This is a genomic window from Nocardia sp. NPDC005978, from assembly GCF_040614455.1.
Taxonomy (GTDB): domain Bacteria; phylum Actinomycetota; class Actinomycetes; order Mycobacteriales; family Mycobacteriaceae; genus Nocardia.
Genome location: NZ_JBEXUS010000058.1, coordinates 1 through 49,692, shown reverse-complemented (window position 1 = coordinate 49,692; position 49,692 = coordinate 1). Strand labels below are relative to the sequence as shown.

Annotated in this window: 40 protein-coding genes and 1 riboswitch; of the genes, 17 read left to right on the top strand and 23 right to left on the bottom strand. The window is 70.3% G+C overall.

What is annotated here, in order from left to right:
• The 3 genes from ABZ319_RS24490 to ABZ319_RS24480 all read right to left on the bottom strand — a co-directional run.
• A partial coding sequence (locus ABZ319_RS24490; RefSeq protein ID WP_354988802.1) for an AfsR/SARP family transcriptional regulator occupies positions 1–831 on the bottom strand: 831 nt, incomplete at its 3' end.
• A 101-nt stretch (positions 832–932) separates the two neighbouring features.
• Positions 933–1,592, bottom strand: coding sequence for a hypothetical protein (locus ABZ319_RS24485; protein WP_354988801.1), 660 nt, complete (start codon positions 1,590–1,592; stop codon positions 933–935).
• Positions 1,593–1,939: 347 nt separating this feature from the next.
• Complete coding sequence (locus ABZ319_RS24480) at positions 1,940–3,436, bottom strand: MFS transporter (RefSeq protein ID WP_354988800.1); 1,497 nt, start codon at positions 3,434–3,436, stop codon at positions 1,940–1,942.
• A 135-nt stretch (positions 3,437–3,571) separates the two neighbouring features.
• On the opposite strand from ABZ319_RS24480, the gene ABZ319_RS24475 reads away from it, so the two are divergent.
• The 3 genes from ABZ319_RS24475 (at position 3,572) to ABZ319_RS24465 (ending at position 6,971) form a co-directional block, all read left to right on the top strand.
• Complete coding sequence (locus ABZ319_RS24475) at positions 3,572–4,267, top strand: TetR family transcriptional regulator (protein WP_354988799.1); 696 nt, start codon at positions 3,572–3,574, stop codon at positions 4,265–4,267.
• A gap of 12 nt (positions 4,268–4,279) precedes the next feature.
• Positions 4,280–4,390: riboswitch (SAM riboswitch) on the top strand.
• A 95-nt stretch (positions 4,391–4,485) separates the two neighbouring features.
• Positions 4,486–5,820 carry a bifunctional o-acetylhomoserine/o-acetylserine sulfhydrylase gene (locus tag ABZ319_RS24470; protein ID WP_354988798.1) on the top strand — a complete coding sequence of 445 codons (1,335 nt, stop codon included), beginning with the start codon at positions 4,486–4,488 and terminating at the stop codon, positions 5,818–5,820.
• 41 nt (positions 5,821–5,861) lie between these two features.
• Positions 5,862–6,971: a homoserine O-acetyltransferase gene (locus tag ABZ319_RS24465; protein WP_354988806.1), complete on the top strand. Its 1,110-nt coding sequence runs from the start codon at positions 5,862–5,864 to the stop codon at positions 6,969–6,971.
• Between the two features lie 71 nt (positions 6,972–7,042).
• Here ABZ319_RS24465 and ABZ319_RS24460 read toward each other — a convergent pair whose 3' ends face one another.
• Positions 7,043–7,204, bottom strand: a complete 162-nt coding sequence (locus tag ABZ319_RS24460; RefSeq protein WP_354988797.1) for a hypothetical protein — start codon at positions 7,202–7,204, stop codon at positions 7,043–7,045.
• A 135-nt stretch (positions 7,205–7,339) separates the two neighbouring features.
• Complete coding sequence (locus ABZ319_RS24455; protein WP_354988805.1) at positions 7,340–7,585, bottom strand: DUF3017 domain-containing protein; 246 nt, start codon at positions 7,583–7,585, stop codon at positions 7,340–7,342.
• A 175-nt stretch (positions 7,586–7,760) separates the two neighbouring features.
• Between ABZ319_RS24455 and ABZ319_RS24450 the strand changes: the two genes are divergently transcribed.
• Positions 7,761–8,225 carry a tRNA (cytidine(34)-2'-O)-methyltransferase gene (locus tag ABZ319_RS24450; RefSeq protein ID WP_354988796.1) on the top strand — a complete coding sequence of 155 codons (465 nt, stop codon included), beginning with the start codon at positions 7,761–7,763 and terminating at the stop codon, positions 8,223–8,225.
• Positions 8,226–8,360: 135 nt separating this feature from the next.
• Complete coding sequence (locus tag ABZ319_RS24445; RefSeq protein ID WP_354988795.1) at positions 8,361–9,317, top strand: NAD(P)H-binding protein; 957 nt, start codon at positions 8,361–8,363, stop codon at positions 9,315–9,317.
• Positions 9,318–9,362: 45 nt separating this feature from the next.
• Here the strand turns inward: ABZ319_RS24445 and ABZ319_RS24440 are convergent, their stop codons facing one another.
• The 3 genes from ABZ319_RS24440 to ABZ319_RS24430 all read right to left on the bottom strand — a co-directional run bounded on the left by ABZ319_RS24440 (position 9,363) and on the right by ABZ319_RS24430 (position 13,497).
• Positions 9,363–9,593, bottom strand: coding sequence for a DUF167 domain-containing protein (locus ABZ319_RS24440; protein WP_354988794.1), 231 nt, complete (start codon positions 9,591–9,593; stop codon positions 9,363–9,365).
• A 71-nt stretch (positions 9,594–9,664) separates the two neighbouring features.
• Positions 9,665–10,060, bottom strand: a complete 396-nt coding sequence (locus tag ABZ319_RS24435; protein WP_354988793.1) for a Rid family hydrolase — start codon at positions 10,058–10,060, stop codon at positions 9,665–9,667.
• Positions 10,061–10,140: 80 nt separating this feature from the next.
• Complete coding sequence (locus ABZ319_RS24430) at positions 10,141–13,497, bottom strand: error-prone DNA polymerase (protein WP_354988792.1); 3,357 nt, start codon at positions 13,495–13,497, stop codon at positions 10,141–10,143.
• Between the two features lie 202 nt (positions 13,498–13,699).
• On the opposite strand from ABZ319_RS24430, the gene ABZ319_RS24425 reads away from it, so the two are divergent.
• Positions 13,700–14,686, top strand: a complete 987-nt coding sequence (locus ABZ319_RS24425; protein WP_354988791.1) for an SDR family NAD(P)-dependent oxidoreductase — start codon at positions 13,700–13,702, stop codon at positions 14,684–14,686.
• Between the two features lie 172 nt (positions 14,687–14,858).
• Here the strand turns inward: ABZ319_RS24425 and ABZ319_RS24420 are convergent, their stop codons facing one another.
• Positions 14,859–17,543, bottom strand: a complete 2,685-nt coding sequence (locus ABZ319_RS24420; protein WP_354988790.1) for a LuxR family transcriptional regulator — start codon at positions 17,541–17,543, stop codon at positions 14,859–14,861.
• Between the two features lie 202 nt (positions 17,544–17,745).
• Between ABZ319_RS24420 and ABZ319_RS24415 the strand changes: the two genes are divergently transcribed.
• Complete coding sequence (locus tag ABZ319_RS24415; RefSeq protein WP_354988789.1) at positions 17,746–18,102, top strand: nuclear transport factor 2 family protein; 357 nt, start codon at positions 17,746–17,748, stop codon at positions 18,100–18,102.
• 48 nt (positions 18,103–18,150) lie between these two features.
• Positions 18,151–18,573 (top strand): hypothetical protein, encoded by a 423-nt coding sequence (locus tag ABZ319_RS24410; RefSeq protein ID WP_354988788.1) that lies wholly within the window; start codon positions 18,151–18,153, stop codon positions 18,571–18,573.
• Between the two features lie 141 nt (positions 18,574–18,714).
• On the opposite strand, the gene ABZ319_RS24405 is transcribed toward ABZ319_RS24410, so the two are convergent.
• The 6 genes from ABZ319_RS24405 to ABZ319_RS24380 form a co-directional block, all read right to left on the bottom strand.
• The gene (locus tag ABZ319_RS24405) at positions 18,715–20,553 is read right to left on the bottom strand and encodes a hypothetical protein (protein WP_354988787.1); all 1,839 of its coding nucleotides are present in this window, start codon (positions 20,551–20,553) and stop codon (positions 18,715–18,717) included.
• Between the two features lie 41 nt (positions 20,554–20,594).
• The gene (locus tag ABZ319_RS24400; protein WP_354988786.1) at positions 20,595–22,394 is read right to left on the bottom strand and encodes a hypothetical protein; all 1,800 of its coding nucleotides are present in this window, start codon (positions 22,392–22,394) and stop codon (positions 20,595–20,597) included.
• Positions 22,395–22,641: 247 nt separating this feature from the next.
• On the bottom strand, positions 22,642–23,703 hold the full coding sequence (locus ABZ319_RS24395) for a sucrase ferredoxin (RefSeq protein WP_354988785.1): 1,062 nt from the start codon (positions 23,701–23,703) through the stop codon (positions 22,642–22,644).
• Positions 23,700–24,269: a YdeI/OmpD-associated family protein gene (locus tag ABZ319_RS24390; RefSeq protein WP_354988784.1), complete on the bottom strand. Its 570-nt coding sequence runs from the start codon at positions 24,267–24,269 to the stop codon at positions 23,700–23,702. Before ABZ319_RS24390 ends, ABZ319_RS24395 begins: the two co-directional genes overlap by 4 nt.
• A 74-nt stretch (positions 24,270–24,343) precedes the next feature.
• Positions 24,344–25,078 (bottom strand): alpha/beta hydrolase, encoded by a 735-nt coding sequence (locus tag ABZ319_RS24385; protein ID WP_354988804.1) that lies wholly within the window; start codon positions 25,076–25,078, stop codon positions 24,344–24,346.
• Positions 25,079–25,247: 169 nt separating this feature from the next.
• Positions 25,248–26,192, bottom strand: a complete 945-nt coding sequence (locus ABZ319_RS24380) for a zinc-binding dehydrogenase (protein ID WP_354988783.1) — start codon at positions 26,190–26,192, stop codon at positions 25,248–25,250.
• Positions 26,193–26,269: 77 nt separating this feature from the next.
• Between ABZ319_RS24380 and ABZ319_RS24375 the strand changes: the two genes are divergently transcribed.
• A complete protein-coding gene (locus ABZ319_RS24375) occupies positions 26,270–26,671 on the top strand; it encodes a helix-turn-helix domain-containing protein (RefSeq protein ID WP_354988782.1) in 402 nt (133 codons plus the stop codon).
• A 344-nt stretch (positions 26,672–27,015) separates the two neighbouring features.
• Here ABZ319_RS24375 and ABZ319_RS24370 read toward each other — a convergent pair whose 3' ends face one another.
• Together ABZ319_RS24370 and ABZ319_RS24365 are read right to left on the bottom strand one after the other, a co-directional pair.
• On the bottom strand, positions 27,016–28,788 hold the full coding sequence (locus tag ABZ319_RS24370; RefSeq protein ID WP_354988781.1) for a DNA polymerase Y family protein: 1,773 nt from the start codon (positions 28,786–28,788) through the stop codon (positions 27,016–27,018).
• 127 nt (positions 28,789–28,915) lie between these two features.
• Positions 28,916–29,803, bottom strand: coding sequence for a hypothetical protein (locus ABZ319_RS24365; RefSeq protein ID WP_354988780.1), 888 nt, complete (start codon positions 29,801–29,803; stop codon positions 28,916–28,918).
• Between the two features lie 246 nt (positions 29,804–30,049).
• Between ABZ319_RS24365 and ABZ319_RS24360 the strand changes: the two genes are divergently transcribed.
• Positions 30,050–31,204 carry a serine/threonine-protein kinase gene (locus ABZ319_RS24360; protein WP_354988779.1) on the top strand — a complete coding sequence of 385 codons (1,155 nt, stop codon included), beginning with the start codon at positions 30,050–30,052 and terminating at the stop codon, positions 31,202–31,204.
• 19 nt (positions 31,205–31,223) lie between these two features.
• Here the strand turns inward: ABZ319_RS24360 and ABZ319_RS24355 are convergent, their stop codons facing one another.
• The 3 genes from ABZ319_RS24355 to ABZ319_RS24345 all read right to left on the bottom strand — a co-directional run bounded on the left by ABZ319_RS24355 (position 31,224) and on the right by ABZ319_RS24345 (position 34,522).
• Positions 31,224–31,871: a response regulator transcription factor gene (locus ABZ319_RS24355; protein ID WP_354988803.1), complete on the bottom strand. Its 648-nt coding sequence runs from the start codon at positions 31,869–31,871 to the stop codon at positions 31,224–31,226.
• 189 nt (positions 31,872–32,060) lie between these two features.
• Complete coding sequence (locus ABZ319_RS24350) at positions 32,061–33,395, bottom strand: PspC domain-containing protein (protein ID WP_354988778.1); 1,335 nt, start codon at positions 33,393–33,395, stop codon at positions 32,061–32,063.
• 374 nt (positions 33,396–33,769) lie between these two features.
• Positions 33,770–34,522 carry a DJ-1/PfpI family protein gene (locus ABZ319_RS24345; RefSeq protein ID WP_354988777.1) on the bottom strand — a complete coding sequence of 251 codons (753 nt, stop codon included), beginning with the start codon at positions 34,520–34,522 and terminating at the stop codon, positions 33,770–33,772.
• Between the two features lie 164 nt (positions 34,523–34,686).
• Here ABZ319_RS24345 and ABZ319_RS24340 point away from each other — a divergent pair, with 164 nt between their 5' ends.
• The 5 genes from ABZ319_RS24340 to ABZ319_RS24320 all read left to right on the top strand — a co-directional run bounded on the left by ABZ319_RS24340 (position 34,687) and on the right by ABZ319_RS24320 (position 42,963).
• Complete coding sequence (locus tag ABZ319_RS24340; protein WP_354988776.1) at positions 34,687–35,685, top strand: GlxA family transcriptional regulator; 999 nt, start codon at positions 34,687–34,689, stop codon at positions 35,683–35,685.
• 350 nt (positions 35,686–36,035) lie between these two features.
• Positions 36,036–36,683 (top strand): MspA family porin, encoded by a 648-nt coding sequence (locus ABZ319_RS24335; RefSeq protein ID WP_354988775.1) that lies wholly within the window; start codon positions 36,036–36,038, stop codon positions 36,681–36,683.
• Between the two features lie 56 nt (positions 36,684–36,739).
• The gene (locus ABZ319_RS24330) at positions 36,740–40,705 is read left to right on the top strand and encodes a hypothetical protein (protein ID WP_354988774.1); all 3,966 of its coding nucleotides are present in this window, start codon (positions 36,740–36,742) and stop codon (positions 40,703–40,705) included.
• A 211-nt stretch (positions 40,706–40,916) separates the two neighbouring features.
• Positions 40,917–42,749: a PspC domain-containing protein gene (locus tag ABZ319_RS24325; RefSeq protein WP_354988773.1), complete on the top strand. Its 1,833-nt coding sequence runs from the start codon at positions 40,917–40,919 to the stop codon at positions 42,747–42,749.
• Positions 42,742–42,963 (top strand): hypothetical protein, encoded by a 222-nt coding sequence (locus tag ABZ319_RS24320; protein ID WP_354988772.1) that lies wholly within the window; start codon positions 42,742–42,744, stop codon positions 42,961–42,963. Before ABZ319_RS24325 ends, ABZ319_RS24320 begins: the two co-directional genes overlap by 8 nt.
• A 98-nt stretch (positions 42,964–43,061) precedes the next feature.
• On the opposite strand, the gene guaA is transcribed toward ABZ319_RS24320, so the two are convergent.
• On the bottom strand, positions 43,062–44,621 hold the full coding sequence (gene guaA / locus ABZ319_RS24315; RefSeq protein ID WP_354988771.1) for a glutamine-hydrolyzing GMP synthase: 1,560 nt from the start codon (positions 44,619–44,621) through the stop codon (positions 43,062–43,064).
• Positions 44,622–44,960: 339 nt separating this feature from the next.
• On the opposite strand from guaA, the gene ABZ319_RS24310 reads away from it, so the two are divergent.
• The gene (locus ABZ319_RS24310) at positions 44,961–45,800 is read left to right on the top strand and encodes an alpha/beta fold hydrolase (protein WP_354988770.1); all 840 of its coding nucleotides are present in this window, start codon (positions 44,961–44,963) and stop codon (positions 45,798–45,800) included.
• A 179-nt stretch (positions 45,801–45,979) separates the two neighbouring features.
• Here the strand turns inward: ABZ319_RS24310 and ABZ319_RS24305 are convergent, their stop codons facing one another.
• Both ABZ319_RS24305 and guaB read right to left on the bottom strand, forming a co-directional pair.
• Positions 45,980–47,113: a GuaB3 family IMP dehydrogenase-related protein gene (locus tag ABZ319_RS24305; RefSeq protein WP_354988769.1), complete on the bottom strand. Its 1,134-nt coding sequence runs from the start codon at positions 47,111–47,113 to the stop codon at positions 45,980–45,982.
• Between the two features lie 238 nt (positions 47,114–47,351).
• The gene (guaB, locus tag ABZ319_RS24300; RefSeq protein ID WP_354988768.1) at positions 47,352–48,896 is read right to left on the bottom strand and encodes an IMP dehydrogenase; all 1,545 of its coding nucleotides are present in this window, start codon (positions 48,894–48,896) and stop codon (positions 47,352–47,354) included.
• A 276-nt stretch (positions 48,897–49,172) separates the two neighbouring features.
• Here guaB and ABZ319_RS24295 point away from each other — a divergent pair, with 276 nt between their 5' ends.
• Positions 49,173–49,586 (top strand): DUF5319 domain-containing protein, encoded by a 414-nt coding sequence (locus ABZ319_RS24295; RefSeq protein WP_029923780.1) that lies wholly within the window; start codon positions 49,173–49,175, stop codon positions 49,584–49,586.
• The last annotated feature ends 106 nt before the right edge of the window (positions 49,587–49,692 follow it).

The window sequence follows — 49,692 nt, the reverse complement described above, 5'->3', positions numbered from 1 at the left end:
AACTCCGCCACGATGGGCGCGACCACGCGCAGCACCGGCTCCATGTCCAGCTGATGCCCGGGGCGCCGGCTGCGGCAGCAGGGCCGGATCGTGGGCCAGGATCGCCGACTCGAGGGCACGCAGGGGTGGGCCGGGGTCTATGCCGAAATCGGTGTGGAGGGTGGTGCGGGCGCGGCGCAGGACGGCCAGGGCCTCCAGTTGGCGGCCCAGGCGGTAGTGGGCCAGGGCCAGCAGGCGGACGGCTTCCTCGCGGCCGGGTTGTTCGTGGAGCAGGCGGGGCAGGGTGGCGGCGACGTCGCCGGGGCGGTCCAGGTCCAGAGCCGCCTGCGCGCGCTGTTCCATTGCGGTCCAGCGCATATCGGTGACGCGGGTGATCTCGGCGGCGGCCCAGGCGGCATCGGCGCAGGCGGCGTAGGCCGGGCCGCGCCACAGGGCGAGCGCGGTGTCCAGGAGACGGTGGCGGGTGTCGGGGTCCGTGTGGCCCGCCGCGTCGGCGAACAGCCGCTCGAAGTGCCAGACGTCGACAGCGGCGGCGGGCAGCTGGAGCGCGTAGCCGGGGGTCCGCGACACCACGACGCGGGCGGGCGCCCGGGCGGGACGTTCGGGTTCGAGCGCGCGCCGCAGGTGCGAGATGTGCGCCTGCAAGGACCCGGCCGCCTTGGGCGGCGGCGCGCCCGCCCACAGATCGTCGATCAGCCGGTCGGCCGACACGACCTCCCCGCCCGCCGCCACCAGCCGCGCCAGCACCGCGCCCTGCATCGGCCCGCGCAACACCGCGGGCCGCCCGTCCACCCGGACACACAGCGCCCCGAGCAGTTCCACGATCACCACGGCTGAAGCATCGCGCGCCCAGCCGATTTCGCAACCCCAACGGCCTCGCGCTCAACGGACGGGTGCGGGCTCGATCACCGAGCGCCGGCCGCCACCCTCACTCAGGAACTCACCGCCACCCGCGGCGTGCTCGCACGCGTGCCCCGCAGCGCCCGCACCCCGGCGAACGCCACGACGAGACCCACCGCGATCGTGCCGGGAATAATCCACAGGCCCTCCGCGCCCGGCAGCCCTTCGGCCGCGCCCATCACCAGCACCGACACCACGAGCACCGCCGCCGCGGGCCGGGCCAGCAGGGTGTTCGGGGCCGCGAACGCGCAGCCCGCCAGCAGCAGGAAGCCGACGAGGAAGCAGGCCGCGAGCGGCCCGTTCACCGGCATGGCCGCGGTCTCGATGGCGTGCTGTTCGTGATGGGACAGCCGGGGAGCCACGAACGCCTCGTGATAGCCCCCGATCGGAATGGCCACGGCCAGACCGGCATACAGCAGTGCGCGGGTGACGGCGGCCAGTCGCGCGATGCCCGGCCGGCCGAGCGAGTGCCAGGCCGCGGTCACCAGCGGCAGGCTGGCGGCCATGAGGACCGCGCCCGCGCTGAAGCTCACGTGCGCCGCGACCCAGGTCGCCGCCTGCTCGGACTCCTCGGAGTGCCGCAGCGGGTGCAGCGCGTTGCCGATCGCGAACAGCACACCGCCCCCGATCAATGCGTATGCCCGCCAGCGGAAGTCGCTGTCGGTCGCCGGTAGTTCTGTGGTGATGCTCATGCGACCCACCATGAGCCGCCCCTGTTGACCACGACTTGCGATCGACTTGCGCCCCGCCGCGGCTCGCGACCGGTCTCCCGTGGACCGATCGGCCACGTGGCCGCCTCCCCGTGTTCGATCAACTCCTGATCGGCAAGTTTGTCGATGCCCGCGGCGGTCGGGAGATCGCAGGGAAGTGCGTGGATCCTGCCGCCCCGTGCCTGATCCGGGCGGCGGCTTCGATGCGCCGCGCCGCGTCACTGCCGTCGCGGCCCGTACCCGAAGCCTCGCCCCGTCACGGCGCGAATCCGTGACGGGGCGAGGGATCGGTGCCCACGGGCCTCCACCATCGACGGCCGGCGCCGACCTCAGACGCCCGCGTGCACCGGGCGTTCCGAGCCCTCGAGCAGGTTCGACGGCTTGTCCCGAATCATGAAGGCGATCACCGGGATAGCGATCACGAAGAACACCGCGCCCAGATAGAAGGCCACGTCGTAACTGTGGATCGCGGCCCGCGCCGCCAGGTTGTCGACCGTCGGATTGTCGGTGGCGTACCGCTCGGCGGCCTGCACCGCGATCGTGGTGAGCAGCGCGACGCCGATGGACCCGCCGACCTGCTGCGCGGCGTTGAGCAGCGCACTGGCCACACCGGAGTCCTCGTCGTCGACCTGGTGCAGCGCGGTGGTCTGCATGCAGACGAACAGCGGGCCCATGCCGAGCGCGATCAGCGTCATCGCGGGCAGCACGACCGCGGCGTAGCTGGAACCGAAGTCGAGTTGCGCCATGTACACGAGGCCGGACGCCCCGAGCACCGCACCGGCCAGCATGAGCGGGCGCGGCCCGAGCTTGGGCAGCAGCACGCTGGTGATGCCCGCGGAGATCGTGATGCCCAGCGGGAACGGCATGAACGCGAAACCGGTCTTCAGCGCGGAGTACCCCAGGGTCATCTGCATGTAGAAGCTCAGGTTCAGGAACATGGCGAACATGGCGATCGGCACCAGCAGCGCCACGAGGAACGACCCGCCGCGATTGATCTCACCCGGAATACGCAGCGGCAGCAGCGGATTCGAGCTGCGATATTCGATGAAAACGAACAGCGCCAGCAGCACCGCGCCGCCGGCGAGCAGCCCGAGGGTCGAGGCGGCCAGCCAGCCGTCCTCGGCGGCGCGGCTGAAGCCGTACACCACCGCGACCAGGCCGAGGGTGCCGGTGATCGCGCCCGGCAGGTCGTATCCGCCGGTCCGCGGGGCCGGTACGTCCCGGACCACGAAGGCGAGCGCGCCCAGCACGGCGAGCAGCGCGATCGGGGTGTTCACCAGCAGGCACCAGCGCCAGCTGGCGTATTCGGTCAGCGCGCCGCCCGCGATGAGGCCGATGGCCGCGCCGCCCGCCGAGACCCCGGCGAAGACGCCGAACGCTTTGGCCCGCTCCTTGGCCTCGGTGAAGGTCACCGACACCAGGGACAGCGCCGCCGGGGCGAGCAGCGCCGCGAACGCGCCCTGCAGACCACGCCCGGCGAACAGCTGTGCGCCGTTCTGCGCGAGCCCGGCCAGTGCGGAGGCCAGCGCGAAACCGACCAGGCCGGCGATGAAGACGCGCCGGCGGCCGAGATAGTCCGCCAGGCGGCCGCCGAGCAGCAGCAGTCCGCCGAAGATCAGCGTGTACGCCGTCAGGACCCATTGCTTGTTGCCGTCGCTGATGCCCAGGTCCTGCTGGGCGAAGGGCAGCGAAATGGTGACGATGGTGGCGTCGAGCACCACGATCAGCTGCGCGACGGCGATGACGCCGAGGGCCCACCATCGCGCGGAATTTTTTGTCTCACTTGATATTTCGTCAGGTTCGAGCGTTGCCGTCCCGCCGGTCATACCTACTCCTCGATTGCTCCGAACAGCCGAGCCCATCGTGGCATCATGCGACAATTGGCGTCAAGAGAAAAATGTCTGACTGCGACAGTTGGCGTACATGGACAGCATTGCTCGGGTCCGCGCTACCATCGGGACATGTTCGAGCCGTCATCGCCGACCGCCCGCACGGGACTGCGCGAGCGAAAGAAGCAGCAGACCCGCACCCGGGTCATCGACGTGGCGCTGCGCCTATGCGACGAGCACGGCTTCGACGCCACCACGGTCGAACAGATCGCCGATGCCGCCGATGTCTCCCCGCGCACCGTGAACAGGTATTTCGACAGCAAGGAAGACATCGTCATCGCGCCGATCGAGGATTTCGGCGGCACGCTGGCGGACAATCTGCGCCGACAGCCCGTCACGGGCAATGAACTCCAGGCGCTACTGAACAGCTACCTGGAGATGATCGAGGGCATCATCGACCGCGACGAACCGCTGCCGTTCCGCTGGTTCCAGCAGATGCAGAACATCATTCGGCACTCCCCCGCCGTGCGCGCCCGCAGTCTCGACGCCGCGGACTACAAGATGCGCGAGACCTCGACCGTGCTCGGCGAACGGCTCGGCACCGGGCCGGATTCACTGCCCGTGCGGCTCATCACCGGCACCTGGCACGCCATCATGCGGGCCGGGGTGGAGTGCGAGGCCGAGCTCGAGAGCTGCGACGGGGTGCTGGCCGACTCCGCGCGCGCCATGGCCGACGCGGTGGTCACCGCCTATCACGAGTTCGTCCGTATTTGCGCCGTTCCGAGTGTGGGTAACCCCATTGCCGACATCGCGGCCGAGCACCGTTAGAATCCCGAAACAGGTCAAGAGCATCAGCGCCAAGCCCCGGCTCGCTGATCGGCAACCCTCCAGCTGCGGTGGGGTGCTCCGGGTGAAGACCGGGCGCTCGAAGGCCGAGCGCAAGCGCACTGTAGGAGGCACCGAGATGTGTTGTTGTCGAAGCCAATTCGCCTTCCGATAACCCAAGCCTTCCGCCGTATACGGCGATTCTTCCTGGAGCAGTAATCATGAGTGACTCGACCGCGCCCGCTGCCAACCTCGATCCCGCGAACTGGTCCTTCGAGACCAAGCAGATCCACGCCGGGCAGGCCCCCGATCCGGCCACGGGCGCGCGCGCCCTGCCGATCTACCAGACGACCTCGTACGCCTTCCGCGACACCGATCACGCGGCGGCGCTGTTCGGCCTGGCCGAGCCGGGCAACATCTACACCCGCATCATGAACCCCACCCAGGACGCGGTGGAGCAGCGCGTGGCCGCCCTCGAGGGCGGCGTCGCGGCGCTGCTGGTGTCGTCGGGCCAGGCCGCGGAGACCTACGCGATCCTGAACATCGCCGAGGCCGGCGACCACATCGTGTCCAGCCCGCACCTGTACGGCGGCACGTACAACCTGTTCCACTACTCGCTGCCCAAGCTCGGCATCGAGGTCAGCTTCGTCGAGGATCCGGACGATCTGGCGCAGTGGGAAGCCGCGGTCCGGCCCAACACCAAGGCTTTCTACGGTGAGACGGTCGCCAACCCGAGCAGCTCGATCTTCGACATCGAGGGCATCGCGGGCGTCGCGCACGCGGCCGGCGTTCCGCTGATCGTGGACAACACCGTCGCCACCCCGTACCTGATCCAGCCGCTGAAGCACGGCGCGGACATCGTCGTGCACTCGGCGACCAAGTACCTGGGCGGCCACGGTTCGGCCGTCGCGGGCGTCATCGTGGACGGCGGCACCTTCGACTGGACCGTGACCGACGCCGACGGCAAGCCCCGCTTCCCCGGCTTCACCACCGCGGACCCGAGCTACCACGGTGTGGTGTTCGCCGACCTGGGCGCTCCGGCGTACGCGCTCAAGGCGCGCGTGCAGTTGCTGCGCGATCTCGGCGCGGCGGTCTCGCCGTTCAACGCCTTCCTGATCAGCCAGGGCATCGAGACGCTCAGCCTGCGGGTCGAGCGGCACGTGGCCAACGCCCAGGCCGTCGCGGAGTTCCTGAGCGGGCACGACGCGGTGGAGTCCGTGTACTACGCGGGCCTGCCCGACTCCCCCTGGTTCGAGCGTGGCAAACAGCTGGCACCGAAGGGCGTGAGCGCCATCGTGTCGTTCGAGCTGGCCGGTGGTGTCGATGCGGGCAAGAAGTTCGTGGACGCGCTGGTCCTGCACAGCCATGTCGCTAACATCGGGGATGTGCGCTCGCTCGTGATTCATCCGGCTTCGACCACCCACTCCCAGCTGACTCCCGAAGAGCAGCTCGCGTCCGGCGTCACCCCTGGTCTGGTGCGTTTGGCCGTGGGTATCGAAGGTATCGACGACATCCTGGCGGATTTGCGCGCGGGACTGATTGCGGCAGCGAGCTGATAGTGAGCATTGAATCGAGCACCTCTCGTCCAGCGGCGGACATCTTGCTGCCGCCGCCCGACGGGACGCTCTGCACCATTGCGATCGGGGAGGTCCGGCTCGAGAACGGCGCCGTCATCCCCGACGCGAGCCTGGCGGTGCAGCGGTGGGGCGAACTCTCGGCGAACGCGGATAACGTCATCCTCGTCGAGCACGCCCTCACCGGCGATTCACATGTGGTCGGCCCCGCCGACGTGCAGCACGCCCAGCCCGGCTGGTGGGACGGCATCGTCGGCGAGGGCGCGGCGGTCGACACCCGCGAATGGTGTGTCATCGCCACGAACGTGCTCGGCGGCTGCAAGGGCAGCACCGGACCGGCGTCGCTCGCCGCGGACGGAAAGCCCTGGGGCGCACGCTTTCCCGAGATCAGCATTCGCGATCAGGTAACCGCGGAGGCGCAGTTGCTCGATCTGCTCGGCATCTACCGGCTGGCTTCGGTCGTCGGCGGGTCGATGGGCGGCATGCGGGTGCTGGAGTGGATGGTCGGCTATCCCGAGCGGGTCGGGTCGGCCCTGGTGCTGGCGGTGGGCGCGCGTGCCACCGCCGATCAGATCGGGACCCAGACCACCCAGATCGCGGCCATCCGGTCCGATCCGGACTGGCAGGGCGGGGCCTATCACGGCACCGGCACCGCGCCGATGACCGGCATGGGCATCGCGCGGCGGATCGCGCATCTGACCTACCGGACCGAGGGCGAGCTCGATCACCGCTTCGAGAACCGCGCCCAGGGCGACGAGAACCCTTGGGACGGTGGGCGTTACGCGGTGCAGAGCTACCTGGAGTACCAGGCCGACAAGCTCATCTCGCGGTTCGACCCGGCCACCTACGTGTTGCTCACCGAGGCCATGAACCGGCACGACGTCGGCCGCGGGCGCGGCGGCATCGAGGCGGCGCTGGGCTCCACCACGGTGCCGTGTGTGGTCGGCGGCGTGGACTCGGATCGGCTGTATCCGCTGCGCACGCAGCAGGAACTGGCTGATCTACTACCCGGGTGCAAGGGGTTGGAGATCGTGCGTTCCCGTGACGGGCACGACGGATTCCTCACCGAGACCGAAGCGGTGGGCAAACTCATGGTGCAGACCATGGAGCTGGCCCGGGCCGCACGCCGTTAGTTGCGGTTGCAAAGCTCTAAACAAATGATCCCCCGGGAGCGCCTGCTGCCGGGGGATTGCTGTATCGAGTCTCAGACCTCGGTGAGGCGGCGGCCGAGCTCGCGGCGCAGTACTTCTTGATCGGGCAAACGGTGCAGGACACGGAGTACGGCGGGGCGAAGTTCGCGCTGTTCCTCGAGAGAGAGCAGGCCGACCAGGTCCCGCAGTTCCATGTCGTCGAAGGTCGCTGTCATGCCTAACAGGGTACGTGGACGATGCGAGTTCGTCCCGTAATTGGTACCGGGGTTACGGAGCCGTCACCCTAACGAAACCGACAGTGCGTCAGGATAATTCGTACGAAACAGGCATGACTCGAGTTACCCGCGAGTCTAGGTGACACCGAGGCTGTTGATGGTCGCGGCGAGCACGATGATGGCGCTGCCCAGCACCGCCAGCCACGTCACGTCGAAGGGTTTGCTGCGGACCGCGAGCAGCCCGACGCGCTCGGTCGGAAGCAGTAGCCGGAAGGCTGCGGCGAGCAACGTCGCGCCCCCGAAGAAGAAGGTGCCGCGCCGCCACCGGTCCCAGGCCAGAAAGACCACGGCCACCACCAGCACCAGGGCGATCACCACCATGGGCAGGTTGTCACGCAGGGCCTGGCCGAGACGACTGCCCCGGCTTTCCGGGGCGGCATGTGCTGCACTCACGCCCGGAAGCTTAACCGTCCCCGCCGGACCCGGCTCCCCCGCCGCCACGCGCACGCACCGGCCGCGAACAGTACGGTTCTCTTGTTCTGCGATGCTGGTGGGCGTGTTCCATCTTGTGTTCTTCTCCCCGCGCATCCCGCCCAACACCGGCAACGCCATCCGGCTCGCCGCCGGGACGGGGTGCCGATTGCACCTGATCGAACCCCTGGGCTTCGACCTATCCGAGCCCAAGCTACGCCGGGCGGGACTGGACTACCACGACCTCGCCTCGGTGACGGTGCACCGAAACCTCACCGCCGCATGGGATTCCATCCAGCCGGCCCGGGTGTTCGCCTTCACCGCCGCCGCCACGACCCGCAACACCGACATCACCTACGCCGACGGCGACGCCCTCCTGTTCGGCCCCGAACCCACCGGCCTCCCCCCGGAGGTCCTGTCCGACCCCCGCGTCACCGACCAGCTCCGGATTCCGATGCTCCCCGGCCGCCGCTCGATGAACCTCTCGAACGCCGCCGCCGTCGCGGTCTACGAGGCCTGGCGCCAACAGGGCTTCCCGGGCGCGGTGTAGTGCCCTTCGGCGAGGTGAGCGGTCTCCCGCCCGGAACCCGCTGCGAGATGCGGTGCAGCGGTAGGGTGGTGGAGTTCGGATCCGCACCCTCGTCGTAGGCGCAAGATCTCCGTTTGATGTATCGGAGGATTTGGCGTGCGCGGAATCAAGCTGGTGACCGTGGGGAGCGCGGGCAAGAGCGCGGGGTGCAGCCCCACCGGAATCGTGGGGCGGTGTCTGGTCCGGGAGCTGGTCGAGAGCGGCGAGCGGGTCCGGGTCGTAGCCGAGGCCGATCAGCTCGGAGACTGGCCGGCCGCGGTCGAGGTGGTCGAGGGGTCGATCGCGCGGTGTGAGGGGATCTCGGGGGCTTTCGACGGGGTGGACGGGATTTTCCTCGCCGGGGCGCAGGCCGCGACCGCCGGGCGGGTGCTCGAGGCCGCGCGGGGCGCGGGAGTCGAGCGGATCGTGCTGCTGTCCTCGCACGGGGCCGAGCACGAGGCGGCGTATCCGCCGGAGACGTGGTTCTGGCTCGCCATCGAGCGGGCCGTGGAGAGCGCGGGGATGGCATGGACGCACATCCGGCCGTCGGCGGTGATGGGGGCGGTGCTCGAAGGGACCTATCCGGCAACGGGTTCGGACTGGGCGGAGTCCATCGCGGCCGAGAACACCGTGCGGGAAGCGTTTCTCGAGATGGGGCACTACCCGTTCATCCACGAGCGGGATCTGGCGGCGGTGGCGGCCACCGCGCTGTGCCGTGACGGCTACGAGGGAATGCTGTTGGAGGCGGTGGGTTTTCCACTGAGCACGCGGTCGCGGCTGCGGGATATCGCCGACGTACTGGGGCGTGACATCACCGCCGTGGAGCTGACCCCTGCCGAGAGCCGCGCCGCCTGGCGCGCACGGGGGTGGCCGGAGGACGGGATCGACGTGACCCTGTTCGCACTGGAGGAATACGGCGTCCACTTCGACGAGCTCACACGCTGGACCGCCGGGCAGCGCCCCACCGTCCCGGACCTGATCGGCCGGCCGATGCACACCTACCGGGACTGGGTCGCCGAGCACGCCGCGCTGTTCGGATCGGTTCCGGACCGAGCGCGCCACCACCGTGCGTAGGCGAGCCGATGGGCAGCACACCCAATCCCTGTTGTGCGCCGCCCGTCAGCGGTCGACCTCGAACCGTTTGAAGCGGGAGGTGGCCCCGGCGGTCAGGCGGACGGCGGTCTTGGGGACTCCGTAGTGGGCGGCCAGGAGTTCCAGGGCAGCCTTGTTGGCCTTGCCTTCCACGGCGGGGGCCCGGACGTAGAGCTGGAGCGTCCCGTCGGGGAGGGACTCCACCAGGGGGCCTTTCCTGCTGTTGGGTTTGATGACGGCCCGGACCACGATGGGCATCGCGCGCTCCTTCCGAACCCGTGGGGACGGGTCGATTGTCGCGAACCGGGCCGGGCCGTCGCACCGCCGGGTCAGGATCGGACGGCGGTGGCGTCCACCTCGAACTTCATTTCCGGCAGGGCCAGGGCGGCCACGCCCGCCAGGGTCTGGGCGGGCGGGCGGTCGCCCCAGATCTCGGCGATCTTCCTGCCGAGCACGGCGAGCTTGTCCAGGTCGTGGTCGACGATGAAGGTGCGCAGCTGCGCCACGTCGGCGTAGTCGAGACCGACCGCGCGCAAGGCCTTTCCGAGGTTCGCGAAGGCGTTGTCCACCTGGGTGGCGAACTCCGGGTTGACGGTGTGCCCGTGCGCGTCGGAGTCGTACTGGCCCGCGATGAAGACCAATTCCCCACTCACGCGGGCGATATGGCTGTACCCGAAGCCGGTCGGATCGTGCAGATCGGCGGGGTTGATGAGGTCGATGCTCACGGTGTTCTCCTGTGTTCGAGTACTGCTCGGCAACACCGGATAGACGACACAGCCATCCCCGCGGTGACATCCGTTCGCTGTCAGCGGAAGTCGCGCGAGCGCGCCTCGATCCGCAGATCCATCCGCTGCACGTGATCGGCCACCACCGTGACCGCGCCCTCGGCGTTCTGCACCCGCCCCCGGATGAGCAGCGCCGGCGCGGTCTGCACGAGCCTGCGGTAGCGCGCCCACAGCCCGACCGAGCAGACCACGTTCACCATGCCGGTCTCGTCCTCCAGATTCAGGAAGGTGACCCCGGCCGCGGTGGCGGGCCGCTGCCGGTGCGTGACCGCACCGCCGACCAGCACCCGGGTGCCGTCGCGCACGCCCAGCAGGTGATCGGCGGGCACCACGCCGAGCGCGTCGAGCCGTTCGCGCAGGAACTCGGTGGGATAGCTGCCGGGCGAGACCCCGGTGGCCCACACATCGGCCGCCGCCAACTCCAGCGCGCTCATCCCGGGCAGCGCGGGCGCGTCCACCGCCGCGCCCATGCCGGGCAGCCGATCGGGCCGCTCCCCCGCCGCCGCGCCCGCCGCCCACAGCGCCGCGCGCCGGGTGCCGCCGAGACTGCCGAGCGCGCCCGCGGTGGCCAGCGCCTCGGCCTGCGGCACGGTCAATTCCACTCGCCCGGTGAGGTTCCGGAACGAGGTGTACGGCCCGAATTCGCGTGCGGCCACGATCTGTTCGGCCAGCTCCGTGCCGATGGTGCGCACCGCGCCCAGCCCGAGCCGCACCTGGGTACCGCCCGCGGCCAGCGTCGCCTCGGCGAGGCTGTGATTGATGTCGGGCCCGTGCACCACCACCCCGTGCCGGCGCGCGTCGGCCACCAGCGACTGCGGCGAATAGAACCCCATGGGCTGCGCGCGCAGCAGCCCCGCGCAGAAAGCCGCCGGATGATGCAGCTTGAACCACGACGAATAGAACACCAGCGAGGCGAAACTCTGCGAATGGCTCTCCGGGAAACCGAAATTCGCGAAGGCGTAGACCTTCTCGTAGATCCGGTCCGCGACCTCGCCGGTGATGCCGTGCAGCTCGCGCATGCCGGTGTAGAACCGCTCGCGCAGCCGCTCCATCTTCTCCGGCGACCGCTTGGACCCCATGGCGCGGCGCAGCTGATCCGCTTCGGCGGCGGTGAAACCGGCGATGTCCACCGCCATCTGCATGAGCTGTTCCTGGAACAGCGGAATACCCAGGGTGCGCTCGAGCGAATTCTCCAGCGCCGCATGGTCGTAGGTGACCTTCTCCCGGCCGTTGCGCCGCCGGATGTAGGGATGCACCGATCCGCCCTGGATCGGCCCCGGCCGGATCAGCGCCACCTCCACCACCAGGTCGTAGAAATTGCGCGGCTTCAGCCGCGGCAGGGTCGCCATCTGCGCCCGCGATTCCACCTGGAACACCCCGACCGAGTCGGCGCGGCACAGCATGTCGTACACGGCGGCCTCGCCGAGGTCGAGCTGATGCAGCTCCACGGTCTCGCCCTTGTGCTCGCGCACCAGGTCGATCATGTAGTGCAGCGCGGACAGCATGCCGAGCCCGAGCAGATCGAATTTCACCAAACCCGCTGCGGCGCAGTCGTCCTTGTCCCATTGCAGAACGCTGCGCCCGGCCATGCGCGCCCATTCGGTGGGGCAGACATCGGCGATGGGGCGATCGCAGATCACCATGCCGCCGGAGTGAATGCCCAAATGCCTGGGCAGTCCTTCCAATTCACCGGCCAGCCCGAGCACGTCCGCCGGAATATCGGTGTGCTCCTCCTTCGCCACCCCGCTCCAGCGGCTCACCTGTTTGCTCCACGCGTCCTGCTGCCCGGGCGAGAATCCCAGCGCGCGTGCGGCATCGCGCACCGCCGACCGCCCGCGATAGGTGATCACGTTGGCCACCTGCGCGGCGTATTCGCGCCCGTACTTGGCGTAGACGTGCTGAATAGCCTCCTCGCGCCGATCGGATTCGATGTCGACGTCGATATCGGGCGGCCCGTCCCGCTCGGGCGCGAGGAACCGTTCGAAGAGCAGTTTGTTGGCGACCGGGTCGACATTGGTGATGCCGATGGCGTAGCAGACGGCCGAGTTCGCCGCCGAACCCCGGCCCTGGCACAGGATGTCGTTGGTGTGGCAGAAGTCCACGATGTCGTGCACCACCAGGAAGTACCCCGGGAACCTCAGCTCGGTGATGACCCGCAGTTCGTGTTCGAGCTGCTCGTACGCCTTCGGATTGCCCGCGCGCGGACCGTACCGCCGGGCCGCGCCGCGCATGGTCAGCTCGCGCAGCCACGAGTTCTCGTCGTGCCCGGGCGGCACGTCGAACGGCGGCAGCTGCGGGGCGATCAGCCGCAGATCGAAGGCGCATTCACGGGCCAGCGCAACGGCATTGGCGACCGCGCGCGGGCACCGGGCGAACAACCGTGTCATCTCGGTGCCCGAGCGCAGGTGCGCGCCGCCGGTGGGCGCGAGCCAGCCCGCCATCTCGTCCAGGCTGGAGCGGGCGCGAATGGCGGCCAGCGCCATGGCCCGGCGCCGGTGCGGCGGGGCGGCGAAATGCGCTCCGGTGGTGGCGAGTACGGGCAGCTCCAGGCGATCGGCGAGGGCGATGAGCCGGGCGTTGCGCTCGTCGTCCTCGGGAATGCCGTGGTGGGTGAGCTCGACGCTGACGTGCTCGCGGCCGAATCTTTCGACCAGTTCCCGCAATTCGGCTTCGGCGGCGGCGTCGCTCTGCTGTAGCGCCTGGCGCACGGTGCCCTTGCGGCAGCCGGTGAGGATGTGCCAGTGCCCGCCCGCGGCTTCGGTGAGCCGGTCCAGGTCGTAGCGCAGGATGCCCTTCGCCCCCGCCGCCATGTGCGCGGTCGCCATTTCCCGGGACAGCCGGCGATAGCCCTCCTGCCCGCGCGCGAGCACCAGCAGGTGCGGTCCGGCCGGATCGGGCGCGCCGGTGCGCGGGGCGGAGTCGCCGCTGTCCTCCTCGGCGCGCCCGCGTCCCCGGCGGGTGCCGCGCGGGGCCAGGTGCGCGCCCGCGCGGGCGGCGGTGCCCAGGGACAGTTCCGCGCCGAAGACCGTCGGCATGCCCCATTCGCGGGCGGCCTCGGCGAAGCGCACCACCCCGTAGAACCCGTCGTGATCGGTGAGCGCGAGCGCCTCGAGGCCCAGGCGCACCGCTTCCTCGACCAGTTCCTCGGGCTGGCTCGCGCCGTCCAGGAAGCTGTAGGCGGAGTGGGTGTGCAGTTCGGCGTAGGGCACGCCCGGTCCGGCGGCACGGGCCAGTGCGCCCGGTTCGTACTTCTCGCGCTTGCGGGACCAGGCCGGGCTGTCGCCGCCGTCGCCCTCGATCTCGCGGGCCGGGGCGGGACGGCCGGAGAGCACGCGTTCGAGTTCCGACCAGGTCGGCGGACCGTTGTGCCAGCCCACGGTCCCTCCTCTGCCTCGATCTTGCTCGAGTGTCGAACATACATTCGATCTTCCGAAGCATTGCAGGAGACCCAACCGAACGGTCTGTAATCACCCGATTCGGCGTGTCCGGACCGGTCCGGAAACTCTCACGACGCCACCCTGGCCACGGAACTTACTTTGGAGTAAGTTCGAGGCAAATCGATTCCCCGAGGGAGCAGCGATGAGCGATACCTCCGCCGCCAACGGCAACGGCTACCTGGCCCGCCGGCGTGCCGGTCGCGATCTGACAGGCAAGCACGTCGTGATCACCGGCGCCTCGTCCGGCATCGGGCGCTCGGCCGCCCTGGCCGTGGCCGAGAAGGGCGCGGTGGTCCTGCTGCTCGCCCGCCGCGAGGACGAACTCGAGGCCGTGGTCGCGGAGATCCGGGCGGCCGGCGGGCAGGCGCACGGGTACCAGTGCGACGTCACCGATCCCGAATCCGCGGACCGCGCGGTCACCCTCCTGCTGGCCGCGCACGGCCACGTGGACATGCTGGTCAACAATGCCGGGCGCTCGATTCGCCGGGCCGTGCACCGCTCCACCGATCGCATGCACGATTTCGAGCGGACCATGGCGGTGAACTACTTCGGCGCGGTGCGCATGACCCTGGCCCTGCTGCCGCAGATGCGCGAGCGCAAGTCCGGTCACATCGTGAACATCTCCAGCGCGGGCGTGCAGGTCGCCTCGCCGCGCTTCGCGGCCTACCTGGCCAGCAAGGCCGCCCTGGACAAGTTCGCCGAGGTGACCGCGATCGAAATGCTCTCGGACAACGTCACTTTCACCACGATCCACATGCCCCTGGTCCGCACCCCCATGATCGCCCCCAGCGGCGATCAGGGCTCCCCCGTCCAGTCCCCGGAATGGGCGGCCGCCCTCATCGTGCGCGCCCTGAGCGAACGCCCCCGCCGGATCGACGTCCCCCTCGGCACCCTGGCCGAGTACGGCCAGATGTTCGCCCCCGGCATCAAGGAACGGGTCCTGCACCGCTACTACCGCTCGATCGGCGACTCCCCCGCCGCCAAGGGCGAGGTGGTGGAGGAACCCGAAACCGAGGACGCGGAAATCGTTGACCCCCAACGCCACCGCCGCACCCCGCCCACCGTGGTCCGGGTGACCGGCACCGCCCTGCGCAAGGCGGCCCGCCTGGTCCCCGGCACCTACTGGTAAACCGCCGCCGAGCAGTCCGGCAGTCGCCGGTCCCGAGCAGCAGCCGTCCCGGCCCGGCGACGGCAATCGCCATCACGGAGACGACGACGGCAAGGTATTCGCGCGCTCACGCGGTGCTCGGTGTACGAAACCTCCGCCGGATCGGCCGCCGTCGGCACTCGGCCGCGACGACTCAGTTCTGGTCCAGGGCCAGGGAGTTCAGCTCGCCGCGGGAGACCACGCCGAGTTTCGGGTACGCCTTGTAGAGGTGGTGACCCACGGTGCGGGGGCTCAGGAACAGTTGGGCGGCTATGTCGCGGTTGCTCAGGCCCTGGGCGGCCAGGCGGACTATCTGGAGCTCCTGGGGAGTGAGGGTGGCGAGCACTCCGGTGGCGGTGCGGGCGGCCGTCCCGACGCCGAGCGCGCCGAGTTCGGTGGTGGCACGGCCGGCCCAGGGAGCGGCGCCGAGCCGCTCGAAAGTCTCCAGGGCAGAGGTCAATTGGGTCCGGGCGTCGACCTTGCGGCGGTTGCGGCGGAGCCATTCCCCGTACAGCAGTTGGGTTCGGGCCTGTTCGAAGGGGCGGCCGCCGAGGTCGAGCGCGGTTCGGTAGTGCTGCGCGGCGGCCGCGTCCGGGCCGGCCAGGGCACGGGCGCGGGCGGCCAGCGCCGCCACCCACGGCTGCCGCGAGACCTCCGCCCACCGGTCCAGGCGGTCGAGAGCGTCGCCCGCGCGGGCCGGATCACCCAGTCGCACGGCGGCTTCGATGAGATCGGGCAGGCAGCGCAGGCCGATCACCATGTGCCGCGCGGGTTCCCGGGTCAGCGATTCGAACCGGGCCAGCGCGCTGTCCACCCGGCCGAGACCGAGCTCGAGCAGGCCGAGGGCCGCGCGCGCCCAGGCCGCACCCGGGGCGTCCGCGCCGCCGAACCGCTCGGCCATCGATTCCTCGGCGGCGGCGCGGCATTCGTCCTCGCGCCCGTCGAGCGCGGCCAAATAGGCGAGCATCGCCGCGTGCTGGCCGACCCAGTGTTCCTGCCCGGTGTCGCGCGCGATGCGGGCGCCTTCGGTGGCGATCACCAGGGCTTCGCGCGGGCGGCCCAGGAACGACTCGGCTTCGGCGCGGAAGAACAGCAGGGTGGGCAGCGGGCCGATCCGCCCCTCCTCGCGGCAGGCCGCGATCAGTTCCCCCGCCAGTTCGGCCACCTGCTCGTCCTGCCCGACCACCAGTCCCACCCCGGACAGCTGCACCAGGTCGCTCACGTCCGCACCGGTGGCGCGGGCCCGTTCGGCCGTGGCGCGCAGGTCGGCGTGAAATCGGCCGTGCACCCCGTCCAGCACGTAGGCGGTGGTGTAGGACAGCGAATCATCCTCGGGTAGTGACAGTTTCGCGAGGCGCTCGGTGACCTCGCGCAGCTCGCCGTCCCCCAGGTACCAGGCGGTGTGCACGGCGACCATGAGCATGCGCGCCGCCGCCAGCGGCTGCGTGTGCGCCGCGTCCGCCGCGGCGACCAGTCGGCGATGGGCGGAAAGCTGTTTGCCCGCACCGAATTCCGCGCGCCCCCGGATGAGGTCCAGCCGGGCCGCCAGCGCCGGATCGGCGGTCTGCGCCGCCGCCCGCCCCGCCAGCCGATCGGCCAGTTCGTAAAGGCCGGTCTCACCGGCTGTTTCGGCGGCCAGCACCAGCCGGTTCACCTTCGCCACCGGATCGGCGCTCAGCGCGGCCGCGCGTTCGTAGGCCGCCACCGCACCGTGATACCCGGTGCGCGCACGCGCGCGATCGGCGGTGGCCGCCAGCTCCCCGGCGATGTCCTCGTCCGGTCCGGTGGCGGCCGAAGCCCGATGCCAGGCCCGCAGATCCGCGTCCTCGGGCCGGTCCAGCGCCGCGGCCAGCGCACCGTGCGCGGCGAGCCGCTGGGCCAGCGGCGCGCCCTGGTAGACGGCCGAACGCAGCAGCGGATGCCGGAAGTCCAGGGTGCGGCCGTCGGTGTAGACCAGGCCGTCCTCCTCGGCGGGCTGCAGGTCGGCGAGCCCCGCACCCAGGCTCGCGGCCGCCCGCAGCAGCGGATCGAGTTCGCTCGACCCGGCCGCGGCGGCCAGCAGCAACAGGGTGCGAGTCGGGGCGGGCAGCCTGCTGACGCGGCCGTGGAAGGCGACCTGCAGACGCTGGCTCAGCGGCAGCGGATTCGGCCCGGCCCCCGCCGATTCGGCGGCCAGCACGGCGGGCAGTTCGCGCAGCGCGAGCGGATTGCCGCCCGCCTCGCTCAGCAGCCGGTAGCGCAGCGCGGGCGGCAGGTCCGGGTCGGCGGCGTCCACCAGGGCGGCCGCCGCGTCCTGCCGCAGCGCTCGCACCTCGAGTTCCGGCAGACCCGGCGCCGGGAAATCCGCGGCGCCCGCACGCGTCGCGAACACCACCGCGATCCCCTCGGCCTCCAGGCGGCGCGCGACGAACAGCAGGGTGTCCGCGGTCGCCCGATCGAGCCAGTGCGCGTCGTCGATCAGGACGAGCAGCGGCCCGTCCGCGGCTTCCTCGGCCAGCAGCGTGAGCACGGCCAGCCCGATGAGCAGCTGGTCACCGGCCTGCTGCTCGCCCAGGCCGAACGCGCCGAGCAGGGCCGCCCGCTGCCGTTCGGGCAGAGTCCGCACCAGTTCCATGCCCGGGCGCAGCAGCAGATGCAGTCCGGCGAACGGCAATTCGGCCTCGGATTCGATGCCCGCGCCGCGCACGCACGTAATACCCTGCGCGGCGGCGTAATCCAGCAGCGCCGTCTTGCCGATGCCGGCCTCGCCGCGCAACACCAGGACCCCGCTGCGACCGGCCCGCGCCGCGTCGAGCAATTCATCGATGCGGAGCTGTTCTGCCTGGCGTCCGTGGAGCATCCGTCCACCGTATCGGGGCAGGTGGCGGCCACCCGAGCAAAGGTCGGACTAATCGGACATTCGCGGTCGCGCCGGAGGGGTCCGCCGACCTAGGTAGTCGACCGCGAAAAGTACCTATGGATGACTGATTCGAGCGACCCCGCCCCCGCCATACCTTTGTTCCAGAGCGCGACACAGCGCAGAGACAACAAGGGAGACAGCAATGAACGACCTGGTCAGCCGCTACCTGGAGATCTGGAACACCACCGACGCCGCCGCCCGCGCGGCCGCCATCGACGGACTGTTCACCGAGCAGGTGCGCTACGTCGATCCGCTCATGGACGTCACCGGCCACGGCGCCCTGGACGCCGGCATCGCCGCCGTGCAGGCCCAGTTCCCCGGCATGGTGTTCCGCCTGGCGGGCCCGGTGGACGGCCACCACGAGCAGGTGCGCTTCACCTGGGAGCTGGGCCCGGCCGACGGTCCCGCCCTGGTCGTCGGCTTCGACGTCGCCACGCTCGAGCACGGCCGCATCAACGGCGTCTACGGCTTCCTGGACAAGGTCCCCGCCGCCGTCTAGTTCGCCCCCTCGCACGACGAAAACCCGCATCGAGAAAGAAGTTCCATCATGACCACCGCCGTCACCCCCACCTACCTGTCCACCCTGCTCGCCCGCGGCGACAAGCTGCTGCGCACCTCGCTCCGGCTGGACGCCGTGGTCACCGGCGCGAACGGCCTGGCCTACCTCGCCCTGGCGGTACCGCTGGAATCGCTGCTCGGCCTGGATCGTTCGCACAGCCTCGCCATCGGCGCGTTCCTCACCCTGTTCGGCCTGGCGGTCGCGGCGACCAGCGCGACCCGGTCGATCAATATGACCGCCGCCCGCACGGTCATGGCGCTGAACGCGGTCTGGGTCGTTGTCAGCCTCGCCACCGCGATCGAGGGCACCCTGGATCTCAACGTCGCGGGGACCGTCTGGACCCTCATGCAGGCCGTGACGGTCGGCGCCTTCGCCGCCCTGCAGTACCTGGGTCTGCGCAAAGCCCGGTGACCCCGGGTTGCGGACAGCGCCGGAGGCGCACCCGGCGCGGTGACCCGAAAATCCGTGCACACCGGCGAAAACATATACACGCCAACGACGATGGTCCCGGCCGAGCGGCCGGGACCATCGTCGTGCTGTCCGCCCGGCCCGCTAGGTCTGGCTCAGAAAGTTGGCGATATAGGTGCTCGCCATCTCCGGCAACCCGTTGTTCTGCCGCTCCGTCGCGGTGATCACGTCGTAATGCCGGTATCCCGGAATGAGTTTGGCGTTGGCCGGGAGCAGCCCGGCGTAGCCCGCGTTCTGCAGTGGCGAATCACCCGCGAGGAGGGTCAGATTGCGCACCCCGGCCGGGGTGCTCTGCCAGCGATCACCGTGCAGCAGGAAGCTCAGGATGCCGCCGTCGCGATTCTGCAGCTGCTTCAGTTCACCGTCGCGGCCCAGGCCCAAGGCGAAGACGGTGTCGGTGATGATCCGCAGCGGGGTGTACTGCTCGAAGAAGTCCGTCGGCTGCCAGCCCGGATTCATCGCGTGCGCGAACTCCCGGATATCGGTGACCTCGTGGTCACGATCGGTGAAGTTGCCGCGTGCCGGGTCGATGCCGTCGATGGTCGCGAACGGCACCTGATCGTAGTTCTTCCAGCCGCACAGCCGGTTGCGATCGGCCGGGGTGTAGTTCTGGCCGTAACCGACGCGCATCGGGATGACGAACAGGGTCGGGCCCAGAATCGGCACGGACGCAAGGCCGTTGGGCACCGGATAGGTCTTGCCCGCGGTCTGGCAGTCGTAGAAGCCGAGCCCGGCCTGCATGACGTATTCGGCGGAGTTCTGATCGAACATCATGCCCAGCATCGAGGTGTTGGTGAGCTGGTAGTCGCGCGGCAGGTTCTGGCCGGTGAACAGATCCAGGTAATCCCTACCGTACATCAGGCGCATCCACGGTTCGGTCCGCAGATCCGCGGGGACCAGCGACTTCAGATCACTGACCGCGTCCGGCTGCTGATCGGCGGCCATGGCGGCCAGCTGGTAGGCGTTCATCAGCTCACTGGCCGCGACCACCGGCAGCTGCGCCACGCTCAGGCCGTTCTTCAGCAGGAAGTCGACACCGTTCTCGAGCACCCCGCCCACCGCGGACATCAGCATGTCCAGTGGCGGAACGCCTTCGAAGCCCGCCGGATCGGTCATGGCGAAACCGTCCACCGGCACCGCGCCGCCCGCGCACAGGCTGTAGCCCGCGTCGTCGACGGTGGCCGGATTCCGGTCGAAATCCCAGGCCAGCATGGGCCCGACGAGGAACGCGCCGAGCGAGTGCCCGCCGCACGAGCTCTTGCGCCGATCGGCCGCGTCCGGCAGCAGATGCTCGATGACCACCCGCCAGTCGTCCATGGTCAGCGCCAGGCCGTACTCGCCGAGGTAGTTCAGATCCTGCGGTGTCTGATAGCGGTAGGTCTTCCCGTCCACCGGCTTGCCGCCGAAGTAGTAGTCCGCCGCGACGCGGTAGTCCCCCGCCCGCTGCGCGGCCGCCCAGCCGGTGTGGTCCTCGGCGCAGTTGGAGCGCCGGTCCAGCGCGATGTACTCGACGAACTTCCCGTTCGCGGCGGCCTTGCGAACCACCTGCGGCGCCTGCGGATTCAGGTTCGCCGCACCGGAGAAGGTGCCGGGCTGCATGGACAGCACCGCGTCCGCATCGCTCGTCTTCTCCGGTCCCTTCGTGGACCGGTACCGCACGAAGGAGATCCAGTCGCACGCCTCGGGATGAGCCATGGTCGAGTACGGACTCGGATAGTGCAGTCGCACATAGGTCGCCTCGACATCGTCGCCGAGCCCTGGATCACCGGTGATGGTGGTGACCGTGGAATCGTCCGCACCGCCGAGCGCCACGGGCTGGGCCGCGGAGATCGGCACGGTCAATCCGGTGACGACCAGTAATGCGCTGACGGCCAAGGGAATTCCCATGGACAGCCCGAGCCTGATCCGCCTGGTGAGCGACATCGCCCCCCGCTTTCGGTTCGCAGTGATGGTGGGTTCGCCTGTCATCGCAGGCCCTTCACGAATTCGGCCAGGGTCTGCGCGCTGGCGTCGGGCTTGCCGTCGTTCTGCACGCGGGCCGCGCCGATGGTGTCCACGTGGCTGTAACCCGGCAGGGTGACCACCTGCGCCGTGGGCGGCGGCGGGACCACCACGCCGGCGCCCTGCTGCACGAAACCGTCACCGGCGTAGGCGATGTACATGGGCTTGGTGCGCGCCATGTTGGCGTACCGCAGGTTGGTCATGTCGCCGCCGCGCGCGCCGCCGTAGCCCGCGCCGATATCGAGGAAGATCCGGGACGGGAAGTAGGTCTCCCAGTACGCGTAGGGTCCTCCGGTGCCGAGTTGCCGCGCCGCGTCGCGGATATCGGAGGACTCGTGGTTCGGGGCGGTGTACGGCACCCCGCGCACGTCGTCGTAGTTCCGCCAGGTGTAGAGCGCGGTCCGATCGGTCGGCCGCACCCGCGTCTGCGGGCCGGCGACGGCGCGCAGGAAGCCGCCCATGAGCGGAATCTGGGTGACCGAACCAGGAATCGGGAAGACCTTCTCGGTCACCGGCCCGCCGTCCAGCGCGCCGACACCCTGGTGGAACATGGCGAAGTTGCCCGAGTTGTTGTCGATGAACAGACCGAGCAGGGCCTCGTTGGTGAATCGGAAGTCGCGAATGTTCCCCGAACCGTCCGCGCCGTTGGTGGCGAAGCCCGCCACCGATCCGGAGAACATGTAGTCGAGGCTGAGCTCGAGATCCAGATCGCGCGGAAGATGCGCCAGCAGTTGGCTTTCGGACTTCGGATCCAGGTGCGCGGCCAGCCCGGCCAGGCGGTAGATCATGAAGGTGCGCGCGCCGATGACCGGCACCGAGGTCAGCGAACGCGGCAGCACCCCGACGTTGGCAACGGCCTTCACCACGTCATTGACCGGTCCGACAATGGCATCGGTGACGTCGCTGAAGAACGGGGTGTTCTGGATGGCCACCGGATCGGAGGTGATCATCGTGTCCTGCGCGGCGAAGGCGGCGCACTGGTTGTAACCCGCGTCGGCGGTGGTCGCCGGATTGCCGTCGAAATCCCAGTCCGAGAAGAATCCGGTGACGAGGCCGCCCAGGGAGATTCCGGTGCACACGTACTTCTGCCGGCGCACAGCCTGATCCGGGATCTCGAACAGCATCATCTCGTACTGGTCGCGAATGATGCGTTCCATGCCCATGGCATCGAGCACCGCGAGATCGTGTGATTCCTTGAACCCGCCGAAGACCTGACCGTCGATCGGCTTGCGATTGAAGTAGTAGTCGACCGCGTCGAGATAGTTGCCGGTGCGCAGCGCGTAGTCGAAGCCGAAGGTCTCGTCGAGGCAGGCGCTGCGCCGCGCCAGCGCCCAGAACTCGACGTGCTGTCCCAGTGCGCGCGCGGCGGCGACGGTATTGGCCGCGACGCTGTCGTTGTTGACCGCGCCGCCGATGGCGCCGGGCTGCTGGACGATCACGTTGTCGGCGTCCCCGGAATCGGCGGGCCCGTCCGCCGAGCGGTAGCGCAGGTACCCGGCGCGATCGCAGGCCGCCGGGTGCGGCGCGGCGTTCGCGGGCAGCGGCAGCGCGTAACTGACCTGGGAGACGACCACCCCGTCACGCGTCTCGAGCACGCGTTCCTGGCGGTCGACGGCACCGCTGACCGGGATCGGCTCCTGCGCGGTGGCGACGAACGCGGGCGACACCGCGCTCACCACCGCCGCGGTGACGGCCAGCGCGGCCGCGCGCCGCGCGTTCCCCCGGGCCGGACGACCCCGGCGGGTACTGACAACCGATGCCACGATCGGCCTCCTTCGCATGTGTCCCAGATGGAACGACAAGGCACGGTGCAACCGCTGACCTCGACGTCCGGCCCAGCACACCACCCGCGTTACCCAGGTCACCATTGGCAGATGCGAGAAATTTTCGATTGGCAGCAGTGCAAGTGCTCAACCGTCTGAGACATGACCTGGTCAGGCCACCGACAAGCATCGGTGAGGCCCCGCCGCATACCGGTCCACCGCCGCTCCGGGGCGGCGACCGGTGCGTTCAGGCGATCCGGCGGACCTCGTCCACCACCGGGCCGGTCACCGGCTTCGGCCCGGCGCCGCAACTGGCCTGCCGTGGAGCGTAGGAGACGGTGCGGGTGGTGACCAGCCAGGCGCGGCCGTCACGGTGTGTGACCGTGGCCGCGCCCGCGAAAGTGGCTGGGTCACCCGAGAATTCGCCCCCCTCCGGAGCCGGGCTCACCCGCAGTTGAGCAGCCACGCTCGCGGCGAGTTCGGCCGACCGCGCACCGAGATCGAGCCGCGGCGCGTCGTCGCCGGGCAGCAGCGCCGCATCGACATCGGCGGCGGACGCCGACGCGTCGTCCGCGAGGCGTTGTAGCACAGCCACTTCCGCCGCCTGCTCCACCGGGGAGTAGCAACTGCGCCCGCGCAACCCGGGCAGCGAGATCTCACCTCGATCGGCGGCCGCGAGCATCGCGGCGGCCGAATCCCCTTCCAGGCGACCGTAGGTCAGCCCGGTGGGCAGCAGCACCACCGCGGGGGCGAAGCGATGTCCGCCGGTGTGCGAGCACTCCCAGATCCGGCCGGGGTGAGCCGCGGCGAGGCCGGCGGCGATGGGGCGGCCGAGGCGCGCGCAGCACAGGTCGCGCTTGCCGTGGGAGCAGACCAGCACGAGCGGATCCGTCACGGCCGCGCCGATTCCCGGCGGCGGGCCGTTCACCAGGCCCAGGTCCAGATCGAAGAGCTGCTTCAGATCGGTGATCTCGAACCGCTCGCACCAGGAACCCTCGGGGCGGGAGCTCGCGAGCAGAACCGTTCGCACACCGGCGAATTCATGGCGACCCGGCCGCCGGATGAGAGTCGGTCGCACCCGCGCGGCTTTGGTGCGCGCGGCGAGTTCGGCGGTGATCTCCGTACCGAGTACCTCGTCGCCGATGACATCGCGGCCCCACGCGCCGGGCTGTTCGACGCACAGCCAGCCGGTGACGCGGGTGGCCGTGCCGGGCAGCGGCACCTCCAGGGCAGCGGTCGAACAGGGCAGACCCTCGAACCGGTTCGGCGAACTCGCGGGCGGGCGCGATAGGTCCCCGGGTGAACTCACAGCGGCTGCCCGGCGGCGAGCTTGCGGATGAGTTGTTCGAGCCTGCGTGCGCGGGTCTCCGGGCGCACCGCGCTGCCCAGGTGATAGCCGACGGTGACGCGGGCCTGGGCGGGCAGGGTGTCGAAGAAGGCCGCCGCCTCCGGGTTGGCGTCGAGGGCGGCTTGGAAATCCTGCGGCAGGTCGCCCTCACGGCCGTACGCGGTGTCCCAGCGTCCGTCCGCCCTGGCGCGGTCGATCTCGGCCTGCCCGGCGGGGTGCATGAGCCCCTGCTCGATCAGTTCGCCGGCGATCCCCACATTGCGCTGCGACCACGGGCTGCGCCGGCGGCGCGGGGTGAAACCGCGCAGATGGAAGTCCGTGTCGTCCGCGCGCCGGGCCTGCCCGTCGATCCAGCCGAAGCACAGGGCTTGCCGCAACGCGCCGTCGTAGTCGAGGGAGAGGTGCCCCGTCCCCTTCTTCGCGAATTTCACCCAGATGCCGTCGACCGCGGCGTGGTTGGCCGCCAGCCACTCCCGGAACGACCGCTCATCGGGAAAGAACAGCGTAGGACGCTCGAGTGCGGACACCGGTTCACTGTAGATACCGGCCGGGGCGGTCCGTCGAGTACCCGACGGTATGGGAACGGTGGAAGGGGCCGCGCTCAGTGCCCGAGGAACGGCAGCACGGCCGACTCGAACTCCGCGTACCGATCGCGATGGATGCTGTGCCCGCAGGACAGCGCCCGCACCGTGAAATCGGGCACCGCCGCGCGCATGAGCTCGAGCTTCGCGAGATCCACCATGCCGCCCGGCCCGCCCCGCAGGAACAGGGTGGGCGCGCTGATCCCCGCCAGCCCCTCCCACCATTCCGGATAGGGCTTGCGGAACTGTTCCAGCGCCGTGCCCGTCATGGACCGATCGAAGGCGAGCACCGCGCGCGGATGCCGGATCGCGCTGCTGGTGGCATGCCACAGCTCCGGAATCGACGGCAGTCGCCGCGTGAAGGTCACCTGCTCGTCACCCGACCGCAGCGGCAGCGGCTGTTCCTCGATCACCAAGCGCCGCACCAGCTCCGGGCGTTCCATGGCGACCCAGGACACCGCGTAGCCGCCGAGCGAATGGCCGACCAGATCGACCCGCTCCACCCCGAGCCGCTCCACCAGCCGCAGCACGTCCGCACCGAACTCCGGGAACAGATACGAGCCCGCGTGCGCGCTCCGCCCGTGCCCGCGCAGATCCGGAATGATCACGCGCCGCCCACGGCGCACCAGCTGCCCGGCGAACCTGTCCCAGGTGTGCCCGTCCCCACCCATCCCGTGCACCAGCACGACCGGCGCGGAGCCGGTGTTTCCCGCGGCCCCCGAATCCCGATAGGCGATCGACACGTCACCCGCCATGACCCTGCTGATCGTCTCCACGAGAAACCAGCGTACGGACCACTCCCGGACGCCCGCCGCCGGTTGTGGCAAGTACCACCTGGTCCCGGCGGTACCGATGCCGGACCGAGGCGGCGGCCACTCGTCCGGGGCGCTGTCACCGGGCAGCCGGGTGTTCGAGGGGACTCGCTCAGGGCGTCAACACGAGACGGCCGCGCAGACCGCGCGCGCCGAGCCGATCGTGCGCCTCGGCGGCTCGTTCCAGGGGCAGCGTCCCGGCCACCCGCAGGGTGAGGCGCGCGGCGGCCAACCCCGCCAGCGCGGGACCGTCGGCGCTGATCCACTGCCGGTGAACGGTGATGCCGCGCAAGGGAATAGGAGGGTCCCCACCCATCACGGTGACGAAAGCACCGCGGGTGCGGACCGCCGCCATGGCGCGGATCCCACCGCCGGAGGTGTCCAGGGCCGCGTCGACGCCGCCGGGCACGAGCCCCCGTACCCGTTCCGCCAGATCGGGGGTCGCGCGGTCGATGAACCACTCCGCGCCCAGCCCGCGCACGAACGGCTCGTCCGCCGCGCCGGCGTACGCGGCCACGCGCAGACCGCGGCGCACCGCCAGCTCGACGGCGAAGCCGCCGACAGCGCCCGCCGCGCCGGTCACGAGCAGCGTGCCGCCGGGTGCGAGGCCGAGCAGGTCCAGAGACTGCAGGGCGGTCAGCCCGTTCAGCGGCAGGGTGGCCGCGGCGACGGCCGGAACGCCGGCCGGCGCGGACGCCACCGCAGTCGCGTCCAGGGCGATGTAGTCGGCGTACGCGCCCGCCGCGGCATCGAGCAGATCGCGCAGCCCGATCACGCGCTCGCCCACCGCGAACCCGCGCGTCCCCGGGCCGAGCCGCTCGACCACACCGGCCACGTCCCAGCCGATGCCGGTGATCGCCCGGGGCGCCATCAGTCCCGCCGCCGCCAGCGCGCCCGACCGGGTCGCCACGTCGACCGGATTGACGGTGGCCGCTTCCACCCTGATCAGGACCTGTCCGGGACCGGGCTCCGGAATCGCCGCCTCGATGAGCTCGAGGACATCGGCGTCCCCGTAGCCGCGGGCGATCACCGCGCGCATCACCTTGTTCGTCGTCATGTGCACCAGTTTCAGAGTGCTACTCTCCGAAAGGAAGTGGGCACTTTCGGGTGCGTAGGGAACCGTGAGGAGCGCCTGTGCCGACCCGCACCGCCGCGCAGCAGCGCGCTGACGCCGGCGTCGCCTACGACGCCTATCTGGCCGAATGCCCGGCCCGCCACCTGCTGGACCGGATCGCGGACAAATGGGTGAGCCTGGCGATCACCGCGCTGGCCGACGGCCCGCAGCGCTACGGCGAGCTGCGCCGCCGCCTGGCCAGCGTCAGCCAGAAGATGCTCACCCAGACCCTGCGCAACCTCGAACGCGACGGCCTGGTCACGCGCACGGTGACCCCCTCGGTCCCGGTCCGCGTCGACTATGAACTGACCGACCTCGGCCGCTCACTGCTACCGGTGATGCACGCGATCAAGTCCTGGGCCGAACTACACATGGACGAGGTCCACACCGCCCGCACCCGGTACGACACCGATCGGCCCTGATCGCCGCGGCATCGCATCCGGCCGCGCCGCGATCGTGCCGCGCGCCGACCCGGACCCACGCCGGACAGGTCGCCGCACGCTCACGCGCCCGGTCGCCGCGGGCTGGTACGCCGGCGACGACCTGTGAGATTCGGTGTACGACACCCCGCTGCGGCCGGCACCCGGCGCCCGCCGCTTCGATCCTTCCCCGGTGTGGCCGGCCTGGATCGGGCAGCTGCCCACGCTGGGACGCGGCGGTCACCGGCTTCGATCGCGCGCTGCCCCGGGCCGATATCTCTCCTGAGTTTCTCTCGCGCACAATCTCTTTCGCGGCCGCGGCACGCCGCCCGGACACCGCGCCGGAGTCACTCGTACAGCCCTTCCACGTGCCAGACCCCGTCGTAGCCGAGCAGGAGCAGAGCCCGCTTGTCCTCGTCGAGCAGGACCTGGGCGCGGGCCGCGGGCGGGTGGTCGGGGTGGTGGACCCACCAGCGGTCGTCCAGGGGCCACGGCCCGGCCCAGCCGGTGAGGGACCAGGTGCGGCTGCCCCAGTGCAGGACGGCGGGATCGGCGGTGAACAGGCCGCGGTCGGTCACCCAGACGGGGGCGCCGTCCGCGGACTCCAGGCGGATCTCGGGGCGGGTCGCCCAGACCACGGTGGGCGCGGGTTCGGGCAGGCGGCCGGGCCAGGGTTGCGCCGGATCGGCGGCGGGGACGGGTTCGTCACCCAGGTTGACCATGGTGATGCGCTCGCCGGGGCCGCGACCACCGCTGAGCACGCCCATGCGGACGGCGTCCCCGCCGAGCAGACCCTGCACGCGGATCAGGGCGCGGCGCGCGCGCTCCTCGTCCTCGCCGACCCCGCCCCACAGCCCGAGCTGCAACGCTCCGGCGGCGACCACCTCGATGGGCTCCAGGCGCAACAGCACGATCGGATCGGGCGTCTCGTCCCAGATCTCGGCGTCGTCGATCGGGAACGCCGTCGATCCGGCGGCCGATGCCGGCGCTGTTCCCTCGGCAGGCAACGACACCCGGCCGTTGCTCGAGGAGAGCGCCGGCCGTTTCCGCGAAGACGGCCGGCCCGGAGCCGAGGACGCTGCCGCCGCGTTCTGCGCGGCCGCCCGCTCCGCGCGCAGCCGCCGCGCGCGATCCAGGGTGCGGCGGGTGAGCCAGCCGTCCAGCTGCCAGCGCACACGGTCGGCGGTGCTGTCCGGGGTGAGGGGTTCGGCGCAGCGCCAGATGCGGGAAAGCTGTTCGCCGGACTCGGTTTCCGCGTAGATGGACAGGCGGGTGCAGGCCGAGGACGCGGCGGCGAGCGCCTCGTGCAGACGGGTCGCGAGCAGGCGGCCGGCGAAGGCGGCGGCGTCGATCCGTTCGATAGGCGGCTCACAGCGGTAGTCCACGGTCAGGTCGGGCGCGGGGGTCTGGGCCGACGGCGGGCGCTCGGGTTCCGCACGCGCACAACGATGTGCCGTGATGGCATCGCGGCCGAAGCGCGAGGACACCTCCACGGGCGTGAGAGCGGCGAAATCACCGATCCTGCGTAAACCCAAGCGGTGCAGCAGATCCACCAGCTCGGCGCGTTCGGGCGCGGCCAGCGCGGGTTCCACCGACAGCTCCGAGACCGGCAGCGGCGCAAGGAATTCCGCACCCCCGCCCACGGGCACGATCACACCCCGGCGCGCGGCCAGCACCGCCGTGGACAGCTCGTCGGCGATGCCGATCTGACATTCCGCCCCGGCCGCCGCCACCGCGTCCACGAGCCGCTCGGCCGCCGCCTCCTCCGAACCGAAGAACCGTGCCGCACCGCGCGCAGCCAGAATCAGCAGCCCCGGCCGCAGCACCTCCACGCCCGGCACCGTCGCGTCCACGGCCGCCACCACCGTCTCGAACAGCCGCGCGTCCCGATCCGGATCATCCTGTGCCACCAGCAGATCCGGGCAGCGACCCTGCGCCTCGCGCCGGCGCAGCCCGCGCCGGATCCCCTCGGACCGCGCCACCGCCGAGCACGCGACGACCCGGTTCGCGGCGAACACCGCCACCGCCCGCGTCACCGGCGCACCGGCTTCGGCCGCCGCGGCGACCGCGGGCCAGTCCTGGCACCACACCGCCAGGACTCGCGACCGCCGCGCCGTCACGGCCGGCGCCGCTCGGGCGGGGCGTATCCGGTGATACGAAAAGCCGCGCACCGCAGCACGATCGGGACCGACCGGTCCGACCGTGCCGTGTCGAGGCCGCTATACCGCGGCACGACCCACGCCACCGTCAGGAAACGGCATGCCGGACCACGCTCGGGGTCGCGGCGTCCGGCGCGCCGGATGCCGTATCGCTCACCGGATTCGTATCCACCCACTCCACGCGCCCGTTGCTCGGGCACAGGGCCAGATACCCCTGCCGGGCCCGGTCCGAACGCCCGTGCACCGAGACGTTCAGCCGCACCGTGCGCAGTCGCCCGCACCCGCGCCCCAGCCCGCCGTAGCCGGCGACGTGGGTGTCGATGCGCAGCGCCGGACCCGCCCACGATCCGCCCGTCACCACCAGCGTGGACCCCTTGCTCCGCGCCCGCGCGGCGAGCACCCGGGTGCGCGAGATGGGCACCGACGCCCCGTTCAGCCCGAGAACCACCAAATCGAGGCCATCCAGCAAAACAGAAGCAACCTCCAGCGGGTCGGATCCGGGATCGGTGACGACGGCCAAACGGTCCAGTCGCGCACCCATTTCGGCCGCCGCCAGCAAGCCGAGCCGCGGCAACCCGACCACCGCGGCATGGCCGCCGGACCCGGTGACCGCGGCCAGCAAACCCGAAAGCAGCGAACTCGCGCCCGTATAGGCGACCACCGAACCCTTGGCCAAACCGCCTTCGGGCAAAAGACTTTCGAGCGCGGACGGCACCGGCAGCGCTTCCCGCCGCACCTGTTCGGCCAGCCGCCGCGCACCTTCGCCCCCGCCGCCCGCGGGCGCCGCCACCGGCGTCGCCACCGCCGCGACCAGCCGCCCGTTCCCGGCGGGCGCCGAAAAACCCACCGCCAACTGTGACGATTCACCCCGCACCGGCATCCGCGCCGCCGCACCCGCACCGCGCGCCGGAATGGCCGCCATCCGTCGCCGCAGCTCCGCCAGCTGCGCCTGCTTCGCGTCCTCCGCCGAATCCATCTAACGACCACCTCTCCCAACGATGGGGGACCCATAACTCCCGGGAGCTCGCACGAAACCGCGCTCCCGAACCACCACGGGTCCGAGCCGGATAGTCAGCACCGATTCAGCAACCAAGAATACTCGAACATACGTTCTATTCATGCACAGTAGAACTCGAGCCCCGACGCGCGTCAAGAGGACAGTGGCGCAAACCTCGAGCGCGAGGGTGCCGCAAACCACGAGTTTCGAACCAGGCCAGTCAGGATGGTTTTCCGCTACCCTGCACCCGTGACCGAACGCCCCCGTCCCATCGTCGGCCCCGACTACCTGGTCGCCGGCCGCTACCGTCTCCAGTCGAAGCTCGGCGGCGGTGGTATGGGCGCCGTGTGGCTGGCGACCGACCGCCTGCTGCACCGCGATGTGGCCATCAAACAGGTGCTCACAACCTCCGGCCTCGACGAGGACGAGGCCCGTGAGGTACGCCAGCGCATCATGCACGAGGGCCGGGTGGCCGCCAAGCTCTCGCACGAGCACGCCATCGCCGTGTACGACGTCGTCCTCGAGGCCGGTGAACCCTGGCTGATCATGGAGTACCTGCCCTCGCGCAGCGTCGCCAAGGCGCTCTCGCTCGCGGACACCCTCTCCCCCATCGAGGTCGCGCAGATCGGCGCGCAGGTCGCCGACGCGCTGGCCGCCGCGCACGCCGCGGGCATCGTGCACCGCGACATCAAGCCCGGCAACATCCTGGTCGCCGATCGCGGTGACGAGGTCGGCATGGTCAAGCTCAGCGACTTCGGCATCTCCAGCGGCGCGGGCGACGCCGAGGACGTCGGCGACGTCATCACCGGCACCCCCGCCTATCTGCCGCCGGAGGTGGCGCGTGGCATCCAGCCCAGTGCTGCCAGCGACGTATTCTCGCTCGGCGCAACGCTGTACACCGCGATCGAGGGCCAGCCGCCCTACGGTTTCGACGACGACAGCGGGGTGATCGTGGAGCGCGCCGCCATGGCGCAGATCATTCCGCCCACCCGCAGCGGCCCGCTCACCAACGTGCTGCTGCACATGATGGAGCCCGCACCCCAGCGCCGCCCCACCATGACCGAGGCCCGCAACGAAATCCTCACCGCCGCATTCGGTCCCGGCACCGCGCCCTACATCCTCGGCGCGCCCGTGCGCACCGAGGACGGCACCATCCCGGCCTGGGCGGCCCGCAATTCCGCCGCCGGCCTGCGCAGCCCGAACTCCACCCCGCTGCCGCGCCCGCAGCGCCAGCAGGCCGCCGCGCCCGCGGCCGCACCGCAACAGCAGTCGAAGGGTTTCGACCTGGCCAAGTTCGGCCCCAACGCGGGCCCGCTCGCGGTGGCGGTCGGCCTGCTCATCGGCCTCCTGATCATCATCGTGATCCTGGTGGCGCTGTAGGACTGTCGCGTTGCGAATTTCAATCGATGCGGCGGCGGTGCGCCCAGCGCGTCAGCGCATTGCGGTTGGACTGCTGCGTTTTTCGCAGCACGTTCGAGGCGTGGGTCTCCACCGTCTTCACCGAGATGAACAGGGATTCAGCGATCTCGCGGTAGGTGTAGCCGCGCGCGAGCAGGCGCAGCACCTCCAGTTCACGCGGGGTCAGCGAATCGAGCTCGGGATCCAGCGGCGGCTCGGGCACCGGTGATTTGCCGGTGAACGAATCCAGGACGAACCCGGCCAGGCGCGGACTGAACACCGCGTCCCCGCCCGCCACCCGGCGAATGCCGTCGGCCAGTTCCGGCCCCGAAATGGTCTTGGTGACATAGCCGCGGGCGCCCGCGCGGATCACCGCGATCACATCCTCGGCCGCGTCGGAAACACTGAGCGCCAAGCACACCGGGCCCGCCTCCACCCCCGCCAGCACCGCGACGCCACCGCCGTCGGGCATGTGCACATCGAGCAGCACCACATCGGGCGTGGTCGCCTTGATCCCGGCGATGGCCTCGGCCACCCCACCGGCCTCGCCGATCACCTCCATATCGGATTCCCGGCTCAGCTCGGCCCGCACCCCGGACCGGAACACGGCGTGATCGTCGACCAGAAAAACCCGGACACTCACCGATATCTCCTCAGCATTTTCGGCCTTCGCTTCGCTGCGGCAGGGTTCGTGGCCCTTCGGGCCCGATTCTTCCCTCCCTCCGCTCCTCCGCTTCGCTCCCCCGCTCCACTCAGTCCAGAACCGGGCGGGCCACGAACACGGTGGTTACATCTTTCACCAGATCATGCACTTCCAGGGAACATGCGCTTCCAGGGATCAGGCACTTCCCCTGGGTCCATCATCATTTTCTTCGGACGTGCTCTCGGGGGGTTGCACCACCACGATCCGTTCGTCCGCACCGTCCTTGCGCGGCATGATGATTCGGACCTCGGTCCCGCGCCCGGGCGCGGACACGATCTCCACATGCCCACCGCGCCTTTCGATCCGGGCGCGAATGGAGCGGGTCAGCCCGTGCCGGTCGGCCTCGACCGCGTCCACGTCGAAACCCTTACCGCGATCGCGCACGAACACGCTGACCTGATGCGGTTCGGCCTCGGCGAACAGGTCGATGGCGGGCACCTCCGCGTGTTTGGCGGCGTTCACCAGGGCCTCGCGGGCCGCGCCCAGCACGGCGGTGAAGTTCTCCTTGGGCAGGCCGACCCCGCTGTCGTCCACGTCCATCGACACATCGCCGACGGTCACCGGCGTGACCTTCACCCCGTGCTGATCCTCCACCTCGCCCGCGATGGTGCGCAGCGCCGCGGCCAGACTCGACTGCGCCGGGCCGGTGTCGTCGAACAGCCACTTGCGCAGTTCGCGTTCCTGGCTGCGCGCCAGCCGCACCACCTCCTGCGGATCCCCGGCCTGCCGCTGGATCAGGGCCAGGGTCTGCAGCACCGAATCGTGCAGGTGCGAAGCGATCTCCTCGCGCTCCTCGTTGCGAATGCGCGCCGCGCGTTCATCATTGAGCGCGCGCACCATGCGCAGCCACAGCGGCACCGTGAGCAGCCCGGCCCCGACCAGGGTGACCGCCACCGCCAGCAGCGCCGACCCCAGCGAACTCAGATTGATGCGGGCCAGCACCACCACGCCGAGCCCGACCACGATGAGCGTCGCACCGCCGACGATGCGCGCCCAGGTGATCACCGTCGGCGAGGCGGGCAGGCCGATGACCGACCGCGGTCCCTCGGCGTCGAATTCGCGCCACACCAGCGCCGCACCGATGGCGACCGCCAGGATCGGGCCGATCACCTGGGCGGCCGTGCCGTTGAGCACCCAGGCCATGGCCACCGCGAGCGACAGGCCCAGCAGCGCGAGCCCGATCGCCTGCCGCCGTTCCGCGGGCGTGGGCGGAGTTTCGTCCGTGCCGCCCGGGGTGAAGATCCACAGCAGCCCGTAGACCACCACCCCGGCCCCGGCCAGCGCGGACAGCAGCACGAAGGCCATCCGCACCTTGAACACGTCGACCTCGAGATGGTCGGCGAGCCCGCCCGCCACCCCGCCGACCACCCGGCCCCCGGATCGCCGCAGCAGCCGCGGCGCGTACACGCCCGGACGCGGGGTCTCCGCCAACCCGCGGGCAGGGTCGAACAGGGGTGCGGACGGATACATGCTTCGATCCTGGCACGGCATGCCGACGCCCGGCATCGGGAAACACCCCGATTCCATCCCTGAGGATGATCATCCGCAAGTCGCGAACGGTGAACCGGATCGGCGGTCACACGCGGGGGCCGGCGGGATCGCCGACGACCCGCCCGTATCCCCGCGGGCTTCCAGTGTTCCGGACCCGCACCCCGCCACGCTGGGCCGATGGCCGCCGAACCCGCGACCGCAGGCGAGCCATCCCGGGGCTCGGATCGGCGACCCACGACACCTCCGGCAACGGATCCGGCCGGCAGGGGGCGACAGAACACCCGATGCCGCAGGCGATCCCGCCCGCAGGCAACAGCCGCACCGGCACCCGCACCCCCAACACCACGCCGCGCCTAGACCCCCGCGGTGGCGCGTCCCCGCATCCCCTTACCCGCGCGCACCCGCCGAAGAGTGTTGCGCCAGGCCACTTTCGTCGCCGCGACCGCCTCCGAGCCGATGTCCCGGGGCGCGAGCATGCGCTTACCGACCGTGGCGACCCGCGCCTTGGTCTTGCCCGACGCCTTGTCGAAATGCCCGGAATCGAACGGCGGCTGCGGGTCGTATTCGATAGCCAGCTGAATCGCCTCGGCGGTCTCACGGCCGTCGATCTCCGCGGCCAGCCACAGTGCGAAGTCGATGCCCGCCGAGACCCCCGCCGCGGTGACGACCTTCCCCTCGCGCACGATCCGATCGCTGCCGCGCGGGGTGACGCCCAGCGTGCGCAGCATCGGCAGCACCGACCAGTGACTCGTCGCGGACAGCCCGTCCAGCACCCCGGCCGCGGCCAGGATCACCGAACCGCTGCACACCGAGGTGGTCCAGCTGCTGGTGGCGTGCACCTGCCGCAGCCAGGCCAGCAGCTTCTCGTCGGCGGCGGTGTTCATGGTGGCCGCCGCCGAGCCCCCGATCAGCACCACATCCGGTGCGGGCGTCTCCTCGAACGAATGCGTCGCGCCCAGCACCAGGACACCGCTGTCGGTGACGATCGGACCGGGTTCGTGCCAGACGAACCGAATCTCGGTGTCGTCGAGCGCCCGCAGGATTTCATACGGCCCGACCACATCCAGGGCGGTCATCCCCGGGTAGAGAACGATGGCGATCTGCACGGTGCTTCCTATCTCTCGGTCTTACCGGCCACCCCTCCATGGTCCGATCGCCACGACCTTGGCGTCCAGGACACAAGTATTGCGATTCCGGCCAGGTCTGTTCGGCTCGATATGCAATACCCGTGTCGTTGACGCCATACGCGCGGCGCGGGCACCATGAGCTCGTGCCCACCGAACCGCGACTCGTCCAGCTGGCGGTGTTCGAAGGCTTCCAGCTGCTCGACCTCGCCGGACCCGCCGATGTCTTCCACGCCGCCGCCCTGCTCGGCGGGGGCGAACCGCGGTATCGCATCGAGGTGGTGTCCGCCGAGCCCGGTCCGGTCCGCGCGTTCAACGGCATCGAGGTCCAGGCCGTCCGCGCGATCGGCGACAGCCCCGGCCCGGTGGACACCCTGCTGGTCGCGGGCGGCCTGACCTTCGGCGAAGCCGGCCGGAACCAGAGCCTGATCGAGGGCATCCGCCGCGCCGCGCCCCGCGCCCGCCGGGTCGGGGCCATCTGCACCGGCGCGTTCCTGCTCGCCGAGGCGGGCCTGCTGCGCGGGCGGACGGTGACCACGCACTGGTCGAGCAGCATCGGCCTGATCGAGCGCTACCCCGATATCCGGGTCGATCCGGACCGAATCTATGTGCGCGACGGCAAGATCTGGACCTCGGCCGGGGTGACCGCGGGCATCGATCTGGCCATCGCGCTGGTCGCCGAGGACCACGGCCCCGATCTCGCCCGCGAGGTCTCGCGCTGGCTGGTGGTCTATCTGCACCGCCCGGGTGGGCAGAGTCAGTTCAGCGCGCCGGTGGCCGCCGGTCCGCCGCGCCTGCAACCGCTGCGCGCGCTGCAGGGCTGGATCGAGGAGAACCTGGCAGCGGATCTGTCCCTGGAAGCCCTTGCCCGCCAGGCCGATATGAGCACCCGCAACTTCTCCCGGGTCTTCGCCGCCGAGTTCGGCACCACACCCGCCCGCTACGTGGAGACGGCCCGGGTGACCGCGGCCCGGCGGCTGCTGGAAACCAGCGACCAGCCCCTCGATCGGGTCGCGCTCGCGGTCGGGCTGCGCCGGCCCGAGACCCTCTACCGCAGCTTCCAGCGCCTGCTCGGGGTGGCGCCCGGCGAGTACCGCGAACGCTTCGCCCGGCCGCGCCCGGCCGTCCTGCTCGACCCCGCTTGACCGCCCCTGGCGCACAGCCGATTTCGGGATTCCGCGAGGACCACCCCGCCGATTCCTGTCCGGTCCGGACAGGATCCACGCCCCGGACCGGTACCCGGATGACCGGACCGGACAACCGGTTACATCCCTTCTGAGCTGCGTTTTCGATTCTCCCCCAACGCTATCCGGCTCGTCCGGAGCACACCGGAATCCCTACGTTGTGTTCAGGACGAACGAGCCGCACGGAATCGCTTCCACGGCGGCCCGCAGTCCCGCACCGGGTCCGGTCCGAAGGGGGGTCCGGACCCGGTGCGCACCACCTCGCGACCGTCCTACCGACGGCGCGACAAGGTTCGGGGAGGAACCAGCACATGTTTTCCAAGACCGCTATCGTCGCCGCTTTCACCGCACTCGGCGCAGCCTTCGGAATGCCGGACTCGGCGCTGGCCTACGCCGGCCCGATGGCCCCGCACGAGAAGGTGCTCGAAGCCCCCGGGGGGATGATCACCACCGTCGGCTCGATGAACACCGCGTTCCGGCCGGTGGCGCCGATGAACGGGATGCCGACCGATCGGGAGGTGTACCTGGACAACACCGCCTACGGCCGAATCGACGGCGGCACCGGCAAACTCAGCACCGGCTTCTTCGTGGGCTGCGCGGTCGATCTCGACGTGACGTTCGACATCAACGGCAAGGTCGGGATCGACATCGCGGCCTCGGCGGGCGTCAACGCCGACCTGTTCGGCGTCACGCCCTCGGCCGGGGTGACCATCACCCCGAGCATCGGGGCGGGCATCGGCTTCGATCTGGGCATCACCGCCGGCAAGATCCAGAAGATCGACACCGGGACCAAGGAGCTGTCCGGCCCGGACACCGGCTACATCGTCAACCGTGACTATCGGCTGGCGGTCACCGGGTGCGGCGGCCAGCTGACCATCAAGCCGTTCGTCATCATCGAGGCCACCTCGCCGACGACCAACGCCGCCGACTGGGTCATCGGCGATCCGATCATCTTGTGAGACGGGTAAATTGGCGGGGTGCGTGGGGGAACGAATCGAACAGCGGATCGACAGTGGTGACGGGAGAATCGGTCACCGCGGAGCAGATTCGTTCCCCACGAGCGCTTTTCGCTCACCGCTTCACCGAACTGTATGAGGCCGCGGGTAATCCGACACTGCGCCGGGTCGCCGCCGCCGCGGAGACCCGGATGCGCGCTGCCGCGGGCGCCCGCCCCGGCGGCGCGTCCGCGCAGCGCATCAGCGACTGGAAGGCGGGCCGCAACGTCCCGGCCCGCTTCGAGTCCCTGCTCCCGGTCGTGCTCACCCTCGTCGACCTGGCCCGCAAAGCCGGCCACCCGCTCACCCGCGAACTCGCCGAACCCCGGGAATGGCAGCGCCTCTGGCAGTCCGCCACCACCTGGAATCCCGAAGCCGACACCGAGTCGGCCTGCCCGTACCCGGGCCTGACCTCGTACCGCAGCGATGACAGCGCCCTGTTCTTCGGCCGCACCCGCGCCACCACCGAACTCACCGACCTGGTCCGCACGACCACCGGCATCATCGCCGTGATCGGCGCCTCGGGCGCGGGCAAGTCCTCACTGCTGGCGGCGGGCCTGACCCCGGCGCTACCGGACTGGGAAACAACGACTTTCACCCCGGGCGCGGATCCGTCGGCGGCGCTGCTCGCGGCCCTGGGCTCGACCGGCGTCGCCGCGGCGCGGGCAGCGCTGACGCCGCGTGCCGACGGCGCCCGCCGGCTGCTCATCGTCGACCAGTTCGAGGAACTGTTCACCACCTGCGCCGATGAGCATGCGCGCGAGGACTTCCTGACCGTGCTGCGCGACTGTGCCACGCGGGCGGACGATCCCGTCGCCGTCGTGGTGGCCCTGCGCGCCGACTTCTACGCCCACTGCCTCAACCACCTGATCCTGCAGGACGCGCTGGAACACCGGAGCTACCTGCTCGGCCCGATGCGCTTGGACGAACTGGCCCAGGCGATTTCGGGCCCCGCCCGCGTGGTCGGCCTGGAACTCGAACCCGGCCTCGAAGAGCTCGTGATCACCGAACTCTGCGGCGCGGGCGACCATCACGGCCGCCGCAGCTACGACCCGGGCGCCCTCCCGCTGCTCTCGCACGTCATGGCCGCCACCTGGCAGCACCGCGAGGGCCGCCGCCTCACCGGCACCGGCTACCGCACCGCCGGCGGCGTGGTCGGCTCGGTCACCGAAACCGCCGAACAGGCCTGGAACGAGCTCTCGCCCGCCCAGCAGAACGCGGCCCGCGACATCCTGCTCGGCCTGGTCACCGTCGGCCAGGACGCCCGCGACACCCGCCGCCCCGCCGACCGCACCGACCTCCTGCGCCGCGTCACCGACACCGAAGCCGCCACCGCCGCACTGGAACTCCTGTCCCGGACCCGCCTGATCACCCTCGACGCCGAAGCGGTGACCCTCACCCACGAGATAGTCCTGACCGCCTGGCCCCGCCTCCGCGAATGGATCAACGAGGACCGCGTCGGCTACCTGGTCCGCCAGCGCCTGGAAACCGACGCCGCCGAATGGGCGGCCCAGGACAGGGATCCGTCGCTGCTGTACCGGGGAACGCGCCTGCAGAACGCGGCGGACAACGTGGACCCGCCCCCGGTAGGGCCCCTGGCCCGCGAGTTCCTCACCGCCGCAACGGCGTCCCGTGACCACACCCGCCGCCGCTCCACCCGCTCCAAGGCGATCCTCGCGATACTCGGGGTGGCCCTGCTGGTTCTGGGCTTCGCCGCCTACACCCAAACGCGCCTGGTCGATCAGCAACGTGCGGACAAGAACTTCGCCGACGTTCTGGCGGAGGCCGATCGCATTCGTGAGACGGATTCCTCGGTGGCCGCACAACTCGACCTCATCGCCTGGCGGATGCGCCCCGGCGATCAGCGAGTCCGCTCCCGGCTCCTGCAAACACAGAACACTCCGCTGGTGACCACCATCGCCGCACACGCCGAAGGCATCAGCCGGATGGTGCGGCGCTCGCGGGATGGGGTGCTGGCCACCCTCGGCTACGACGGCAGTCTCCGGCTGTGGGACACCACCGACGCGCAGCACCCACGCTCGCTCGGCGGCCAACTCGACGACATCGGCACCGTGGCATTCAGTCCGGACGGCAGAACCATGGCCACCACCGGCTGGAGCAGATCTCCGCAACTGGCCATCCTGTGGGATGTCACCGTCCCGTCGGCGCCGCAACGGATCGGCGTCCTTCCCGACATCAACGACGTCGGGTTCTCCCGCCTCGAGTTCACGCCGGACAGCGGCACCCTGGTGACGATGAGCCGGAGCCACCTCATGCTGTGGGATGTCCGCAACCCGGCAGCACCGGTCCCGGGTCCCGCACGGCGACTCCGCGCGGACGACTCGAACGCGGGCATCGGGGAACTGCGCATCTCACCGAACGGGCAACTGCTGGCCTTGATTTCGATCGATGCGCTGCTGGAATCCCATACGGTGCAGCTGTGGGATCTCGGCGATCCCGCCGGCCCGGTACTGCGGAACTCGGCGCTCGGCGGCCCGATCGCCTCCGCCCGGGGACTCGACTTCAGCCCCGACGGCACGATTCTCGCCTTCGGCAGCGGCGACGGCTCCATGCGAGAGGTCGGCAGCAATGACTCCGAAGTACATCTGTGGGACGTCAGCGACCCGTCGCGAGCACGCGAATTCAGCACCTTCGACGCCGGCTTCAGCGGCCTCGCCGCACTCGACTTCGCCCCAGAGGGCAGGGTGCTCGCGGTGGGCGGCATGCAGGGCGGCGGCCTGTGGAACCTGGCCGAGCCCGCCTATCCCATCCGGATGCTCGGCGGGCTGCCTGCGCTACCCTCCCTCTGCCGCTTCACCGCGCGATCCATGCCCTGCCCGGGCGGACCGAGCGCGCTCGTCTTCGCCGCCGATGGACGGACGCTGCTGGCGGGGAACAACTCCGGAGAACTACGCGTGTGGTCACTGCCCCCGGCGATCCTGACCGGACAGGCGGGCTGGGTCTCGACCCCGAAGTTCGACAGCACGGGCACCCGCATGGTCACCGCCTCGAGCGACGGCCGAATCGTGGTGTGGGACCTGCGAAATCCACAACTTCCCCGGCGTATCGGCGAATACCGTGCCGAGCGGAGTTTTCTTTCCCCGACCATCTCGCCGGACGGCAATACCCTGATCATCGGGGCGACCGGCCGTGATTACTCCCTGCTCGACATCAGCGACCCGGCGCACATCAAACCGCTTCCCGACTGGCGCACAGCCAATTTCTCGAATGCGTTCACGGTGCTCAGTCCAGACTGGTCGATGCTCGCCACCGTCGATAACGACAACACCGTCCAGCTCTGGGATGTGTCGAATCGAGCCGCGCCGACCCCGATCGGGCAAGGCTGGAAACTCTCCTCGAAGCATCCGAGCATGGGGTTCGGACCGGGCAATCGAACCATGATCGTGCGGGAGACGATCCGCGACGGCGCCCGGGAAGGCGACGTCATCACCCTGTGGGACATCAGCGTCCCCGCCGAGCCTCATCAGGTCGGCGAGCTACTCCGGCAGTTCGGCACCGGCACACCAATTTTCACGTTCACGGGCGACATGAGCACGCTGATCGTGGCCGACAACGAGTCCCTGCAGAGCTGGGACATCCGCGACCCCGCACGCCCGGCCCGGCTGGGCGAACCCTTCGTCTCCCACGCTCTCGACCTGCGCTCGCTACTGCTGAGCCCCGACTCCCGCACCCTGATCACCAGCGACAACGACGGCACGGTGCAGATCTGGGACTACAGCGATCCCGCGCACCCCACCCGCTCGGTCACCCTCGCCGAGTCCGCCCACCAGTCCTGGCACATCGCCCTGCACCCCGATACGACGATGGTCGCCGCCGGTGGCGCCGACGGCGCAATCCGCCTGTGGGACTTGAACGAAGAGCACGCCATCGATCGCATCTGCGCGGTCACCGGCTCCATCTGGACCGAAGAGCTCTGGCAGCGGTACCTACCCGCCGATCAGCCCTACCACCCGCCCTGCGACTGACCGGCGGAGTCGCCGATCGCGCCCTGCCCAGCGGTAGAAACCGAGTCTTCGATCGCACCGCGACCTGCTCGACAGCCCGCACTGCGACTGACACGCCCGATCCCTCCTCGGCTCGAATCCGCTCATCCGACCGCCCCCACCCCCATTTCAGGTGCACTTTCAGGGTCATCCCCGATGCGCGCGAGACCTCGGCGCAACCACCATGGATCCCATGACGAGAACGAGCGACTGGTCCGAGCGCGCCGGGCGTACCGGCCTGGGGGACCAGCTTCATGACATGTGGCGGACCCGGCCGGTGCGGCTGCCGCAACAGGGGCACGTCGCGGGCGTCGCCGCCGGATTCGGGGTGCGATACAACATCGACCCGGTCGTGGTGCGGGTCGCGTTCGTGGTGTCGGCGCTGTTCGGCGGGGCCGGGATCGTGCTGTATCTGCTGGCGTGGCTGCTGCTGAGTCAGCAGGGTGACCAGACCTCGGCGGCCGAGTCGCTCTTCGGGAAGGGACAGAGCTCGCAGGGATCGTCCAAGACCGTCGTGCTGCTGGTGGCGCTGGGCATCGCCATCACCACCGTCGGACCGGTCGGGGTCGGGCTCGGCGGATCGGGGGCGATCAGCTTCGCGCTCATGCTGGCCGGATGGTGGCTGCTGCATCAGCGGCAACCGCAACCGCCGGCCGCACAGTTCGAGTACCCGATGCCGGACGCACTCGGCGGATACCCGAACGCCAATTCCCCGTACTGGACGGGCTATCCGGGCACCAGCGGCCCGTTCGAAACCTACGGTCCGTACACCAAGCTGCCCGACAGCTACGAGCCCGACCCGAATCGCGAACAGCCCCGTGCGAATCCGGCCGCCGCGCAGCAATCCGGCGCGGGCGCGCACCCGGCCGCCGCCTCCTTCGCGCACGGTACCGCGGTCGGCGACGGGTCCGAGCTACCCACCGAAGTCCTGCGCAAGAGCGACGCTTCCGCGACACCGGACACGACAACCGACCACGACACCGCCGTCCTCGCCGTGAACCCGGCTACCGCACAGGATCTTCCGGCGGCCGATGCCGATCCCGGCATCACCGCCGAGACCGTGGTGCTACGCAAGCCCGGCACCGACGAGCCGAAACAGTCTGCGAAGCAGGATGATTCACCGCACCGGGATCCGAGCGACGACCCGTCCGCCGGTGGCGACAGCGAGAACCCTTCCGGCGACGGAAGCGCGCCCGGCACCGACGCACCGGCCGGCGACCGCACCGGCTCGTCCGCCGACACCGGCGCCCCGCTCCCCGTCCTCCGCAAAACCCCGGCCCTGCATCCCATCCCGTCCGCGACCGAGCGCCCCTACGCCCCGGTCGGCCCGGCCCCCATCTCCCCAGACTTCGGCCCGACCCCGCCCGGCTGGGACCCCCTCGGCGTCGCTCCGCTGGCCTGGGATCTCCCCGAACCCGGCCCGGCACAGCGACATCCGGTCCAGGCCCCGCCGCGCGCCCCGCGCTCCCGGCTCACCCCGGTGATCATCGGGCTCAGCCTGCTCGCCGCCGCCGCGGCGGGGTCGGCGGCGGCCGCGGGCGTGGACTGGATGACCCCGGGCCGCATCGGCGCCGCCGCGCTGGCGGTGCTGTCGCTCGGTCTGATCGTCGGCGCGTTCCTGCGCCGTGGCTTCGGCCTCATGGTGCTGCTCGCCCCGCTGGCCGGATTCGTCATCCTGGCCTCGCTCATCGGCCCGATCCAGTTCGATCAGGGCGCCATGGGCGACCGCAGCTGGGCCGCCACCGGCGCCGCCGATCTCCAGCCGGAGTATCACGTCTCCATGGGCTCGGCGACCCTCGACCTGACAAACCTGGCCCTGACCGAGGACCGCGCCACCACCGTCTCGGTGCGCATGGGCGACGCCCGCGTGCTGATCCCCGAGAACCTGCGCGTGCACACCACCTGCAACGTGCGCATGGGTGACACCGACGGCTGCGTGGGCGGCATCACCGGCCCGGCGACCGGACCGACATTGAACCTGACCATCGACGTACAGATGGGATCCGCGGAGGTGAAGCGTGGCTGAGAACAAGAACCGACGCCCATCGTTCTCCCTGCTGGTGGCCGGAGTCCTCGGCCTGGCGGTCAGCATCTGGGCCTTCATCGGCCCGCACTCGTGGCCCATCTCGGGCGGGCTGTCCCTGGGCTGGATCGTGGTGATCGTCGCCATCGTGGTCGGCGTGGTCCTGGTGCTCTCACCCAGAAAGCGCGACGACTCCCCCGCCCCGCCGAAGCCCTAGCGAGCGACACGACCCGGTCGAGACAGCTTCTCCCCCACCGCGAAAGGGCCCGCGATCTTCGGATCGCGGGCCCTTTCGCACGTGTCAGGAAACCCCTGTCACTCCCATTCGATGGTGCCCGGCGGCTTGCTCGTCACGTCGAGCACCACCCGGTTCACGTCCGGCACCTCGTTGGTGATGCGGGTCGAGATACGCTCGAGCGCCTCGTACGGCAGGCGGGTCCAGTCCGCGGTCATGGCGTCCTCGGACGACACCGGGCGCAGCACGATCGGGTGACCGTAGGTCCGCCCGTCGCCCTGCACGCCGACGCTGCGCACATCGGCCAGCAGCACCACCGGGCACTGCCAGATCTGCTTGTCCAGACCGGCCGCGGTGAGCTCCTCGCGCGCGATGGCGTCGGCCTGGCGCAGCAGCTCCAAGCGCTCGAAGGTCACCTCGCCGATGATGCGAATCGCCAGACCCGGCCCCGGGAAGGGCTGGCGGGCAACGATTTCCTCGGGCAGGCCCAGCTCGCGGCCGACCGCGCGCACCTCGTCCTTGAACAGCAGGCGCAGCGGCTCGACGAGCGAGAACTCCAGATCGTCCGGCAGCCCGCCGACGTTGTGATGGCTCTTGATGTTCGCGGTGCCGGTGCCGCCGCCGGACTCGACCACGTCCGGGTACAGCGTGCCCTGCACCAGGTACTCGACCTTGGTCTCGCCCTGCTCGCCGACGACCTCGCCGACCGCGTCCTCGAACGACCGGATGAACTCCCGGCCGATGATCTTGCGCTTCTCCTCGGGGTCGGTGACACCCTTCAGTTCGCTCTGGAACTTCTCCACCGCGTCCACGGTCACCAGGCGGGCGCCGGTCGCGGCGACGAAGTCGCGCTGCACCTGCTCCCGCTCACCCGCGCGCAAAAGCCCGTGATCGACGAACACGCAGGTCAGCCGATCACCGATCGCGCGCTGCACCAGTGCGGCCGCCACCGCGGAATCCACGCCGCCGGACAGCCCGCAGATGGCATGCCCGTCGCCGACCTGCTCGCGCACCTGCTCGATCAGCGCCTCGGCGATATTGGACGCCGTCCACGCCGCCGGGATCCCCGCGATCTCGTGCAGGAAGCGGCTCAGCACCTGCTGCCCGTGCGGCGAGTGCAGCACCTCGGGGTGGTACTGCACACCCGCGAGCCTGCGCTCCAGATTCTCGAACGCCGCGACCGGCGCGCCCGCGGAGGTACCGGTGACCTCGAACCCGGCCGGGGCGTCGGTGACCGCGTCACCGTGGCTCATCCACACCGGCTGCCGCGCGGGCAGACCGCCGTGCAGCACACCGCCGTCGATGCTCAGCTCGGTGCGGCCGTATTCGCGAGTGCCGGTGTGCGCCACGGTTCCGCCCAGCGCCTGCGCCATGGCCTGGAAGCCGTAGCAGATGCCGAACACCGGAACATCGAGGTCGAACAGCCGCGCGTCGAGCTGCGGGGCGCCCTCGGCGTACACGCTCGACGGGCCGCCGGACAGAATCACCGCCAGCGGATTGCGCTCCGCGATCTCCTCGACGGTGGCCGTATGCGGTACCACCTCGGAGTAGACGCTGGCCTCGCGCACCCGGCGCGCGATCAGTTGCGCGTACTGCGCGCCGAAGTCGACAACAAGGACTGGTCGCTGCGTTTCTGCCACCTGGGCAGTCTACGGAGCGACATACGCCACTCCCCCGCCACCCCGAATACTCAGCGCCCGGCCGAGAGCCGTCAACAGTCGCGCACGCGTGGTGCGGTCGTGCGCGAACACAATTCTGGGGGTACCCGGGGAGTTACCCCGATCCTCGCGAAATCAGTTGTCGCGTTCCGTTTGATTCGCCGCCGCTTCCGTACGCGATCTGTGTCACTGTCGAGCGACGGAACCCGATGTCGCGTTCGCGTCAATCGTCTGTGTCCTACGTGGCACACCCGATTTGGCGGATGCTGCCGTGCGAGAAAGCATCGCCACTTGTCGGCGGTGCTGGCTATCCTCTACCTCGTGCCATTCGCCCGTGCGATCGATGCCGAGATCCACTACGAGGACAGCGGGGGCGGGGGTCCGGTACTGCTGCTGGGGCACGAATTCCTCATGGACCGAACGATGTTCGCGTCGCAGATCGCGGCGCTGACACCGGAATTCCGGCTCGTGTCCTGGGATGCCCGCGGGCACGGCCGAACTCGGGACGAGGGCCTGCCCTTCACCTACTGGACCTGCGCCCGCGACGCGCTCACCGTACTGGATCACCTCGGCGTGGAAAGAGCCGTGGTGGGCGGCATTTCCCAGGGCGGCATCATCGCGCTGCGCACCGCGCTGCTGGCCCCCGAACGCGTGACGGCCCTGGTGCTGCTGACCACCGAGGCGCACGAACCGCTGCCCGCCGAACTCTCGAATGCCCGTAGGTTCCTGGACAAATGGTACGAGGACGGTCCGCGCCCGGCCCTGGCCGAACACCTCGCCCGCTGGCTGATCGGCGACGACGACTGGTACCGCGCCGTCTGGGTGAAACGCTGGCTCACCCGCGACCCCAATGCCACCGAGGTCGCCGCCGGCGCGATGCTCGGCCGCGACGCCGTCCTGGACCGACTATCCGAGATCGCCTGTCCCACACTGATCGTGCACCCGACACACAGCGGCGTCCCGCTCGCGCACGCCCGCGAACTCGCCGCTCGGCTGCCCGACGCGCGCTACCTCGAAATCGAGGGCGCGCGCCAGACCGTCAACATGACCCACCCGGTCGCGGTCAACAACGCCATCCGCCAATTCCTGCGCGAGCCAGCGGTTTCCCGCGTCACCAGCCGCCCCAGAACGGGCGAGATTCCCCTGCGCCGCGAACCCTGAACGATGTCCCGGGCTTCCGCGCGCGGTCCCGGGCACCGTGAACCGCCGGGCACGCTCGGGTGCCCGGCAAGTCAGGGCGTGCTACCCGAAGGTTGCCGCCCCACGAAATCCGTTGTCGTCATTGACGACAACGCCCCCGCTCCGCGGATCCGGAACGGGGGCGATGCGAGCGCGAGAACCTACGCGCGGATGTTCAGGCCGACCTTCTGGAATTCCTTGAGATCGCTGTACCCGGTCTTGGCCATCGCACGGCGCAGGCCGCCAACGAGATTCAGCGAACCGTACGGATCGTTGGAGGGCCCGTTGAGCACCTGCTCCAGCGGCACCTGCTCCTCGTCGATGGCATACGGCAGCACCGCACCGCGCGGCACCGACGGATGCGCGGCCGCCGACGGCCAGTACAGGCCCCTGCCCGGGGTCTCCTTCGCGACCGACAGCGGCATGCCCAGCATGACCGCGTCCGCGCCGCACGCGATGGCCTTGGCGATATGCCCGGAGGTCAGCGTCTCGCCGTCGGCGATCACGTGCACGTACCGGCCACCGGTCTCGTCCAGGTAATCCCGGCGCGCGGCGGCGGCGTCGGCGATGGCGGTCGCCATCGGAACCCGAATGCCCAGCACCTCATTGGTCGTCGTCGCGCCCTGCTGCGAGCCGTAGCCCACGATGACGCCGGCCGCGCCGGTGCGCATCAGGTGCAGCGCGGTGCGGTGATCGCTCACGCCGCCCGCCACCACCGGCACGTCCAGTTCGGAGATGAAGGTCTTGAGGTTCAGCGGCTCGCCGTCACCGACGTGCTCGGCCGAGATGATGGTGCCGTGCACGACCAGCAGATCGAGCCCGGCCTTCACCAGACCCGGGGTCAGCGCCCGCGCGTTCTGCGGGCTGACCCGCACCGCGACCGTGACACCGGCCGCGCGCACCTCGGCCACCGCGGTGGCCAGCAGCTCGGGCTGCATCGGCGCGGCGTGCAGTTCCTGCAGCAGCGCGATGGCGGCCTCGACGCCCTCCTTCTCCGCGACGTCGGACAGCTGCTGGATCTTCGCCTCGACATCGGTGTGCCGCGCCCACAGGCCCTCGCCGTTGATGACGCCCAGCCCGCCGGCCTTACCCAGCTCGATCGCGAACTTCGGCGACACCAGCGCATCGGTGGGATGCGCCAGGAACGGGATCTCGAAGCGATAGGCATCGAGCTGCCACGCCACCGAGACCTGCTTGGACGAGCGGGTCCGGCGCGAGGGCACGATATCCACATCATCCAGCTCGTAAGTGCGACGGGCAGTTCGCCCCATGCCGATCTCAACGAGGTCGCGCACGCCTGTATGTCCTTTCTGTGGTGATTGCCTGCGCCGAAGGGCGGTGCTCGCGACTCGATGGTCGCGACGTACCCGCCCTCGGCTCGATCACTTCACGGTCCAGAACAAAGACGGGCGGACCTTCGAGGTGGGGCAATCGGTTTCGGGTTGTGAAGTTGTCCGGTGACCGGCGCCCGCAGCGCGCGGCCCGCCCGGTCCGGAGACCGAACGGGCCGCGCGACAACGGATGCGCCGTATCTCAGCCGCGAGTGGTGTAGTTCGGGGCCTCGACGGTCATCGTGATGTCGTGCGGGTGCGACTCCTTCAGACCCGCCGCCGTGATCTGCACGAACTGCGCGGACTGCAGACCTTCGATATTCTGCGCGCCGGTGTAGCCCATGGCAGCGCGCACGCCGCCGACCAGCTGATGGATCACCTGATCCAGCGGACCGCGGAACGGCACCCGGCCCTCGATGCCCTCGGGCACCAGCTTCTTCTCCGAGAGCACGTCGTCCTGGAAGTAGCGGTCCTTGGAGTAGGACTTGGCCTCGCCGCGCGACTGCATCGCACCCAGCGAACCCATGCCGCGGTAGCTCTTGAACTGCTTGCCGCCCACCAGGATCAGCTCACCCGGCGATTCGGCGGTGCCCGCGAGCAGCGAGCCCAGCATCACGGTCGACGCGCCCGCGGCGATCGCCTTGGCGATGTCGCCGGAGTACTGCACGCCGCCGTCGGCGATGACCGGAACGCCCAGCGGCGCGCACGCCGCGTTGGCCTCGAGGATCGCGGTGATCTGCGGCGCGCCGACACCGGCGACCACGCGGGTGGTGCAGATGGAGCCGGGACCGACGCCCACCTTCACCGCGTCCACGCCCGCCTCGACCAGCGCCAGGGCGCCCGCGCGGGTGGCGACGTTGCCGCCGATGATCTGCACGCGATCGCCGACCTCGGCCTTGACCTTGGAGACCATCTGCAGCACGCCGGCCTGGTGACCGTGCGCGGTGTCCACCACGAGCACGTCGACGCCGACGTCGGCCAGGGTCATGGCACGCGACCAGGCGTCCTCGCCGACACCGACCGCCGCGCCGACCAGCAGGCGGCCGTCGCGGTCCTTGGTGGCGTTCGGGTACTGCTCGGTCTTGACGAAGTCCTTGACCGTGATCAGACCGCGCAGCTTGCCGTTGCCGTCGACGATCGGCAGCTTCTCGATCTTGTGCCGGCGCAGCAGCCCCAGCGCGGCCGGCGCGGTGACGCCCTCCTGCGCGGTGATGAGCGGCGCCTTGGTCATGATGTCGGCGACCCGGCTGTTCTGATCGACCTCGAAACGCATATCGCGATTGGTGATAATGCCCACCAATTGACCCGCGTCGTCCACCACCGGCAAACCCGAGATGCGGTAGCGCGCGCACATGGCGTCGACCTCGGCGAGGGTGTCGGTCGGGCGACAGGTCACCGGATCGGTCACCATGCCCGCCTCGGACCGCTTCACCGTCTCGGCCTGCGCCGCCTGATCGGCCACCGACAGATTGCGGTGCAGCACGCCCATACCGCCGGCACGCGCCATGGCGATGGCCATGCGCGCCTCGGTGACGGTGTCCATGGCCGAACTCACCAGCGGCGTGCGCAGTGTGATCTCACGCGTCAGACGGCTCGAGGTGTCGACCGAGCTGGGAATCAGGTCCGAAGCGGCGGGCAACAGCAATACGTCGTCGAAGGTGAGGCCGAGCATGGCGATCTTGTTCGGATCGTCTCCACCCGTATGGGGGCGGCCGGCGTTTCGTTCGCCCGTTACGGGACTGCTCATCGGATCGACCCCTCCTGGAGCTCGGCACAGTCCCCCTGACCGGTACCGGCGGGCGACTGGATGAATGACAAAGCCGGCGTTTGCTACCCGGCCTTTGGTCAACCATGGTATCCGCCCGCCGATTCCCTCCGGCAGCCACGCCCGGCCACTGCGAAGTCCGCGAATGCGACACAATGGCGAATGCGGCGTGCGGGTGTGCGTTGTACCACCCGCAAAGTGAGGGCAAATACTCAACAGCGCTGGCGCAGACCCCCTCTTTCTGCGTACCGTGGGACTGTGCGTGACCATCTACCACCTGGCTTGCCGCCGGATCCATTCGCCGGAGACCCCTCCGACCCGTCGGCCGCGCTCGATGCCATCGAGCCGGGGGAACCGCTGGATCCTCACGAGCGCCTAGCGGTCGAAGAGGACCTCGCCGACCTCGCGGTATATGAGGCACTACTGGCCCACCGCGGCATCCGCGGTTTGGTTGTCAGTTGCGAGGACTGCCGACAGGACCACTACCACGACTGGGACATGTTGCGCGCCAACCTCCTCCAGCTATTGGTGGACGGCACGGTGCGCCCGCACGAACCCGCCTACGATCCCACTCCCGAGGCGTACGTCACCTGGGACTACTGCCGCGGCTATGCCGATGCCTCGATGAACGAGGCACTGCACGGCGACGGCTTCGACGGGTTCGACGTCTAGAACACCGAAGCGGGGGCCCCGAGCAAGAAAGCGCCGCCCCCAGGGAGTTGCCCCACACACACCCGGCCCGCGAGAGCGAGAGCGACGGGGAGGGGAAGAAATGTGG

Bases quoted from the DNA above. Each gene is read 5' to 3' on its own strand.
- ABZ319_RS24485 (WP_354988801.1), bottom strand. From the start codon at position 1,592: ATGAGCATCACCACAGAACTACCGGCGACCGACAGCGACTTCCGCTGG.
- ABZ319_RS24480 (WP_354988800.1), bottom strand. From the start codon at position 3,436: ATGACCGGCGGGACGGCAACGCTCGAACCTGACGAAATATCAAGTGAG.
- ABZ319_RS24475 (WP_354988799.1), top strand. From the start codon at position 3,572: ATGTTCGAGCCGTCATCGCCGACCGCCCGCACGGGACTGCGCGAGCGA.
- ABZ319_RS24470 (WP_354988798.1), top strand. From the start codon at position 4,486: ATGAGTGACTCGACCGCGCCCGCTGCCAACCTCGATCCCGCGAACTGG.
- ABZ319_RS24460 (WP_354988797.1), bottom strand. From the start codon at position 7,204: ATGACAGCGACCTTCGACGACATGGAACTGCGGGACCTGGTCGGCCTG.
- ABZ319_RS24455 (WP_354988805.1), bottom strand. From the start codon at position 7,585: ATGGTGGTGATCGCCCTGGTGCTGGTGGTGGCCGTGGTCTTTCTGGCC.
- ABZ319_RS24440 (WP_354988794.1), bottom strand. From the start codon at position 9,593: ATGCCCATCGTGGTCCGGGCCGTCATCAAACCCAACAGCAGGAAAGGC.
- ABZ319_RS24425 (WP_354988791.1), top strand. From the start codon at position 13,700: ATGAGCGATACCTCCGCCGCCAACGGCAACGGCTACCTGGCCCGCCGG.
- ABZ319_RS24420 (WP_354988790.1), bottom strand. From the start codon at position 17,543: ATGCTCCACGGACGCCAGGCAGAACAGCTCCGCATCGATGAATTGCTC.
- ABZ319_RS24415 (WP_354988789.1), top strand. From the start codon at position 17,746: ATGAACGACCTGGTCAGCCGCTACCTGGAGATCTGGAACACCACCGAC.
- ABZ319_RS24410 (WP_354988788.1), top strand. From the start codon at position 18,151: ATGACCACCGCCGTCACCCCCACCTACCTGTCCACCCTGCTCGCCCGC.
- ABZ319_RS24405 (WP_354988787.1), bottom strand. From the start codon at position 20,553: ATGTCGCTCACCAGGCGGATCAGGCTCGGGCTGTCCATGGGAATTCCC.
- ABZ319_RS24385 (WP_354988804.1), bottom strand. From the start codon at position 25,078: ATGGCGGGTGACGTGTCGATCGCCTATCGGGATTCGGGGGCCGCGGGA.
- ABZ319_RS24380 (WP_354988783.1), bottom strand. From the start codon at position 26,192: ATGACGACGAACAAGGTGATGCGCGCGGTGATCGCCCGCGGCTACGGG.
- ABZ319_RS24365 (WP_354988780.1), bottom strand. From the start codon at position 29,803: ATGGATTCGGCGGAGGACGCGAAGCAGGCGCAGCTGGCGGAGCTGCGG.
- ABZ319_RS24360 (WP_354988779.1), top strand. From the start codon at position 30,050: ATGGTTTTCCGCTACCCTGCACCCGTGACCGAACGCCCCCGTCCCATC.
- ABZ319_RS24350 (WP_354988778.1), bottom strand. From the start codon at position 33,395: ATGTATCCGTCCGCACCCCTGTTCGACCCTGCCCGCGGGTTGGCGGAG.
- ABZ319_RS24335 (WP_354988775.1), top strand. From the start codon at position 36,036: ATGTTTTCCAAGACCGCTATCGTCGCCGCTTTCACCGCACTCGGCGCA.
- ABZ319_RS24325 (WP_354988773.1), top strand. From the start codon at position 40,917: ATGACGAGAACGAGCGACTGGTCCGAGCGCGCCGGGCGTACCGGCCTG.
- guaB (WP_354988768.1), bottom strand. From the start codon at position 48,896: ATGAGCAGTCCCGTAACGGGCGAACGAAACGCCGGCCGCCCCCATACG.